Here is a 57,671-nt window from a genome sequence, read left to right as displayed (position 1 = left end):
GGCTCGAAGCCGAACCTGAGCATGTATTCACGGGCCTGTTCGATACCCAGTGCGCGCATGATGCGAATCGATACCAGGTTGCGTGATCGGTACAGGGCTTCGCGCAGGCGCATGGGGCCGTTGAACTCGCCATTGTCATTTTCAGGGCGCCAGTTGCCTTCAAGGCTTACATCGTGAAACACGATAGGGGCATCATTGATGATGGAGGCGGGTGTGAAGCCGTTCTCAAGCGCAGCGGTATATAAGAAGGGCTTGATGCTGGAGCCTGGCTGGCGGTAGGCCTGAGTCGCGCGATTGAACTTGTTGTGATAGAAGCTGAAGCCGCCAACCAGTGAGCGTATGGCGCCATCCTGAGGGTTCAGGGCGACCAGAGCGCCTTGAACCTGCGGCATTTGGGTCAGGCGCAACGTGCCGTCGGTGTCGGGCATCACGCGGATGATATCGCCTGCCGAAAGTACGTCGGTTGCCTTTTGGGGGGTCGGCCCGGTCCAGTGTACGCTGCGGAAAGGGCGTGCCCATTTGATGCCGTCCCATTTCAGTTCGGCCGGCTCGCCGCTACCCAGCAGCAGTTGAGCGGAGTTGTTCGTCACGGACTTGACCAATGCTGGCTCCAGGCCAGCAAAGGTGGGGTATTGGCGCAGCTGGTTGAGCTGGTCAGCTTCACTGCTGAGGCTGTCTAGATCCAGGCTGGCTTCAGCACCATGGTAGCCGTGACGATCGGTGTAGGCGAGGAGTCCCCGTCGCAGAGCATCAGTCGCTTCCTGTTGCTGGTGACTGTACACCGTTGTCCAGACGCGGTAGCCATCGGTATACAGTGCTTCGCCATACCGCTCAAACAGTTGCTGGCGTACCATCTCGGCAATATAGGGGGCATCAAGCTCGATATCGCTGCGGTGGTAGCGTGCATTGTCCACAAAGGCGATGGCTTCGGCGTGTCGTGTGCTGTCAATGTAGCCCAGCTCAAGCATTCGTCCCAGAATCCAGTCACGTCGGGTGGTTGCACGAGCAGAGTTGGTGATCGGGTTGAACGCGGAGGGAGCCTTGGGAAGACCGGCAATCATGGCAAGCTGAGCCAAATTGAGCTGGTCGATGCTCGATCCATAGTAGGTGTTGGCGGCTGCTTCGATGCCGTAGGCGCGGTGCCCCAGATAAATCTGGTTTACATAGAGCGCCATGATTTCCTGCTTGCTGAGCTTGGTTTCGATCTGCAGAGCCAGTAGAATCTCGATAAACTTGCGTTTGAATGTCTGTTCGCGAGTGAGGAAGAAGTTTTTCGCCACCTGCATGGTGATGGTCGAGCCGCCACTCTGGATGGCACCGGTTGAGGCTAACTGAAAGGCTGCCCGGCTCAAACCCTTGATGTCGATGCCGAAATGCTCGAAAAACCGTGCATCTTCAGCCGCCTGTAATGCGTGAACGAAGTCGGTCGGGATCTGCTCGTAGCTGACCGGTACGCGTTTTTTTTCGCCGAATTCGGCGATCAGTTTGTCGTCGACCGAGAAGATCCGTAGTGGCGTTTGAAACTTTACGTCGCGTAAAGTTTGCACATCCGGTAATTGCGGGCTGAAATAGTAATAGACTCCTGCAAGTGCGGCGGTGCCAAGAATGACGCCGATCAGCGACAAGATGAGGAACCATTTGAACAAGCGGCTTAAAATTCGCATGCTAACCTTAGAAAAATTCGGTAAAAAAATAGAGCTGGGTCATTATATAGGTGTATGCCAGCTGGTCTACAGTAAACCGACAGTTTAAATCGCGCCCGAATCAGGCTACATTGTTAGCGTTTGCGGGACTTCACCTGATTGATATAAGGAAAATGTCGTGCTCAGCTTATTCAAGCAAAAGTCTGCTGGCTGGGTGGGAGTGGATATCGGGTCCTCTTCTGTCAAGTTGGTAGCACTCACAAAACATGGACAGTCATATCAGATTGAAGGCTATGCGATAGCGCCGTTGCCACCTACGGCGGTCGTTGATGGTAATGTGGAGATCCCTTCGGCAGTATCGGATGCAATTGAGCGTGGCCTCAAGACGTGTGGCGTCAGATTGACGCACGCCGTTACTGCAGTGCCTTCCTCCGCTGTCATAACCAAGCGTCTTGAGATAAGTAATACATTTGCAGGCTTGGACCTAGAGGATCAGGTACAGGTTGAGGCAGACCAGTTCATTCCTTACCCGCTGGACGAGGTTGCGTTGGACTTTGAAGTGCTCGGTCCAGTTAACAAGGCTCCTGGGTTGAACGAAATACTACTCGTGGCCTGTCGTCGTGATGATGTGGATAGTCGTGAAGATGCCATTAACGGCTCAGGTCTGAACTGTGCAGTGGTTGATATCGACACTTATGCTATTGAACGCACGTTGCCTTTGCTTGAGTCAGAAATAGACGCGAGTGCCGTTGTTGGAGTGGTTGATATAGGCGCAGCCACTTTGACGCTCAATGTGTTTCGTGGCAATCGCATCATCTATAACCGCGAGCAGGCGTTCGGCGGTAATGATCTGACCAATATGGTCCATCAGCATAAGGGTATTGAAGTGGCTGAAGTTGAGAGGCTCCTCAGTACTGGAAAGCTCGACGCCGAAACCATGGAGATCCTGGTTTTGCCGTTCCGTCAGAGTGTGGTGCAACAGGTGTCGCGTGCGCTGCAGTTTTATTATTCCTCCGGTTCCCAGGGGCAGCTGAGTAAGCTCTACTTGGCTGGTGGCACTTCAGGTCTGAAGGGGTTGTCCGAAATGATTGAAGAAGAGATCGGTGTGACAACACGGGTTGCCAACCCTTTCGATACCATGCAGATCGGACCCAAGATCAATACGGCCCGACTGGAAAAGGATGCCCCAACTCTCTTGAAGGCGTGCGGGCTGGCTCAACGAAGCTTCGAAATTTAGGGATCACAGGGATTATGTATGGCGCGTATTAACCTAAGACCCTGGCGCGAAGAACGCAACGAAAAGCTGCAGAAGCGTTTTATCGGCAATATGGTCGGTGCGGCGCTGCTCGGTGTGGTTGTCGTGCTGGGCGTCAGTTACTACTACGACCTTCAAGCTGATCGGCAGGATGTGCGTAACAATTACCTCCGTGCCGAAGTCGTCAAGCTGGACCAGAAAATCAAGGAAATTCAAGAGCTTCGTGCCAAGCGTGAACGTCTTCTGGAGCGCCTCAATGCGATCCAGCAGTTGCAGGGCAATCGCCCGGTTATAGTGCGAAACTTCGATGAAATGGTTCGGGTGCTGCCAGACGGCATCTACTACCAGAGTCTTGTGCGCCGAGGAGAGGTTATTACTATCGATGGCCTTGCTGAAGATAACAATGACGTATCTTCCTTGATGCGACGCTTGGATGGATCAATCTGGTTCAGCGAACCTGACTTGAGCCGAGTCGACAAGTCTGAAGGCCTGAAGCGCTTCAATATGAAGGCAGGTATGACCCGCCCGAAAGCAGAGGAGGCCAACTGATGCAAATGAGCGGTCTCAAAAAAGCCTTCCAAGGCTTTGATGTCAATAATGTTGATGTCAATCAGGCGGGTAACTGGCCCGTTGGTATCAAGGCTATTGTCTACATTCTTGTATTTGCCATTATTGTGGGGGCTGGCATTTACGTACTGATCAAGGATAAGCACGTTGCCGTGGAGCGTGAAATGACCAAAGAGCAGGAGCTGAAAGAGGAATATCAGCGCAAGGCTTTTCAGGTCGCCAGCCTTGATGCTTTGCGCAAACAGATGGCGGATGTGGAGAGTCGGTTCGCCGAGCTGCTGAAGCAGCTTCCGACTGACAAAGAGGTACCCGGTCTGCTGGAAGACATTACTGAAATAGGGCGCTCAGCGGGTCTGGAGTTTGACTTGATCGCCTTGCAGCCTGAGAAGCGCGAACAGTTCTACGTCGAGTTGCCCATACGCATTCTGGTACGTGGCAACTATCACCAGATGGGTGAATTTGTCAGCGGTGTGGCGGCGATCAAACGTATTGTCACACTGCACGACTTTTCGCTCAAACCCGGCGGAGATAACGGTTTGACCATGGAAATCAGCGCGAAGACATACCGCTATGATGATACGAAATAAGGAAGGACAGGTAGTGCGTCTTGGGCTGACCCTGTTGCTGTTGTTGCCTTTGTCAGGCTGTATTTGGGTGGATGACACCGAAGACTTGGAGCGTTACACCCAGGAGCAGCGAGCGAACCCCAGTGGCAAGGTCGAACCTCTGCCAACATTCAAGCCCTATGAAAGCTTTGTGTATGAGGGGGCAAGTCTTCGGGACCCCTTCAGGCCACTGATTCGAAACGATGGCTCTGAACGAGACTTTACGGCGGAAGATAACCTTGCTCCTGATGCCGAACGGCCCAAGGAGTACCTGGAAGGCTTCTCTGTGGATAAGCTGACGATGGTAGGTACTATCACCGTTCCGAGGAGCGAAGTCTTGTGGGCATTGATCAAGGACCCTAACAATGAGGTGCATCGGGTTACAACTGGCAACTACCTAGGCAATGACTATGGTGAAATTGTCTCGGTTGGCGAGCGCAGGCTGGAACTTGTAGAAATTATCTCCAACGGACGAGGCGGTTGGATGAAACGTCCCCGTACTCTGAATATTGAAGAGCAGGATTGATAAGGATGCAGACCGTGAATACATACAGACGGACCGAAAACCACCGGATGCAGACCGGACGCCAGGCTTGTTTCTGGCTCCTGCTGAGTGTGCTGGCGCTGGCCCTCATTGGGCGTACGGCAGAGGCCCAGGATGCAGCACTGAAGAGTGCCTCCTTCGTCTCTCTGCCCGGTAAAAAGGTAGAAGTACGGCTCGATTTTGATGTTCCGCCACCGGTACCCAAGGCCTACATGATCGAGAGCCCTCCACGGCTAGTGATGGACTTCTGGGGCGCACGTAATGAAATGGCACGCAAGATGCTCTCTGTCAAATCAGGTGATGTTGACAGCCTGCACTTTGCAGAAGCCAACGGGCGCCTGCGCATCGTTACCAACCTGACGGGTTCTGCCAGCTACAAAACCTATACCGAAAACAACAGTCTGTTTATTGAACTGGGTGGTCAGAGTGCAGATATCGTACGCGGAACCAGTGCGCCAGTAATTACTGCAGCGCCAGCAGCTGTGCCGCGTGAAGGGGCCCGCATGCCGGCAGCAGCAGATGATCGCACCCGAGTCCGGGGCATCGACTTTCAGCGCATCGATGGCAATCGTGGTCGAGTGACTATTGATTTAACAGACTCTCAGTCTGGCCTTGATATCGTTGAAGAGGGTAATAATGTCGTTATAAATCTGCTGGGTGCAGGGCTGTCTGATGCACTTGAGCAGCGCCTGGATGTACAGGACTTTGCTACACCAGTGTTGTTCATCGACTCGATGGTGAAGGGCGAAAATGCCACTATCCTGATCAAGCCTTCGGCTGAGCCCTATGATTATATGGCATATCAGAGTGGTAACCAGCTGGTTGTGGATTTCAAGCCTCTTACCCGTCAGGAGCAGGATGAGCAGCGAAATTTGTTCCCCTATACCGGCGAGAAAATCGACCTGAACTTCCAAAATGTTGAAGTTCGCACGGTGCTTCAGATCATTGCCGAAGTCGCCGAGAAGAACCTGGTGGTCAGCGATAATGTTCAAGGAAGTATCACGCTGCGTTTGAAAAACGTGCCTTGGGATCAGGCGCTGGATATTGTGCTGAAAACCAAAGGTTTGGATAAGCGTGAGGCAGGTAATGTATTGCTTGTGGGTACTGCGTCTGAGATTTCTGAGCGTGAAGCGTTGGAAATGCAGAGCCAGCAGCAGGAGAAAGAACTCGCACCCTTAGTGACTGATTTTATCCAGATCGACTATCGCAAGGCCTCTGAAATTCGGGAGCGTTTAACAGAAGCGCAACTGATATCTGAAAGGGGGTTCGTTGTTGCAGATGATGAAACCAGTCTTCTGATGATCCGCGACACTGCGAAGCAGATGGAGCAAATAAGGCGTACCATTAAGCGGTTTGATGTTGAAATTGAGCAAATTATGGTACAAGCGAGGCTCGTAACAGCAGAGGTGAACAATACCAAGGAGTTGGGTATCCGGTGGGGGGCTGGTGTTGTCGGCGGCGGTGATAACCATCAGTGGAAGATAGGTGGGTCACCAAACGCACCTTCAACACCTTTTGTCGACTCGACAGATACTATTCCTGGTAATCTGATGGTAGATATGGGGGTGACACCGCAATCTTCGATAGCTATTGGGTTTATTAACAATTCATTACTGTTGTCGGCAGAGTTGTCCGCTCTTCAGACTGACAATAAGGTTGATATCCTGTCTCAGCCGAAAGTGCTGACAACGAATGGCAAAACAGCCATCATTCAGGCGGGTCAAGAGGTTCCTGTTCAGAAAACAGAGGATGGCACTGTTTCGATTGAGTACAAGGATGTTGTGCTTAAATTGGAAGTTACCCCTCAAATTATTCCTGGTGGGAAAATCTCCATGGATATTCTGATTAACAAGGACTCTTTAGGTGGCACTTTGTTTGATAACATCATCATCAACAAGCAGGAGCTGTCTACCACAGTTGTTGTTGGCGATGGCGAAACACTGGTGCTCGGAGGTATTCTTGAGACTGAATCAAGAAACAATGTTTCGAAGACCCCAGTGCTGGGTGATATTCCAGTCATTGGTAATCTATTCAAAACCCGCTCGAACAATGCTGAAAAGCGCGAACTCTTGATCTTTATTACTCCCGAGATGATCCGAGAGTCGCTCAGACGATAAGAACAGAGTTGTAAAAATTTGAACGTTTTCCTTATTGGCCCTATGGGTGCTGGCAAAAGCACCATAGGGCGTTTACTTTCTCAAGAGCTTGGGTTGGAATTTCACGATTCTGACCGTGAAATAGAGACGCGCTCCGGAACCAATATCCCGTGGATTTTCGATGTCGAAGGCGAAGAGGGCTTTCGTCAACGTGAAGAAACTGCCATTGATGAACTGACCCAGTTAGATGACATCATTCTGGCAACCGGTGGTGGTGCTGTCTTGCGTGAGGCTAACCGACGGAACCTGCAAAGCAGAGGTACAGTCGTTTACTTGCAGACATCAATTGAGCAGCAACTGGAGCGTACTGCAAAAGACCGCAATCGTCCTCTTTTGCAGACAGAAAATCCGCGAGCTGTACTGGAGCAACTGATTGAACAGCGTGACCCGCTTTACAGGGACTGCTGCGATCTATTGATTCGTACTGATCGACGTCACCCACGTGGCGTGGTAAATGATATTATTCGTTTCCTGAAGCGACAGCAGCCGCTGAAAAAAATCTGATTCACTCTGTTTCCGGAGACTGTTCTCATGCAGACATTGACGGTCGATCTTGGCGTCCGCAGTTATCCCATTTTTATCGGCCAGGGTCTGTTGCAGCAAAACCTGCTGCTACCGTATGTCAACGGCCGCCAGGTGATGGTGGTCAGCAATGAGACTGTTGCTCCGCTCTATCTTGACGCGCTGTTGCAGCAGTTTCCGGGTAAACAGGTGGATAGCGTAATTCTGCCGGATGGTGAAGCATACAAGGATCTGCAGCATGTCAATCTGATCTTTGATGCGTTGCTCGAAAAACGGCATAACCGAACAACTACGCTGGTTGCGTTGGGCGGTGGTGTTGTGGGTGATATGACCGGTTTTGCGGCGGCGAGTTACCAGCGAGGCGTGAATTTTATCCAGGTGCCTACGACATTGCTGTCGCAGGTCGACTCGTCTGTTGGTGGCAAGACAGGCGTAAATCATCCACTTGGCAAGAACATGATCGGAGCTTTTCATCAGCCTCAGGCTGTATTGGCGGCGACAGATGTACTTGGCAGTCTACCGGAGCGTGAACTGTCTGCCGGTCTGGCGGAAGTGATCAAGTACGGTTTGATTCATGATGCCAAATTTCTCGATTGGTTGGAGTCCGCCATGCCGGCGCTGCGAGCACGTGATCCTGAAGCGCTCGCGTACGCCATCTATCGCTCATGTGAAATCAAGGCTGAGATTGTAGCGCAGGATGAGCGAGAGTCAGGTATCAGGGCGCTGCTGAATCTCGGGCACACCTTCGGCCATGCCATCGAAACCGACCAAGGGTACGGTAATTGGTTACACGGTGAAGCGGTTGGGGCCGGGATGCTGATGGCCGCCAACCTTTCAGCCCGAGAGGGTTGGATAGGCGAAGCAGAGCTTGCCCGTGTCGAACGCCTTCTGATAGCGGCAGGGTTGCCTGTCGCACCACCCGAAACGATGAGCTGTGAGCGATTTATAGAGCTGATGGCGGTGGACAAAAAGGTGATTGATGGAAACTTGCGTCTTGTTCTGTTGCAGCAGCTTGGACAGGGTGTCGTAACGGCTGACTTTGCTGCGAACAAACTTGAACAAACTCTGATCTGTGGCCAGTCACTGGGGCGGATCGGATAACAGGACAGGACGTCATGAGTATCCCGACCCATTACTATGAACCGGAATCTCGCCTGCAGCAGAGGGATAAGCTGCAACACCTGGTGCGCTTCTCCGATTTTGTCATGTTGATTATTGGTGAAAACGGTGTTGGTAAATCAGCCTTGCTTGAACAGCTTGTGCCTGATGATAACAGGACTTTGGGGCGTGCCGTCAGGCTGCAGCTTGATGAAACAACTGATGTGACCAGTCTGCTGCAACAGTTGACGGGTGCTCTCGACTTTGAATCTGCAGCTGATAATCGACAGCGCCTGAAACAGATGCATGTGTTGGCGCGCCAACTGCGTGAAGATGGTTTGGCGTTGATCCTGTTGATAGATGATGCCGATTTTCTGACCAATAACGCTCTTGAGCTGCTGGTGAACTTTGCTACCTTTGAAAAAGGGGTTCCGCCGCGAGTTCTGCTGACCGGTACTACAGAGTTTGAAGAGCGTTTTCGGGGGCTCGGGTTGGCTGAACAGCTGGAAAGCCACCTGCATGTGGAAAGGCTTGAACCGTTCACCCCGGATGAGTCGGCTGATTTTGTCGAGTCCCTGTTACCTGATGACGGCACTGATCTGGGGAAGCGACAGTTTGCAGCGCTGATTGAGCGCTCGCAAGGGTACCCCGGGAGGTTGTGTGAGCAGGTAATTGAGCTGCTGCGTAGCGGCCGTTTGAAGTCTCCAGGCAGCAACAACCGGTTGCCTCTGCCGCCCAGGCATATCAGTGCGGCCATTCTGGTGCTTCTACTGGTGTTTGGTGTCGCTGTCTGGCAGTACCTTCCTGATGAGGATAGTACTCCAGTGGTGGCGGAGAGAATTACGCTTCCCCTGCCTGTAAGGCCGGAGCCTCAGCCGCGACTTGAGAATGCTCAGGAGTACCCGTCACCCGCTGCGCCAGATCGAGCATCAGAAAACACTGAATCAGTTACAGCAGTTGGCCCTGAAAGCCAAGTTGCGGCAATCGATGCAGAACAAGGTGGAACTGATGTAAGTGTTGTCTCGGATGGATCGGCTGTATCCGAGCCCCCGGCTCTGACGGAGCCCAGGCCAGAACCCAAACCGGAGCCCAAACCAGAGCCCAAACCAGAGCCAAAACCAGAGCCAAAACCAGAGCCAAAACCAGAGCCAAAACCAGAGCCAAAACCAGAGCCAAAACCCCAAGCGGTGGCCGAAACAGGTGGTGTGGCCCAGCAGTGGTTGAGAGAAGAAGAACTGCTTGGCTGGCCAGAGCAGGGCTACACCCTTCAAGTCATGGGTGCACGTGCTGAAACCAGTGTCAGAGACTTTATTCAGGCACAGGAACAGCCGCAGCGGTTCTATTATTTCCAGACGGTTTTCAAGGGTGCTCCCTGGCATGTAGTTGTATATGGTCAGTATGCTGACCGAGCGGCGGCAACCAACGCGGTGGCCAGCTTGCCGGAATCCCTGCGTAAACTCCGTCCCTGGGCGCGCTCGATTGCTGGAGTGAAAGCGGACATCCGCAAAAAATAATTCTGCAACAGGGTTGTATCCCTGCCCGGATTATGGGTGCACCAATCCGGGGCGTGTAATGCAACTATTTTTGCTGTTTTGCACCATCATGGTGCAATATTGGCAACAATTTTCTTGAGTCCGACCTCTTCCATAGGTAGAATTGCTTCCCCTTTTTGCCCACAATTTGATCAGCGGGAGAAAGGAAGTTAGATAACTTCTTGATTTAAAAGAGTTTTAGCGAGGTCGGCGTATGAATAAAGGTCTTTATCGCCACGGGGAGTTCAAGGATAACTGTGGTTTCGGCCTGATGGCCCATATGCAGGGTCAGGCCAGCCATGATCTGTTGGACAAGGCGATCCAGGCACTGGCGTGCATGACACACCGCGGAGGTATTGCTGCTGATGGCAAAACCGGCGATGGTTGTGGACTGCTGATGCAGAAACCAGATGGTTTCCTGCGAACCGTTGCTGCCGAAGAGCTGGGCGTCGAGCTGGGCGAACACTATGCAGTGGGGATGGTCTTTCTGTCTCCCGAGGCGCAGCAGGCGTCTGTAGCCCGCGAGCAACTTGGCTCAGCGCTGCAGGCCGAAGGGTTGCAAGTGTTGAGCTGGAGACAAGTCCCCACCAATGACAGCTGTCTTGGTCCTATCGCTAAAGATACCCTTCCCCAGATCGAACAAGTTTTTATTCATCCCAACGGCAAAAGCCCGCGTGAATTCGCAATCAGTCTTTTTACTGCACGTCGCAAGGCTGAAATCGCGCTTTCCGATGATCCCGATTTTTACATCTGCAGCCTGTCTGACAAGGTGCTTTCCTATAAAGGGCTGATGATGCCGGTCGACCTGCCGGTGTTCTATCAGGACTTGAACGACCCGCGCCTCGAAACGGCTATCTGTACTTACCACCAGCGTTTCTCAACCAACACCGCACCACGCTGGCCGCTGGCACAGCCGTTCCGGTTCCTGGCACACAACGGTGAAATCAATACCATTGATGGCAACCGTAACTGGGCCCGTGCGCGCCGTACCAAGTTCTCGACCGAGATGCTGCCGAACATTGAAGAGCTGCAGCCGATCGTCAATACCACAGGCTCGGACTCGTCCAGTATGGACAATATGCTGGAGTTCTTGCTGGTAGGGGGTATGGATCTGTACCGTGCCGTGCGCATGATCGTTCCGCCAGCCTGGCAGAATGTTGAAACCATGGACTCCGACCTGCGTGCCTTCTATGACTTCCACTCCATGCACATGGAGCCCTGGGACGGTCCGGCCGGTATGGTCATGACCGATGGTCGCTATGCGGTGTGCATGTTGGATCGTAACGGTCTGCGTCCGTCACGCTGGGTCATGACGCGCGATGGCTACATCTGCACGGCATCTGAAATCGGTGTGTTCGACTACAAGCCGGAAGATATTGTGGCACAGGGCCGTGTCGGGCCGGGTCAGATTCTGTCGATTGATACCCAGACCGGTGAAGTGCTGCACACCAAGGATGTGGACAACAAGCTCAAGTCTGCCCAGCCCTACAAGCAGTGGCTGAAGGACAATGCCATTCGCCTGGAACAGACCATGAGCTTCCAGGAGGAGTCGCAGTCGTTCCGCGAAATGTCGCCGGAAGAAACCAAACAGCACATGAAAATGTTCCAGGTCACCTTTGAAGAGCGTGACCAGATCCTGCGCCCACTGGGTGAAAGCGGGATGGAAGCAGTTGGCTCCATGGGCGACGACAAGCCGATGGCAGTGCTGTCCAGCCGTATTCGTTCACCCTATGACTACTTCCGTCAGCAGTTTGCTCAGGTAACCAACCCCCCGATCGACCCTCTGCGTGAAGCGATCGTGATGTCGCTGGAAACCTGTATCGGTGCCGAGCAGAACGTGTTCGAAGAAACACCTGAGCATGCGCGTCGCCTGATTTTGACGACCCCGGTGCTGTCGGCGAGCAAGTTCCAGTTCATGCGCAAATGCAAGCTGGATGGCTTCGACTCGTTTGACCTGGATCTGCAGTATGACCCTGAGATCGGGCTGGAACAGGCGCTGCGTGACCTGTGTGCCAAGGCCGAAGATGCTGCTCGCAACGGTGTGACACTGCTGGTGCTGACCGATGCCTATCTGCAGCGCGGCAAACTGCCGATCCATGCCGCCATGGCAACCGGTGCAGTGCATCACCATCTGGTCGAAAAAGGTCTGCGTTGCGAAACCAACCTGATTGTTGAGACCGGTACCGCACGCGACCCGCATCACTTTGCCGTGCTGTTCGGCTTCGGTGCAACGGCGGTATATCCGTACCTGGCCTACCGCGTGCTGAACGATCTCTGCCGCACCGGTGAGCTGCCGCTGGAGCCACTGCAGGCGCACGAGAACTACCGCAAGGGCATTAACAAGGGCCTGTTGAAGATCCTGTCCAAGATGGGTATCTCCACCATTGCTTCCTACCGTGGCGCTCAGCTGTTTGAAGCCGTTGGCTTGTCCAGTGAAGTGGTCGATCTCTGCTTCCGTGGTGTGTGCAGCCGTATCGAAGGCGCCCGCTTCACGCACTTCCAGCAGGAGCAGGCGCTGTTGGCGCAGGAGGCCTGGAGTGCACGCAAGCCGATTCAGCAGGGTGGTCTGCTCAAGTATGTGCATGGCGCTGAGTACCATGCCTACAACCCGGATGTGGTCAAAACCATTCATGAAGCGGTTACCACCGGTGACAAACATGCTTATGCGCGTTACGCCGAGCTGGTGAATCAGCGTGGTGTTGCGACCCTGCGTGACCTGTTGGGCCTGAAGAAAGGCCTGAAACCCATCCCGCTGGATCAGGTCGAGCCGATCGAAAACATTTTCCCGCGCTTTGACAGTGCAGCCATGTCTCTGGGCGCGCTGTCGCCGGAAGCGCATGAAGCGCTGGCGGTGGCAATGAACGAGCTGGGCGGTCGTTCCAACTCCGGTGAAGGTGGTGAAGACCCGGCCCGCCATGGCACCAACAAGCGCTCCAAGATCAAGCAGGTTGCATCCGGTCGTTTCGGTGTTACACCGGAATATCTGATGAGCGCTGATGTCATGCAGATCAAGGTGGCCCAGGGTGCCAAACCGGGTGAAGGTGGCCAGCTGCCGGGCGGCAAGGTGAATGCCTTGATCGCGCGCCTGCGCTACTCCGTGCCGGGCGTGACACTGATTTCACCGCCTCCGCACCATGATATCTACTCGATCGAGGACCTGGCACAACTGATCTTCGACCTGAAGCAGATCAACCCGGAAGGGCTGGTTTCCGTCAAGCTGGTCTCCCGTCCGGGTGTTGGCACCATCGCCTGCGGTGTGGCCAAGGCCTATGCGGATCTGATCACCATCTCCGGTTATGACGGCGGTACGGCGGCGTCTCCGCTGACCTCCATCCACTATGCGGGCTCCCCCTGGGAGCTGGGTCTGGCCGATGCGCATCAGGCGCTGCGTGCCAACCACCTGCGTGGCAAGATTCGCCTGCAGACAGATGGTGGCCTCAAAACCGGTCTGGATGTGATCAAGGCCGCGATTCTGGGTGCCGAAAGTTTCGGCTTCGGCACCATGCCGATGGTTGCACTGGGCTGTAAATATCTGCGTATCTGCCACCTGAACAACTGTGCCACCGGTGTTGCCACTCAGCGCAAGGATCTGCGTGATGAGCATTTCCGCGGCACCGTTGAAATGGTGAAAAACTTCTTCCGCTTTGTGGCGGAAGAGACCCGTCAGCTGATGGCTCAGATTGGCGTACGCAGCTTTGACGAACTGATCGGCCGTGTTGACCTGCTGGAAATTCTGCCGGGTGTAACCGACAAGCAGAATCATCTGGATCTGGAACCTATCATCGGCACGGCCGGTGTACCGGCAGAGTATCCGCATACCTGCCAGCAGGCGCGTAACGAGCCTTACGATCCGGGTAGCCTGAATACCCGCATGCTGGAGCTTGCGCAGGCCGCGATCGAGAGCAAGTCCGGTGGCGAATGGGAGCTTGAAATTACCAACTGTGATCGCTCCGTTGGTGCGCGCACATCTGGTTTGATTGCGCGTCATCACAGCAATCTGGGTATGGAAGACAAGCCGGTTGTATTCCGCTTCAAGGGGCACGCAGGTCAGTCCTTTGGTGTCTGGAATGCCGGTGGTCAGCATCTGCTGCTGGAAGGCGATGCCAACGACTATGTCGGCAAGGGTATGGCCGGTGGCAAGGTGGTGGTACGTCCGTTTGCTGAAGCAACGTTCAAGTCGCAGGATACCGCCATCCTCGGCAACACCTGTCTCTATGGTGCAACGGGCGGCAAGCTGTTCGCGGCGGGCCGTGCCGGTGAGCGCTTCGGGGTACGTAACTCCGGTTGCCATGCCGTCATTGAAGGTGCCGGTGATCACTGCTGTGAGTACATGACCGGGGGAATGGTGACAGTACTGGGCGAGACCGGTTACAACTTCGGTGCCGGTATGACCGGTGGCTTCGCGTATGTACTGGACCGCGATAACACCTTTGTCGACAAGTACAACCATGAACTGGTGGATATCCACCGCATTGCGACCGAGCAGATGGAGTCCTACAAGAACCACCTGCGCTCGGTGATTGAGGAGTTCACGGCCGAAACCGGCAGTGCCTGGGGTCAGGAGATTCTGGATAACTTCTATGACTATTGCGGCAAGTTCTGGCTGATCAAGCCCAAGGCTGCAAGTCTGAATGATCTCCTGAACACAGTGCGTGTGCGTCCCGAGTAAGCACAGAGAAAGACTAACTGCGGTACCTGCCCCTGCGGCGGGTATCGGACGAGGTGGTAAAATGACTGACCGTCTGAAGAACGATTTTCAGTTTATTGACGTTGGCCGTCAGGGGCCGGAAAAAGTGCCGGCCAATATTCGCAAACAGCAGTTTGCAGAAATTTATGAACCGTTCCAGCCCAAGGATGCATCCTCCCAGGCACACCGCTGCCTGGAATGTGGCAACCCCTACTGTGAATGGAAGTGCCCGGTGCACAACTTTATCCCCAACTGGCTCAAGCTGGTGACCGAGGGGAATATCATGGAAGCGGTGGAGCTGAGTCATCAGACCAACTCGCTGCCAGAAGTCTGTGGCCGTGTATGTCCGCAGGACCGCCTGTGTGAAGGAGCCTGTACGCTGAATGACGGCTTTGGCGCCGTCACCATCGGCTCGGTTGAGAAATACATCACCGATACCGCGTTCGCCATGGGCTGGAAGCCTGATATGTCCAATGTCGAATGGACCGACAAGAAGGTGGCCGTGATCGGTGCCGGTCCTGCCGGTATCGGCTGTGCCGACGTTCTGGTGCGTAACGGCGTCAAGCCCGTGGTGTTCGATCGCTACCCTGAGATCGGCGGCCTGTTGACCTTCGGCATCCCGGAGTTCAAGCTGGAAAAAAGTGTCATGAGCCGTCGCCGCCAGATCTTTGAAGAGATGGGAGTTGAGTTCCGTCTCAACACCGAGGTCGGCACTGACGTGACCATGCAGCAGCTGCTGGATGAATATGATGCCGTGTTCATGGGTATGGGTACCTACACCTACATGAAAGGCGGTTTCCCCGGTGAAGATCTGGACGGTGTGCATGACGCACTGCCGTTCCTGATCTCCAATGTGAATCATTGCCTGGGATTCGAGAAGGATCCGTCCGAATACATCAGTGTCAAAGGCCAGAAAGTGGTCGTTCTGGGCGGTGGTGACACCGCGATGGACTGCAACCGTACCTCGATCCGTCAGGGTGCCGAGTCGGTTGTCTGTGCCTATCGTCGTGATGAAGAAAACATGCCCGGCTCCAAGCGTGAAGTCGAGAATGCGCGTGAAGAGGGCGTTCAATTCATGTTCAACCGTCAGCCGGTTGAAGTGGTTGGTGAAAACGGCAAGGTAACCGGCGTGAAGCTGGTGACCACTCGCATGGGTGAGCCGGATGAAAACGGCCGTCGTCGTGCGGAGGTGGTGCCGGGTTCTGAAGAGGTTCTGCCGGCTGATACCGTGCTGGTTGCTTTCGGTTTCCGCCCAAGCCCGGCGCCCTGGTTTGCCGATTTCGGTATCGAGCTGCACGAGGATGGTCGTATCAAGACCCAGGCCCAGCCGAACGCTGCAGGGCAGTTCGCATTCCAGACCAGTAATGCCAAGGTCTTTGCCGGTGGCGATATGGTCCGTGGCTCTGATCTGGTCGTCACAGCAATTGATGAAGGCCGCAAGGCCGCTGAGGGCATCCTGGACTTCCTCGAAGTCTGATTGCCTGGCTTGCCACTCGTTGTCGGGTGGTTAGTGTATAAAAAACCGGGTGCTGTGATGGCATCCGGTTTTTTGCTAACTGAATAAGCTGTGAGTCATGGCAGCAGCTTGGGGTTTTTATGTACGCTGGACTCACTTAATGGCTATCTGTAAACTTGACAAGTTGAACAGTGTAGTCATTGAAGCAGAGAGAGCAGACATTGAATACGCCAAAAGCAATCCAGCGCAACGCTGCACGGGCGGAAGTCCTGTCGCTGGAGCGACACAAACATCTGAAGTTCCTGCCGACCCAAAACTATAGCTTTGCGGCTGGTTTGTTGTATCTGCCAATACATGCTGACGAGGCTTCTCAAGTCGCACAAGACTACCCCATACTGTTTTCGTGTTCAGATGACGGCATTCCCTCTCTGTGTATGTTGATGAGAAGCCATCAGAAAAGCGCTTTGGACACATCAGGTCGATGGCAGGGAGTGTTGCCTGATGTGATACGACTTTACCCGTTTGGCTGGACGAACGACGGCAAAAACAATCGTTTGACACTATACCCTGATGCACCTCATTTTGCGGCTGACGGTGAAAAGCTGATCACCTCACGGGGTAAGCCGACACAAAGGCTGAATCAAATAATACAGGCAATAAAGCCTGTTCAGAATTCTTTTGCCGCAACGGCAAAACTGATGCAAGAGCTTAAAGAGCTTGAGGTTATCAAACCGCTTAAACTCAACTTTGCCGGAGGTGGGCAGACGCGGAGTGTCACTTTGTGGACGGCTGCTCATGCACCGAACAGCAGCAAGACAATATCCGCTGACTTGAAAGCCTTGCTTGAGATACACAAGCGCTCAGTTATTAAGCATCTCCAGCCGGCCCAAACAAAAGTTGAGCCAAAAGCGCAGCCTCAGGTACAACCCGATTCGGCAGTTGTCGAAACGGTGAAACCCTCAACGGTAACGGTCGATGACCTGATCAGCCGAGTGTGTGACCAGTATGACATCAGCGAAGATGATCTGCGCAGTCGCAAAAGAAGTGAACCCATTCGGCAAGCAAGAGCTACACTTTCGCAGCAGGCTGAAAAACATGATTGCCTTGAGCCGCTTGCTGACAGCTTAAACCGCACTGTCGCCACGATAAAAAAGTGGTGCTGACTTAACAAACATTGAAGTTCATATCACTACGCTTACAGTAGCAGGCTTCAGGTGCAACGGATTTGCCATGTTTGCGGGCATTAACCTCTTGCAGTGAATTCATCAATTTCAGGACTTAACATGTTCACACCGGTTATCATGGCAGGCGGCAGCGGAAGCCGGCTCTGGCCCCTGTCACGTCAGAATACGCCAAAACAGTTTCTGGATTTGGATGGCAGTGGTCATACACTTCTGCAAAAAACACTCTTACGGTTAGGGCCGGTACAACATGACACGCCCTTGATCGTCAGTAACGAGTCGCATCGTTTTCAGGTGGCCGAACAGCTTCGCCACGAAAGCCTCTTTAGCCGAATTATTCTTGAACCTGCATCGCGCAATACAGCCCCGGCTGTAGCACTGGCCGCGTTATCGTTGGTCGAGCAGGGTGACCCTGTGTTGTTGGTTCTGTCGGCTGACCACCATTTCGAACGCCCCGAAGAGCTACTTGCTGCGCTGGAAACCGGCTGTGTACTGGCGGCTGAAGGTCACCTGGTTACCTTTGGTATCTCACCTCAAAGTCCCGAAACAGGGTACGGCTACATATGCAAAGGCGAATCTTTGTGTGATGCTGTGTGGCATATTTCCAGCTTTGCAGAAAAACCGGATTTGGTTACCGCAACACACTACCTGAGCAGCGGTAAACATTTATGGAACAGCGGAATGTTCATGTTCAAGGCCTCAGTGTATCTGGACGAGCTTCAGAAATATGAGCCTGAAATGCTTGATCAGTGCCGAAAATCAATGGCAAAAGCCCAGGTTGATCCAGATTTTATTCGCCCCAATGCTGAGCATTTTATTGCCTGCCCCGAAAACTCCATTGACTATGCCGTTATGGAACGAACAGACAATGCATATGTAGTGGAGTTGGATGCAGGCTGGAATGATATCGGCAGTTGGAGCGCCCTGAGTGATATCAGCCCAAAAGATGACCATGGGAATAGCGCGGTAGGTGACGTGTGCCTGCTGGATACTGAGGATAGTCTGGTACATGCACACCACCGGTACGTGGCAGCACTGGGTTTGAAAGACTGCATCGTGGTTGAAACAAAAGATGCAGTACTCGTAGCGGCCAAAACCCACACCCAGCAGGTGAAAGACGTCGTTTTACGGCTTAAAAACGAAAATCGGCGTGAATATTCAGACCATACTCATATTCTGCGCCCCTGGGGAGAGTTCGACACCATCGATACCGGCCATCGGTATCAGGTAAAAAGGATAACAGTACAGCCTGGCGAGCAGTTGTCATTACAAATGCACTACCATCGAGCTGAACACTGGATCGTTGTGTCGGGAACGGCTCACGTCGTGTGTGGTGATAAAGAGCAGATACTGACTGAAAATCAATCTACCTATATTCCTGTAGGAGTAAAGCACCGGCTTGAAAACCCCGGGAAAATTCCCCTTGAAGTGATTGAAGTGCAGTCTGGCCATTATCTTGGTGAAGATGATATCGTAAGATTTACGGATATTTATGGGCGCTGTACTCCTGCCAGAGGGGCAGAATGAAAATTCTGGTTAATCTCAGCGTTCTTGCGCATGATATGAGTGGAATCGGGCGGTTTACTATGGGGCTTTTACGTGAGCTCATAGTAATGCCGGATGTGGAAGAATTATATGGTTTTTATTCAGGTAAGCTGCTGACAACCGATGAGGTTAAAACCTTTCTTGACTCTTTTCATGATGAATCGAGAAAAATGGCCTCTGCTGCGCCCTGGATTAAAAAAGTCGCTTCCGAAGTGCCTGGTAGTCGTAAGTTATTATACTTATACAGATCACTCCGAGCGCAGTCGATCGGAAAAAAATTAGAGGGGTTTATTTATTGGGAGCCAGGTTTTATTGCTCACCCCCTTAATATGCCAACCTATATCACTGTCCATGACCTTTCGCATATAGACTACCCTGAGTTTCACCCTGAGGGTCGAGTGAAAAACCTGAGTGCGCTATTGCCTAAAAGTATACAGTCATGTTCAGGAGTCATCACAGTATCGGATTTTTCCCGAAACAGAATAATCAAAGAATTTGGTGAGAATAAGCCCATTAGTGTGGTGTACCCTGGGGTTGATAACTCTTTTTTTGATATCACCGGTGGGCAAATGCTCACAGTTAGGGCCGCCTTGAAACTGCCAAGACGTTATATTTTAGCGGTTTCAACCTTTGAGCCCAGGAAAAACCTGGCTAAGCTACTCGATGCGTTTTTCAAGCTTCCGCCTTATTTAAGAGAACAATACCCGTTGGTGCTTGCTGGCTGTAACGGCTGGAAAACAGGGCCTCTTGAAGATCGAATTAGTGAACTGGAAAAAACAGGGCATGTCATCAGGCTGGGTTTTGTTCCACAGTCATATCTACCTGCATTATATGCTGCTGCAACAATCAACCTGTATGTATCTTTATATGAAGGCTTTGGTATGCCAATTGCTGAGGCAATGGCAGCCGGGACACCAGTCATTACGTCCAATAGAACATCCATGCCTGAAGTGGCTGGAAATGCGGCTATGCTTGTTGAGCCTGACTCGGCGAATGATATTGCGCGTGCAATCGAATCGCTTCTTGCAGACAAAGTACTTTATCAAAAGCTTGGTGAACGTGGGCGTGAGCGCTCCAGAAAGTATTCCTGGCAGGCCAGTGCGGCGGCGCTTGTTGAGTCCTTTCGGAAATAAAAATGCAACATTCAAATGGATTGGGTGTCATTCAAGTGCCTTATTTTATTAAACAAATATGGAGCCACCGGGGCTTTATTTTTGGCAGTGTGAAAAGAGAATTCCAGACCAAGTATCTGAATTCACTTTTGGGTGTGCTGTGGTCGATTCTTCAGCCATTAGCCATGATTTTGGTGTATACCCTTATTTTTTCACGCATAATGCAGGCAAAACTGCCTGGAGCGGATGAGGTTTTTGGTTATAGCATTTATTTGTGTGCAGGCATACTGACTTGGGGGCTGTTTACTGAAATAGTCAGTCGCTGTCAGAATACGTTTATTGAAAATGCAAGCTTGATAAAAAAACTGAATTTTCCCAGGATATGTCTTCCTGTCATTGTCTTGCTAAGCGCGTGTTTAAATTTCTTTATTATATTTTCTCTTTTTTCGCTGTTTCTGATCGTGAGTGGGAATTTTCCTGGGTGGTCGTATGTCTTGTTTTTCCCCGTTTTGGCCATCCTGACTGGCTTTGCAGTTGGTTTGGGTATCACGCTAGGTGTTCTGAATGTATTTTTTCGAGATGTGGGGCAGCTGTTTAATATAGTGCTGCAGTTTTGGTTTTGGCTAACTCCTATTGTGTATCCGGTGTCTATTCTCCCTGAGTCCCTTAGGCCGTATTTGTACCTGAATCCGCTGGCGGGGCTTATGGATGCCTTCCAGACTATTCTGGTGAATGGAGAGGTTCCCTCTCTTTATGGGTTGATATTACCTGCAGTAATGGCATTGCTGCTGTGTGTAGTCGGGTTGTCACTCTATAAAAAACATAGTGGTGATATGGTGGACGAACTCTAATGGGAAGAATTCGTGTTATAGGGCTTGGTAAAGCCTATAAAAAATATGCTGGTCGCTGGTCTCGGCTTGCAGAGTGGGTCGTACCGGGCTCTGGCCCAAGGCATGAACTGCTGTGGGTTCTACGCAATATCGAGTTTGAAGTGCAGCCCGGTGAAGCGGTAGGGATTATCGGCATTAATGGTGCCGGCAAGAGCACCCTGCTCAAATTGATCACGGGCACGTCACGTCCAACAGAAGGCAGCGTTGAACTGTCGGGTCATGTTGCGGCGCTGTTGGAGTTGGGTATGGGGTTTCACCCTGACTTTACGGGGCGTCAGAATGTGTTCATGGCTGGCCAGTTGCTCGGTTTCTCTCACAACGAGATCAGCCAAATGATGCCTGAAGTCGAGCAGTTTGCCGAAATTGGCCATTACATTGATCAACCTGTGCGCGTGTACTCCAGCGGCATGCAGATGCGCCTTGCCTTCAGCATCGCAACCGCAAAACGTCCTGATATTCTGATTGTTGATGAGGCTTTGTCCGTTGGCGATGCTTATTTTCAGCACAAAAGTTTTGACAGAATCAAGGCATTTCGGCGTGAGGGCACGACACTCTTGATCGTATCCCACGATAAGCAAGCCATTCAAAGCATCTGTGACCGTGCAATCATGCTTAACGGTGGCAGGCTTGAATATCAGGGCGCGCCCGAGGCTGTAATGGACTACTACAACGCCATGTTGGCAGAAAAAGCCAACAGCAAGGTCGAACAGATACAAATGGATGATGGCAGTACCCAGACTACTTCGGGTACTGGCGAAGCGAAAGTAGTTGAAATTACGCTGCTTAACCAACAGGGTGAAGCCGTAGAGGCTATTAACGTGGGCGAAACTGTCACATTGAAGGTAGTTGCCCATATTTACAAAGACATACCGCGCCTGGTGCTGGGGTATGGTATCAAAGACCGTTTGGGGCAGGTGATGTATGGCACCAATACGCAGCTGACTGATCAAGTTCAGTACGATCTTGTGGCAGGCCAGCAAGTGCAGTTTGAATGCTGCTTTCAAGCCAATCTTGGCCCCGGCAGTTATTCAGTGCAAACAGCTCTTGTCAGCACCGATACACATCTGGTTGATAACTATGAATGGCGAGATCTCGCCCTCGTATTCAACATAATCAACATCAACAAGCACCATTTTGCCGGATGTAACTGGATGCAGCCTCAAATAGGGATCACAACACGATGAGTATTGTCTCTTACGCACAAAACTTTGAAGATGTCATGCTCTGGCGTGCCCTTTCCGCTGTTGAACATGGGTTTTATATCGATATCGGTGCACAAGACCCTGAAATTGACTCGGTAAGTCTGGCTTTTTATGACAAAGGCTGGCGTGGACTGCACATAGAACCTTCTGCACGTTACTCCAATGTACTCAAACAGGCGCGCCCTGATGAGACGGTGTTGCAGGTTGCCGTTGCGGCAGAAGCAGGCGAGCTGGCGTTTTATGAGTTTCAAAATACCGGTCTTTCAACAGGCCGGGCGCTTATTGCCGATTCCCACGTTGACCATGGGCATGACTGTATCCAGACCGTAGTTGAAACGATAACGCTGGATGGCGTATTCGATACGGTAGGGTCACGTGAAGTGCATTGGCTCAAGATCGATGTAGAAGGGATGGAAGGAGAGGTGCTGTCAGGCTGGCGTGACTCAAGCCTGCGTCCATGGATTATTGTAATCGAAAGCACCTTGCCAGGGTCGCAAGAGGACACCTACCGGGTTTGGGAGCCTGTTTTAATCTCAAAAGGATACGTTCACGTTTACAGTGACGGCATTAACCGCTTTTATGTTTCAAGCGAGCACCCTGAATTGTGTGACGCGTTTAAGTACCCGCCGAATGTATTTGATGAATTTGCCTTGAGTGGTAAGGCCTCTCATTCATTTTGTCGTATTCCGAACCATCAAACCTATCTTGCCAATGTAAAGGCGGCTAAATCGGCTGAAGACGCATACCTCTCCAATGCTGAACGCCATCGTTTGTGGGATGAAAAAGAGCGTGTACAAGCTCAGTTGAAGCTGCGCGAAGCCCGGCTGTCGGATATGCAGGACGAGCATGAAGCGTTGACTGCAGCGTTGCATGCATCCAGAGCAAACGAAGCCGAGCTCCACAGCCAGCTTGCTCAATTGCTCGCCAGCCGGTCGTGGCGTATTACCGCACCGTTTCGCAAGCTGACTGATGTTGTAAAGCATGCCCGCTCAAAGGCCACTGGGTCAAAGCAATCTTGGGTCAGGCTGACTCTGCGCAGGTTGGACCTGCTGTTGCCTAGACTGGCGCGCTTCCTGTCACGGTATCCGAAGCTGCGCAGGGGGGTTCTCCGTATCCTTGGAAAAATGCCATGGCTGCATGAAAGGCTTGCTAACCGATTAGGGCGTTACGTGCATAAACAACCAAAATTCCAATCGTCTCTTTCGGCGGCTGAAAGCGCATTAACGCCACGGGCCCGCATGATCAACCGGCGGTTGTCCTGCGGATACACGGGGGCAGCTGAATGAGAATTGTCATAGACCTGCAGGGTGCTCAGGGGCAGAGCCGAAACAGGGGGATCGGTCGCTATACGCTGTCGCTGGTCCGGGGATTAATACGTGCGAACAAGCAGCATCAGTTGCTCTTGGCAATTAATGGTGCATTCCCCGATAGTGCGCAGGAACTGCGACAAGAGTTCTCCCGTTATTTACCAACTAACGATATCCACACCTGGTTTGCCCCTGGGCCTGTGAGCTTCATCAACCAACAACATGATGCCTGCCGAGAGGTATCCACCCATCTATATGAAGCGTTTATCAGCAGCTTAAAACCCGACTGTCTGCTTGTAACCAGCTTGTTTGAAGGTTTGGGAGATGATGCGCTCACCAGTATCTCAAGCCGTGATAAGCCATATTCCGTTGCGGTTGTTCTGTATGACCTGATACCGATGTTGCATCGCTCCCCCTATCTGGATAACCCAGTGCATGCACGCTGGTATGACGAAAAAACAGTCCAGCTGCGCCGTGCAGATCGGCTGCTGGCCATCTCTGAATCATCACGTCAGGAGGCGATTGAACACCTGGCGTTCACTGATGATAAAGTCATCAACATATCTTCGGCGATTGATGATTTTTTTAAACCGGTAAGCGTTGCACAAGAGCGAGAGAGCCGCTTGCGTGCGCATTATAATTTGAATAGGCCCTTTATCCTCTATACAGGAGGAATTGATCACCGCAAGAACATTGAAGGGCTGATCAAGGCGTTTTCGTTGTTACCGGTCGCTTTGCGTGACCGCTATCAGTTGGCTGTTGTGTGCTCGGTAACAGAGCAGGATCGGAACCGGCTGTTACATGAAGCAGAGCGTGCAGGCTTGCCCGAGCAGGCTTTTGTCATGACAGGGTACGTGCCTGAACAAGATCTGCTTGAATTATACAACCTGTGTGAGCTGTTTGTGTTTCCTTCTCTGCACGAAGGTTTTGGCCTGCCTTGCCTTGAAGCCATGGCATGTGGTGCGGCAGTCATTGCTTCAGACAGAACCAGCCTTCCAGAAGTGGTTGGGAATCACAATGCCTTGTTCGACCCGACCAATCCACGTGAAATCAGCCGCGCAATTGAACGCTACCTGACCGATGATGGCCGGCTTGATGGGCTGAAAAAGTACGGCTTACAGCAGGCGCGCAAGTTTTCATGGGCGATAACCGCCCAGCGGGCATTGTCAGCACTGGAGCAAATGGAACCACCAAAGCGTATCAAGCGGTCTGACAAGCCAAGGTTGGCATTTGTATCACCCCTGCCGCCTCAGCGCAGTGGTATCAGTGACTATTCAGCCATGTTACTGCCCGAGCTGGCGCAATACTACACGATTGACCTTATTAACGACGAGCCTGAACAGACCGTCACGTTTGCAGGCAACGATTTTACAATGCGTCCGGTGGAATGGTTGATTCAGCATGCACATGAATATGACCGTGTTCTGTATCAGTTTGGAAACTCAGCATTTCATAGTCATATGTTTGAGTTGCTGGATACAGTGCCGGGTGTTGTTGTGTTACATGACTTTTACCTCTCGGGGGTCATCGCCCATCGCGAGTATGCCGAACAGCTCAATCACTCATGGGCAACAGCCCTCCACCTCAGTCATGGTTATGAGGCGTTGGCCGAGCGCGTTCATGCGAAAAATCCGGCAGATGTTATCTGGAAATACCCCTGCAACCTTACAGTTTTACAGCAGGCATTAAATGTCATCGTACATGCCCCGTGTTCAATCAGAATGGCACAGCAGTGGTACGGCCATGCCGCAGCGTACCCGTGGCGAACAATACCACTGGTACGAATACCGGCCGAAACAGGCCCTGAAGCCAAACGCAAAGCCCGCGAGGCGCTGGGTATTCCGCCAGATGCGTTCGTGATATGCAGCTTTGGCTTTATAGGGCGCAGCAAACTCAATCACCGGCTGCTTGATGCCTGGCTGAACAGCGTTCTTGCCAGCCGTGCAAATGCCTATCTTGTTTTTGTCGGGGAAAACGAGCCAGGCGAGTATGGCGCAACCTTGGCGAAAAAAATTGACGGCAGCTCAGCCTGCGGTCGTATCAACATCACCGGCTGGACCGACGCCGATGACTATCGGCGTTATCTGGATGCAGCCGATGTAGGTGTGCAGCTGAGAACGCTGTCCAGAGGCGAAACCTCAGCAGCGGTACTGGACTGTATGAACCATGGCCTGGCAACCATAGTCAATGCCAACGGCAGTATGGCTGATTTGGATGCCAATGCTGTTGTCATGTTGCCAGACGTGTTTGAAAATGAGCAGCTCACGCACGCGCTTGAGCGCCTGGCCGATGATGAGCAATACAGGCATCACATGGGCAAAACCGCATCAGCGCAGATACACAGCAGGCACGCACCACAACAGTGCGCCGATCTCTACCGTGAAGCGATTGAAGACGCCTACGCCAGCGCCCACGGTAACGTGGGGTACCTGGCCGATGTGCTTGCGGGTACTGAGCATGTGATACATGCCAGTGAAGATGAGCGCTGTACCATAGCGGCCTGTATCGATGCCTCGATAAAAGAGCCTATACGGCCACCGGCATTGCTCCTGGACATTACTGCACTGGTTCAGAAATCAGACACTTCGCAAACGAACTTGACGGCACACCTGGCTGAGCGCTGGCTGCATAACCCGCCCGGACCTTACCGTTTTGAGCCGGTATACATGACGGAGTCGGGCGAAATTAAATATGCGGCAGCCTTTGCGCTGCGTCTATTGAGTTGCCCTGACGACATACTCCGTGACGAGCCTGTAAGCCTGCGCAGTGGCGATATTTGGTTGGGGCTTGAGTTGCCGGATGCACACCATGAGCGCATGGCACCGCACTACCAGTCATGTTCAGCAATGGGGGTGCATGTTGCGACCGCATCGACGGCTGAACTGCCCGATGATGCAACCACAAAGGTAGAAGCGCTTGAACAGCTACTGCGTAGTGATACATCGGATGCGCTTCAAATATTGGTTGATGTATCAGAGCTTGCGCTCAGAGATGCTGGCACCGGCATACAGCGAGTGGTGCGCAATATTCTGCAACAATGGGAACAGTCGCCGCCCTCTGGTTGGTGTGTCCGATCCGTAGTGGCAGACACCGCAATAGAAGGCTACAAACGATTTGATACCGGAATGCAGCTGCGTCAGTTGGGGTTTCCAACCGGCCTGTTGCCTGAAAAGCCTCTCGTGACACGTCCCGGGGATATTTTTCTGGGCCTCGACCTGCAGCCCGCTGTTGTTGAGCGGCAGCAGTCAGTCTATCGCCACTGGCGTGAACAGGGTGTCTGGACGGCATTTGTAGTCTACGACCTGCTGTGCCTGAATTATCCACAGTACTTTTTGCCGGGGGCGGAAGAGAGCTTCACCGCCTGGCTGGATGTGGTGGCTGAAGCCGATCAACTGATCGCTATTTCCCGCACGGTCGCCAGCCAGCTCGAAAGCCGCCTCGCACGCCAGTCACATTGCCCGGTCATCAGTTGGTTCCACCTGGGCGCAGACCTTGACCCCGATACAAAGCGGTCCGCAGCACCTGCCACCCACACCCAGCCCGCTGCCGCCCTGGAATTTTTAATGGTTGGCACACTTGAGCCCCGCAAGGGGCACGACCAGGTACTGGCTGCGTTTGAGCGGCTCTGGCAGAATGGCGCCGACGTAAGCCTGGTCCTGGCGGGTAAACAAGGCTGGATGGTGGACGAGCTGGCACAGCGCATAACCGACCACCCCGAGTTGGGTCGCAGGCTTTTTTGGCATCAATCGCCAAGCGACATGCAACTGCGTCGGCTGTACCAGAATGCGCACTGTTTGATCGCCGCGTCTTTTGATGAAGGCTTCGGCTTGCCCCTTATTGAGGCATCACGTGAAGGGTTGCACGTTATGGCGCGCAATATCCCTGTATTCAAGGAAGTCGCCGCCGAAAACGCCACCTTGTTTGATGCCAACAGCCCGGCTGAACTGGCCTCTGCCATCGAACACTGGCTGACAGCATATAATCAGGGCAGCTTGCCCCCGCCGGGTGAAATACCGTGGCAAACCTGGGAACAAAGTGCGCGTCAGCTTATGGACCGCTTGCGTTTGAATGGCATGGTTGCCTCAAAAAACCGTCAATTGCATTAACTTCAGGATTACAGCATGAAAGCGATTATTACCGGCATCACTGGACAAGACGGGGCCTATCTGGCCCAGTTACTGCTTGAAAAGGGATACACGGTGTATGGCACATACCGCCGGACCAGCTCAGTCAACTTCTGGCGTATACAGGAACTTGGAATAGCCGAACATCCTGAATTGCACCTGGTCGAATACGACCTGACCGATCTGTCATCCAGCATCCGTCTACTGCAAACGACAGAAGCTCGCGAAGTGTACAATCTGGCTGCGCAGAGTTTTGTCGGCGTATCCTTTGACCAGCCGCTGACAACAGCCGAAATTACCGGGCTTGGGCCTGTTAATCTGCTTGAAGCCATCAGGATCGTTGACCCAACCATCCGTTTTTATCAGGCTTCAACATCAGAAATGTTCGGTAAGGTGCAAACCATTCCTCAAACGGAAGCAACCCCCTTTTACCCCCGTAGCCCCTATGGTGCTGCAAAACTGTACGCGCACTGGATGTCAATCAACTACCGTGAATCCTACGACATCTTTGCAACCAGTGGCATTTTGTTTAACCACGAATCCCCCTTGCGCGGGCGCGAGTTTGTAACCCGTAAAATTACCGACAGCCTGGCCAAAATCCATCTGGGCCAGCTGGACCGGCTTGAGCTGGGTAATCTGGACGCCAAGCGCGACTGGGGATATGCCCGCGATTATGTCGACGGTATGTGGCGCATGCTTCAGGCTGAAACGCCCGATACCTTCGTGCTGGCCACCAATCGCACAGAAACGGTGCGTGACTTCGTATCGCTGGCAGCAAGTGCCCTGAATATTGACCTGGAATGGACCGGCACAGGCATTGATGAAAAGGGTATAGACAAAAACAGCGGCAAAACACTGGTCAGCATCAATGAGCGCTTTTACCGGCCAGCCGAAGTCGATCTGTTGATAGGTGATCCAGCCAAAGCAAAAGAGGTGTTGGGTTGGGAACCATCGACTACACTTGAAACACTGTGTCGAATGATGGTTGAGGCCGACCTGCGCCGCAACCAGCACAACGCATCATTCTAGAGGTTCACATGCGTGTACTTGTAACCGGTAGCCAAGGATTCACCGGGCATTACGTGACCCGCCAACTGCTGCAGGCAGGTCACGATGTGGTCGGTACAGCCACCCACCTGAATGACACTCGCACAGTTGACCTGTTTGAAACCAAAGCCATGGACCTGACCAACCCCGATCAGGTCAAACGAGTCGTTGAAAGCGTCAGGCCAGACGCGGTTATACACCTGGCCGCCGTATCATACGTCGGCCATGGCGCCCCGGCAGAGTTCTATACGACTAATGTACTAGGCACGCGTAATCTGCTGGAATCTTTGGCGGGTGCAGACCTTCCACTGCAAAATGTCATCCTGGCCAGCAGTGCCAATGTGTATGGCAACAGCCGTCAGGGCGTGTTGACAGAAGACACGCCACCGGCCCCGGCCAATGACTACGCCGTCAGCAAACTGGCGATGGAATACATGGCCTTGCTGTGGGCAGACCGTTTGCCACTGATCATCACCCGGCCCTTCAACTATACCGGCGTGGGCCAGAGCACACGCTTTCTTATTGCCAAAATCGTCGATCACTTTTGCCGCCGCGAGGTCAGTATCAAATTGGGTAACCTGGATATATCCCGGGATTTCAGTGACGTACGGGATGTGGCCTGCATGTATGAAGCCCTGTTAACGGCCGGTGTCGATATGCAGGGGTGCGTTGTAAACCTGTGCAGCGGTATCAGCTGGAGTATGCAAGACATCTTATCTGCCTGTTCAGACATAACCGGCCATACACTCAGCGTCGAGACCGACCCGTCACTGGTACGACAAAATGAAGTTAAAAACCTGCAAGGCAGTAACGAGGCAATCATGCGCGTGCTGGACAAACCGATGACACCGTTTAATGAAACACTCAACTGGATGCTACAAAAACAATGATGGGGGAGTTGAATGAAATAAAAGTTTCGTAGCCTTAAACCCCGGCCAAGGTCAAGAAAAAAAACCTTGCGCACCCTTGCTGCTGTGCTAAATTCCCGTGGTATGGCATTCTAGGCTGGCGAAACTACAAATTGAAACACTTAACGTGGTAGAGTATTTAGGCCAATGCGGTAGGTTGTGGAAGGACCACCTTCGCTGTCTGCTGCTGATGTCCATGTTGTTTTGACGTGTGAACACAATGAGGAAAGAAGAATGGAATTGACAGCAAATCAAAAGCTGGTACATCAGATGTACATAGCTTACTACCAGAGACCTGCAGACCCAGAAGGTCTGAAGTACTGGGTAGATCAGCTGGAGACATATCAGGATTGGACCGTCATCTCTGCCGCCTTCGGAGCCCCGGAGAACGCAGAGAACCAGGCGCTCTACGGTTCCAAATCACGCGAAGAAGTAATTGCTGAGATCTACCAGTCAGCTTTTGACCGTGCTGCAGTTGCCGAAGAGATCAGCTTTTGGGCCAATAGCGAATTCAGCCTGACCAACCTGGCATTTGCGATCATCAACGGTGCGCAGAATGACGACTTGGCAACCGTGAATGCCAAGGTGGCCTTCTCTCATGAGCTGGTTGCACAGGTTGACCCCGTTGGCAATGGTGACCCGGCTGACTACGAAGTGCCTTTCACAGCACTGGACGGCATTGACCTGCTGAAAGATGTCAACAAAGACACCGACGTTACGCCTGAGTATGTCGAGCAAGCTGTTGCCAGCCAGATCAACCCGAACAGCGTATTCACGCTGACTGAAATTCGCACGATTGAAGTGCTGGATGACACCATCCCGACGCAGACGCTGACCTACTGGGGCAACCCGGAAACAGGTGAAGGCGTACCGGCCGGTCAGGTGTGGGACACAGTCAATGCCTACCTGTTCACAGCCGCCGATATGGCCGATGACGTATTCGGCGTTATCAACGACAGCCTGGGCCAGATTGCTGAGATTACGATCGAAGGAGCCGCGGACTCACTCCAGGGCGGCCAGGGCGATCAGTTCAACAATACCGGCGACGGCTCTGTAACGGTTGGCGATAATGACGCTGACACGGGCTTCGACACCGGCAAGGATGGCGACTACACCGGTAACTACCAGATCCGCGTTACACTGCTGGACGGTACGGTTGCAGAAACAGTTGTCTCCCTGACTCAGGAACAGTTCGAGTACCTGAACGGTCTGCTGTTTGATGCCGATGGCAACTCTCGCCTGTTCGAAAAAGAAGTCGCTTATCAGGTTCAGGCAAGAGATGCCGATGGCAACCTGATGGATGACGCCGATGGTAACCCGATTCTGATCGATGCCGTTGTTGAAGGCGATACCATCGTTACCAACCACCCGATCATCCTGACCCCGACTCAGAACAACGGCGGTACCGAAGAGATCGGTAAAACCTCTGCTGCGGATGACTTCATCGTTGCAGGCCGTCTGGACCTGCTGCACGGTGCCTACATCGACGGTGGCGAAGGCAACAACACTCTGGAAATCGACGCCAAAGGCTACTACGCTCAGCCGAAAGAGCTGTTGAACATCCAGACGATCAACATCGAAAACCTGCCAAACGTCTACACCAATGACAGCGGCGACAGCACTTACCCGGATCTGTCCGGTGACGGCTCCAACGACTCTACCATCGACCTGTCCCGTGCCGTTGACCTCGAAAAGCTGACCATCACCGAATCCGATTTTGACGGTGTTGATGAAGCGACTCTGGGTACGCTAACAATTGCCGGTGTACGCAACGGCGCGCTGACCCGCTTCGAAGGCGAGTTCAGCCAGGACGTGACCGTTCACTACGGCGAAGGCTTGACCGGTGAGCTGAACATCGAGCTGGCAATCGGTGATGTTAATGCCGATATCAACCTGCTGCACAACGCCTCGACCCTGAATATCGATTCTCAGGGTACCGAGAACCACATGCATCAGTTCTTCGCAGGCGGCACCCTGAGCCACCTGAACATCAGCGGCGAAGCGATCTTCTCTGTTGAAGAGAACATGGCAGCTGGTTTCAATGACGATCGTCCGGCTGTGATCGATGCCTCTGCCAACACCGGCGGTGTGGATCTGACCATTGATGGCCACGATGATGAAGTGATCTTCACCGGTACCGCTGAAGCGGATGACCAGTTCCAGGCCAACAACAACGGCAAGGCTGTCACCATCAACGGCGGCAATGGCGACAACGAACTCACCGCCGAAAACGGTGAAGTTGTTACCATCACTGCGGGCGACGGTGCCAACACCATCCGTGTTGATGGCAGCGACACTGTCTCTGTGACAGCGGGTAATGGCGGCAATACGGTTAGCGCTGCAAACGTTGATGATGTGACCATCACAACCGGTGAAGGCGCTGATGTTATTACGGCCAGCGCTGGTGAAATCACCATCAACTCTCAGGGTGGTGATGATGTTGTTACGGTTGCGGGTCGTGAAGGTAGTGAAGCATCAGGGGTAACGGCTTCTCCGAACCTGGTGTTGGTGTTGGACGATTCAGGCTCAATGAGCAATGGTCAGACGCCCGCACCTATCGACGCACAGGCTGCGGCTGTTGCGGAGCTGTTTGATCAGTTGCCTGACGATACTGCTGTGTATCTGGTTGCGGATTTGGGCTCAGGCACACAGCCGGCCGATGCTTGGGTCACTAAGGCACAGGCACTCGCAGTCGTTAATACAATGCAGGCCCAGGGTTACTGGAATACAGCTGGTTTTATTACTGAAGTACAGGCTGCGTTTGGTGATCAGACGGGTACGTACAATGTAGGTGGCGCCAATGAAGTGGTATTCATCACGGATGGCGGCAACAGTGTTCCAGATGAGCAGGCGTGGATCGACTTCCTCGTAGCCAATGATGTGCGCGCAAATGTCTTGGGCATTGGTGCAAATGATCAGAGTGATATTGATGTTATCAATAGCATGGCTTACGACGGTCGCGCTAACGCCGACCTGGATGGCATTGTTGCACCGACCACTGCCGAGCTGAGCGGTCTGCTCGAAGACTTGGGGCGTGATATTGCTGTATTGAACGGCAATGGTGCCAAAGTCAATATTGACCTGGGCGAAGGCAATAACGTTCTTGTGTTGGGTAACGCAGATGGTCTGGCACAAGGCCTTGTTGCCTACGAAGGCTCCAGCATTACAGGTGAAAACATCACCATGGTGGTCAATGCTGACAGTGATCTGCGTGCAGCAACACTGAATGGCATCACCAGCGTTGTACTGGATAATGGCGATGTGGGCAGTGCTGATCGCACTGTAGATAACGCCAAGCTGACCCTCACCTCAGAGCAGTTCCTGGCCATCGGTGCCGAGAACTTCAGTGTTGAAGGTTCTATCTTCCACACCTACGCGCAAGTTGAAATCATCGTCACCGATGACATCTCCCTGACTGACCTGGGCGTTGACAACCTGTCGCGTAATATTGACCTGATCCTGGAAGTACAGGATGGCGTCACCCTGGAAATGACAGCTGAACAGCTGCACACCCGCGTGGCTCCGCAGGGCATCACGCTGGCTGACGACGGCAACACCGACCTGGCTGCTGGTAATGTTGTGATTACCGGTGCTGCAGGCGTGTTTGACCCGTTCAACACCAGCGACACGATCAAAACCAACATCGACGGTAACGTCTACTACGGTGGTTCACTGTCTGACGACTTCATGGTCGATGGCCAGTGGTACAACGTAAGCTTCTCTGGCGAAACCGGCTACGATGAAGACGGTAACGAAATCGTGGGTTACGACCGCCCGGCTGACGTACCGGCCGAAGTCGTGTACAAGATCAACACCGGTACTGGCAGCAACAGTGTAACCGATGATGGTCTGACAACCTGGCACACCAACCTGGAAATCACCGGTGCACGTGATATCACCTTCACAGGCCCGATCCAGCTGGGCGAAGTGCAGGGTGACTCAGAAAACACCTTCACCATCGACTTCTCTGAACTCGAAGGCGTTGTCAGCGGCATGACCATTGACCACTTCGAACAGTTGGCTCAGGGTGGTGCGATCTACGGTAACGGCAACAACGGTTATGCAACCGAAGTGCTGGTACACTTGGCCGATGATGACTCAACTGACGGTGTAGGCTTCGACGAAACCGACGCTAACAGCCTGATCTCCAAAGGCGTTGCGCGCTACGTTGTCACCCAGATCGATGGCCCGACGGCTGAAGGCAGCACTGGCAACACCGCGACCATCAAGCTGTGCGACACGACCGAAGATCTGGAAGTGATGGCACTGCGTGGCAACTACAACGATACCCTGGTAATTCAAGATGCAGCCTGGGGTCTTGTGTTTGAACTGCAGGGCGGTACGACTGCGAAAGCGGATGGCCCGACCGGCACCGCCAACGTCGGTAAGCTGGATGCAGACTTTGAGTGGGGAGGCGCTGCGGCCGTTGTGAACCTGGTTCACTCCGTTGCCGGTGATGACCGTCCGCTGAAAGCCTACGGCATCGATATCGACAATGCCGACACCCTGACCATCACCGCTGAAGGTCCGGCTGCTGAGATCGCCTCCGTTGTGGGTGCTGATCTGGTAAGCCTGACACTGGCTGCTGAAGGTGATCTGACGATCGATACAGCCTTGGCTGATGGTATCAACACCATCGACGCCTCTGCGGTTGCAGGTGATCTGACGGTAGCAACAGCCGTGACTTCGACAGCAGCTGAAGACTTCAGCTTCACCGGTTCTGAAGGTGTCACTGAGCTGACCATGACCGCTGCATTTGTAGCGTCTGAAGACAGCGTCCTGACCTCAGCGGGTGAACTGAACCTGGTTGTGGATAACGGCACAGATGAAGCAACCGCAGGCACAGGCATCACCGTTGACCTGACCCGTGCGGATGTGACAGACGTCGACACTGTCGTGGTAGGCGCTGGCGATACTCTGAACCTGACCGTTGCACAGGCATACGAAATCGGACCGGAGAACATCACCGGTGCTGACGCTACTGCCCGTCTGCAGCTGTCCGATCTGGGTGAAGAGCCGTTCAATCTGAACGATTTTGGTATCGACAACATTGTTGTTGACACCATCGCCATCATTGATCAGCCGGTTGTAACCCTGCACCCGGATACTGATCTGACCGGCGTGACCACACTGCTGGTCAACGAAGGCACCACCCTGAACCTGACCGCAGCCCAGTTCCAGCAGCTGACCAACAATGGTGTGATCAGCGGAGTGGGTAGCACAACCGACTTCACCGTCAACATCACGGACCTGGCACAGGCTGATGTGGCTGAAAATGCCCTGGTTCTGACCGGCATCGCGGCTGACAACGTCTCCCTGACGCTGGCAGAATCCGTCGTACTGCCGACTGGCTCCAACCTGAACGTCAACGATGACGGTGAAGCTGGCAACAGCAACCTGACCATCAACATCGGTGACAACCTGTCGCTGAGCGTACTGACGCTGAGCGAAATGGATGGCGTAACCGTTGTTGGCGGAACAGAGTCTACCCTGGAGTTCCTGGCAACCACGGGCGGTGATTACCCGACCAACATCGATGCATCCGGTTTTGATGTAGATTACCTGCGTCTGACCGACCTGCTGGTATCGGGCAACAACGTTGACTACATGTTCGAGAACCTGCTCGAGCGCGTCACCAAAGTCATCTACAACGGTGTGGGTGATGTGGCGGGCCGTCTGCAGAACGTCGTGGTTGAAGAAGGCACCACCATTTTCGGTGACATCTCCTTCAACGAATACCAGCTGGATTCAGAGATCACTCACCTGACCCTGAACCTGGAAGGTGGCACACGCATCCATGATGGCGACCTGGTACTGTCCACCGTTGAAGTCGATGTAGACGAAGACGGCCTGGTACCGCATTACCTGCAGTCGCTGGTGATCAACTCCACCGGTACCGGTGCGAATGAGATCAACGGCCAGACCGCCAACGTGATCAATGGTGATATCACACCCGCCGCGTATGGCCCTGCCATTATTGTGGGCAGCCGTGATAACAACCTGAAATCCGTCACCATCAATGCTGATCAGGCGTTTGAACTGACAGGCGAAATCCTGTTCAGCTCACACGGTGAAGATGACAGTGGCAGCCTGGATAACACCCCGGCTGACGGCGTTACCGCGAATGACGACAGTGCAGCGATCGCCACACTGACCGTGACCGGCAGTGCAGATGTCGCCATCGGTGCGGTCAATACCACGGATGACGATATCGACGGCCTGACTGTTGCAAACAACGGCACCGGCACCCTGAGCCTGACCATCGATGCTGCGAAGATCGACCAGGCAGCAGGTAACACCGATGCCCTGAGCTTCACCGGCAGCAACATTGAGCTGACCATTGCGGGTAACGTGGACCTCTCTGACGATGATCTGTCCGGCGTAAGCCAGATCACCATCGGTGAAGAGGCGACACTGACCCTGTCTCAGGCACAGCTGGATGTACTGGGTACCGCGAACCTGCTGAACGGCACGACCGATTCCATTGAAGATGAAGTCCTGCACATCGTTGAGCTGGGCAGCGATCCGTTCGATGCACAAGCCATTGCTGAAGGCATCACGGTTGCGTCCGTCACAATCGCAGAAGGCACCATCACCCTGGATCCGACCACTGATCTGACAGGCGTTGGCGAAATCCGCGTTCTGGAAGGCAGCACGCTGAACCTGACGGCAGCGCAGTATCAGCAGCTGGCTGCAGCGGGCACCATCGTAGGTGTGGATACCGACGGCGATAACAGCGACGGTAACGCCTTCACAGTGAATATCACCGACCTGACGCAGGCGGATATTGACTATGATGAAGACGGCAACGACGTAGCTGATGGCCTCAACCTGTCCGGTATCGCGGATGCAGCCACCGTGACCCTGTCACTGGCTGAAGATGTGAATCTGAACGCCGTTACCAACCTGGATGACCTGGCTCGCCTGGAAGTCCTGCTGGCAGACGGTCAGACCCTGGGCTTGGCCAGTGCGCTGCAGGCCAGCGGCTTGAACGTGACCGGTGGTGCCAACAGCACGCTGGTATTCCAGTTCACACCGCACACTACTTACCCGGGTCAGATTGATGCCTCCGGCTATGATGTCACCATCCTGAAAGCGCTGGCGAACGGCTTCACCATTGGTGGTAACTCTAATGTTGAGTACTCCATTGATGACCTGGCCAGCACAGTTGAGCTGCGTCTGTATGAAGACCCGGCTGACCTTGGCTTCCTGGATGCGACATACCGTGTTGTATCGATCGAAGAAGGCATCACGACTCCGACCGGCCTGATCTTCAATGATTGGGATAATACCGACGAAGTCCGTACGCTGGTTCTGAACCTGGAAGGTGATGTTACGCTGAACGGCGATCTCAGCATCCCGACGCGTACCGATAAGGATACTGCTAACTACAATATCCGTTACTTCGATCAGCTGACTATCAACTCCGTTGGTGATGAGCTGAACACCATTCTGGGTGATATCGGTACCGCGACTGTCCTGGGTGCCCCGAATACCAGTGATAACAACCTGCTCAACGTTGCGATCAACGCCGAACAGGATCTGGTCATCGGTGACGGCGCAGGCCAGGGTGTGATCACGTTCAACTCCATTGATGTCCCGGCTGACGACGCTGTCGCCAACCTGACCATCACCGGAGCGGGCGATGTCACTATCAAGGCGCTGGATACCAGCGACACCGATATCGCAACCCTGAATATCGACCATCAGGGCAGCGGTCTGCTGACCGTGACTGGCGGTTCAGATGCACTTGAACTGACGGATACCGAGAACCTGGTGTTCACCGGCAGCGGCGACATCGTGCTGGACACTCACACAGGTGCTGGCAACAACGGTATCGACGGTGCTGACCTGTCCACAATTGATGCATCCGGTCACAGCGGTAGCCTGACACTGGGCGTAATCGAAGCCTTGGATTCAACCAACTTCGACTTCACCTCCGGTACTGGCACCACCACGCTGACACTGGGTGGCACCACATTGAACGTCACAGACGCCGATGGCGCTGATGATGTGCTGGGTACTGATGACGACCAGACTGGCTGGAGCTTCGACTTCACCAACGCGGCTGTTGACTCAGAGATCCATATCGGTGCGGGTAATACCTGGACAGCCGGTGACTTGAACATCAACCTGGGTGCCAACACCACCCTGTACATCGATGCCAACACTGACTGGAGCGCCCTGAACCTCGAGATCACTCAGGTGCAGGATATCGTACTGGCCGATGGCGTTAAGCTGACCCTGACCGCTGAGCAGGCGTCTGGCCTGAACATCGTGGCCGGGCCGGACACCGGCGCGACTGGCTTCACAGGCGAAGTTGAAATTATCGATCTGGGTGCGTACACCAACCTGAACGATAACGACAACAACCCGGCGAACGACGCTGCACGTGATAACGACGATGCCAACGAACTGTTCGATTACGACTTCAGCGGCCTTCAGGTACCGGCCTCGGCCACCCTGGCGGACGATGATGTCACCCTGTCGACAGGTACAGACCTGGGCAATGTGACCATCAAGCTGAAAGTGGTAGACAATGCTGATGACGCACTGGGTGGTCAGACCATTCGCTTCGCCACTCAGGAACAGGCCGATGGCCGTGATATCGACGTGATCGATGGTGGTACAGGGTACGTTGATCCTAATGCCGATGATTTGGCACAGCCACCAGAAGAAGCGCTGATCAACACCACCAACGTGGTGTGGCTGTTTGACAGCGTGACCGGCACACTCGACACCAGCAACTACGACGAAGAGATCGGACGTCTGTGGTTCACCGAAGCGCTGGCGAATGGTGCCAATCTGGAAGAGCTGTTCAGCAGCCTGCCGGATAGCATCATCCGTATCGACTTCGCTGATCCGGGCAACCTGACGCTGACCTACCCGTCTGAAGGCGTTGATCGCGTGGTTGAGCTGGCATCGTTCACGAACCTGCCGAACGGCTTGATCTTCGCCGATGAAGACAAGTTCGAGCACATCCAGTCGCTGACCATCCAGATGGGTGGTGAAGTTACGCTGGGTAGCATCGAGCTGGATAACCTGATCATCGATAACACTGATGCTCAGCCGGGTGATCTTGATCCGACCACAGTTGTGTTCAACACACTGACCATCGACTCTGTTCTGGCAGACGATACCGGTGACCTGTTGGCGGCTGATGGATATGACGATCAGGTCAACAACGCACCGACTGCACCGAACATCATCGGTGATATCACAATCGGTGCGGCTGAAGGGCTTGAGCTGATAAACGTGATCCTGAATACAGGTGATGCGCTCTCCACTAACGGTGGTCCTGGTCAGGATATCTCGACTGGTAACGATCTTGAAATCGGTACGATCTATTTCGCCGCCAATGCCACTGCCAACGCAACGCTGACTGTAACCGGCGACAACGATGTCACCATCAAGTCACTGGATACCAGCGATCCTGAAGTGGACAACACGGTAACCGTGGATGCTGCTGGCCATACTGGCAACCTGGTCGTAACCGGCGGTAGCCCGGCTGCAGCAGTAGCTGATATCGAAACACTGGGTATCGAAACAGGTGTGGCAGTCGGTTCCATCTACTTCGGCCACGTCTATGACGAAACTGAAGGCGAGTACGTCCTCAACCTGGATGGCAACGGTGTACCGTACGCCGGTGTGGCCGGCGCTGACCTGAGTGTCATCAGCGTTCTCGGTGATGGTGCTAAGGAAGTCAACCTGGGTGTGCTGGCGCTGATCGACGGTACCGATGACGATGCCACTGCTGCCTTCACGCTGAATGGCGGAACAGGTACAGTCACCGCAATTCTGGGCGAAGGTAATGTCGACGGCGTTGTGACCTCTCCGCTGCTGGAAGCTGGCAGCACTTGGGTGTTCAACAATGTTGACCTGACCATTCAGGAAACCACCAACCCGATGTTCGAAGCGGGCGCGATCCTGGAAGTGAATAGCGGCAGCCTGACCATCGACGGTGAAGTGGACCTGACCGAGGTAACGCTGGATCTGAACGGCGCCTTCATCTTCGTACCTGCGGATCAGACCCTGATCCTGACCGTTGCACAGGTTGCTCAACTTGAGGCTGCCGGTAGTATAGTCGCTGGCTCAGGTACCGTTGAGGTTATCGGTAACGGCGATGACGCTACTGCTAGCATCTTCAATTCGCTGCGTACCGCTAACGTCGACCTGTCGGCAGTGGTTCTGACGGAAGATGATGCGGATGATGAGTTCGCGGCTTCGTTCTCTTACGGTATTGATGACGACAACAGCCAGATCGGCCAGACCATCACCGGTTCTGCCTTCGATGATTACATCATTGCAGGTGAAGAGACCGACGATACGCTGATCGGTGGTGCCGGTAACGACACACTTGTGGGTCGTGGCGGCAGCGACACCTACATGATCGATGAAGGTGACGACATTGTTGAAGGCCTGTTCGCAGATACTGAAGCGGAAGACGACAAGGATGTTCTGATTGTCTCTGCTGATGCGTCTGTAACTGCAGACGTCATCGATACATTCGTCGCTACGGCTGAGACCATCAACAACGGCACAGCCACTCTGACAGCTGCATCCGGTGGTGCAACCATCGACGTATCACTTGCCGGTGGAAGCAATGGCTTCACACTGAATGGTGGTGCAACTGGCGGTACGTTCCTGACCGGTAGTGACAACGCAGATACTCTGAGCGGTGGCACTACAGCGCAGGCAAACGGATCGGTTGATGTGCTGGCAGGCGGTGCAGGTGCAGATCGCTTTGAGTTCACGACTATCACGTCTGAACCAGCCGAGCTGTCAACTGAAACCCTGACTGAGGCGTACGATGAAGCGTGGGTAACGGTAACAGCAGCCGATGGTAATGAAGCAGAAACTATCGAGACGCTGACCATCACCTATCAGGTGAACAATATCGTGAATGCGGTTGTTGTTTCACTGGCTGGTGTAGACTTGACCAACGCTGCAGATGTGGCTACTGAGATCCGTAACACGCTGGATGCCATTGCAGGTGTTGATGCGGCTATCAGTGACTCTGACCCGGCAGTCGTTGAAGCCTGGGGCCTTACCGGTAACCGCTTCGACATTGACTCAGTGACTTATGGTGATACCACTGGTGGCACCTTCGGAGTTGTTGAGGACAATACGCCGGGAACTGACGATGCTCAGGTTGAGTTGGTAACCATCACCGATGACACCCCGATTGTTGAGGGCGAGATCTACACCCTGCTGGTCAAAGGCAAGGATGGTATCGAGATCGGCGAAGAGGGCGTGGGTGTAACCTACGAAGCTCAGGCCGGTGATACGGTTGAAGAAATCGCAGCGGGCCTCGCTACTGCGCTGGATGCCGCGGATACACTGAACCGCTATATCGTCACAGCAAACGACATCGGGAATGGTGCTGGCACCATCGAGATCGAAGCGGCTGATGCTGATATTGGTGGCTTCACTGTGACCTGGCCGGTTGCACCTGTGGGCTCGTTCGAGGGCAGCAGTGCTTCCGGCACCGGTCTTGACCTGATGGATGGCAATATCGATATCATCACGGACTTTATGTCCGGTACTGATGAGCTGTCACTCGGTCTGGCTGCAGGTACCGCTGTCAACTTTGCCACCGGCGCTGAAGTGGCCTGGAGTACTGAGATCGACAATACGTTTGCGGCTGCGTTGAGCGATGCAAACGACGCCTTCGTAGCAAGTGCGGGTGACCTGCAGTACTACCTGACCAGCCTGGCTGACGACGGTGTTGAAAATGAGTACGAAGGAACAGGCGTACTGTTCTTCGATGCAAATCAGGATGGTGAGGCCGATGGCGCCATCTACCTGGTGGGCATCGACGAAAACAACTTCGTCTTTGGCGACATCGTAGCCTGAAGCTAATCGCTTCATTCACTGACCCGCCCTACAGTGCGGGCCAGTGATGGCTGATAAAACCCCCGCTTCTCACAAGGAGGCGGGGGTTTTTGTTTATGGAAGGAATACCATGCAAGCCTTTATTGTGACGAAAACCTTTATCGGCAAACTGGGTGACTCGCCCTATCCGTTTGTGGCCCCGGGTGACCTCGCGCGGGTCACCCCCTACGAGATCTATCTTGATACCCGTCAGGGCCAAAAACGCATCGCCGCCAGTGCCGAAAAAACCGGGGTCGAGTGCCGTGTGCTGGACCCCGCCCAAAACCCGTCCTTTACACTGCCCATCACACTCAACGGGCACGAGGGCAGGCCCACACTGTTGCCGCTGGATCCACAGATTGCCGCCCAACTGCGTGCGCGCATCCGCCCCGGTCAACCCTTGCGCCTGGCGCTGTTCAATGCCCTGGGTACAGGGCTGGGGGATAACCTGGTCGGCGCACAGGCGTTTCGCTTGGTGTTGCCGCTGCTGAAAGCGATCCACCCCCTGATTGAGGTGGACGTGATCCGCTCATGGACCGCCACCAAACCGGACTATGTGCTCAAGCACGAGCCCTGGGTGACGCGCATCCGCACCACCCCCATCCGCCTGGACGAATGGCGAGAGTATGATGCCTGTTTTGATTTTTCCGGCTGTGTGTCGTTGCCGGGATTCAGGGGCGTGCCCTGGCCGGATTTTCATCTGATCAATTTGGGTGTCGCACCGGAAAAGATCGCCCCTGAGCTAAAGCAGGCATCCTGCGGTAACATCAATGCGGATGATTTCGCACGCGGGGTCGCTGCCGTAATAGCGTCCAAACCACAGGCGAGTGTGCAGGATATCTTTGTGCATGCGACGGCTTCGACACCCTTGCGCTCAATTCCCGCTGTGGCTTTGTTGCGACTGTGTACGGCACTTAAACAGCAGAGCCTGCGCGTTGTGACCGATGATAATGCCGTTGTTGCGGCGGCCCAGTCGGTAAACTGTCCCTGCTTAATGATCCGAGATCGCAGTTTGAGTGAGCTGTATGGTGCCGTGTCCGCCGTGGATAGCGTAGTCAGTTGTAACTCGTTTCTGCTGCATGTTGCCAATGCGGTTGGCAAACCGACGGTAGACCTGCTGATGGGCCAGGGTGGGTATCAACACGGCATGTTACCCTATCAGCCGTTGCTCACCTCAATCCAGGTGGATCGAGACCATCGCTACTGGGACCAGTACAAACTATCCGCCGATGTGCTCAACACCCCGGCACACAAGGCCTACTTTGAAAGTTGCTGGCTGGCGGCGATCGAGCAGGTCATACACAAGGTTATTAAACCCACCGACACGGAGGTCCCCCATCATGCATAAACCCGCTTGGCCCGCCCGGCCCCTGATTCCCGTGGCCTGGGGCGAAGTGTTCGACAAGCTGTCGATCCTGGCGATTAAACGCGAACGCATTGATGACCCCACCAAACAACGCAACATTGCCCGTGAACAGGCGGCACTCGAAGCTGTCGTGGGCGACACGGCCCGATACCCCGCCGAACTGAATGACCTCAGACAGGCCCTTAAGACCGTCAATGACCAGCTATGGGACATCGAAAACGGCAAACGGGCACATGAAGCCCGACAGTGCTTTGACGATGCCTTCATCCAGCTGTCACGCAGCGTATACCGCCTGAACGACCAGCGGGCACAGCTCAAACGCCAGATCGACACCCTGCTGGGCAGTGAGCTGACAGAAGAGAAAAGTCACCCGGCATACGCCTCTGTTGATGAATAATGAGAGGGTGGTCTCATATAGAGAGTATGGACGTGCGGTTGAGTGACTTTGACCTTATGATGTACCTCAAGTCGATTTAATTAAGTGTTTAATACACTGGAAACTACCGTATCTTTGGCGATAATAAAATTCCGAATCGATATACACGAAGTCAACACCTGCATGGTTACCCCCGGCCATGGTCATTAACAAGGAGTTACACGGATGGCGATTTATACCTCTAGCCGCATCTACTCATACCTGCGCGGCAGTAATGATGACGACTACCTCTACGGATACGGTGTGTACCTGATTGATGGGCATATCATTGAGGACGAATCCCTGGTCGCGAGCCGCTCGGCAGACCGCCTGTATGGCGGCGCTGGCAACGACTGGCTCTATGGCGGCGGCGGTAACGATTACCTGTTCGGCGGTTTGGGCGATGATCACCTCTTTGGTGGTACCGGCAACGATATGCTGTATGGCGAAGCCGGTAATGACACGCTCGATGGCGGTGACGGCAACGATGTCTTGCAGGGTGGGGCGGGTGATGATCGTCTGATCGGCGGTGCAGGCTTTGATCGGCTCTACGGTGGCAGTGGTATTGACACCGCTGTGTATTCAGGCCCAGTCAGCGACTACAGTTTCGGCTGGTACGGCAGTGCGCTGAAAATATCCACAACCGGTAGCCAGGACACGCTATATCAGATTGAGCGGTTGGAAATCGACGGCGAAACCTACACAGTCGGTGGTGTCATTGCAGAGGATGACACCGCTGAAGGTGAGGAAAACAACCTGGCCATCGCCGTGGCGGACCTGCTGGCCAACGACGTAAACCTCAAATACAACACACAACTGTCGATCGTAACTGACGAAAACGGTTTGGTCGGCACCACCACCGAAGGGGTCAATGTTTACCTGAGCAACGGTGTGATCCGGTTTGCGGATGGCGAAACCGGCTACGACTATCTGGGTGAAGGCGACACACTGGTTACTCAATTCGAGTACACGCTGGACAACGGCAGTGGCATCACCGACACGGCCAGTGTTGAATTGACCCTGATGGGCCGTAATGATGCGCCGGTGGCGGGTAATGTCAGTTTTGTCGCCAATCTGCTGGTGAACGGTGAGTTTGACGAACAGCCGGATTTCAACGGCTGGGCCGTCAGCACGGTAACAACTGATTTGCCAGATACTTGGTCCAGCACGGCTGTAATTGACCGCAGTGGTACCTGGAATAGTGACTCAGGTGTCGCTGTGTTGAGTTTTGATGGTTATCTGGCTTACAACAATTATGGTGGCAATGCGTACGGGCCTTCCATCGTCAGTAACGCATTCAGTGCGTCGGCGGGCGATACGCTCAGTTTTACGTACGAGTTAAGCTCTGGTGGTGATTACGCGCTCGGCTTTGGTTACATTCGTGACGCAGACACACTTGAAATTGTAGAAACTGTGTTTGACTATAATGCGGGTTTCTCTGGCAGTACCGGTATTCAGGAATATGAGGTTGACCTTGCGGTGTCAGGTAACTTCGTTCTTGATTTTCGTGTGGGCTCCTACGATGCCACGCAAGGTGGTTATGTGGGTGCCACGATGAAGATAGGTGAAGCCACGATTGCCAAAGAGAGTATTGATCAGCAAACCGAAGATGTCGTCACGACGTTTGATGCCTCTGCCATCATGGCCAACTCAACGGATGTCGATGCCGACGATACGCTGTCATTGTTTTCAGTTGGGGCTACATCTGAACAGGGTGCATCGGTTTCAATCGGTGAAAACGGCGTCGACTATGACCCGACCTCGGCCATGAATATTCAGTCGTTGGCAGCGGGGGAATCAATAGTCGATCGTTTTCTGTTCACAGTCACTGACTCACAGGGGGCAACCTCATCAGCGATCGCACATGTTGAAGTCTATGGGCTCAATGATGCCGCCGAGTTTTCAGGCGATCTCAGTGGTGAATTGATAATAGGTGGGTTTATTGAATCCCCTGAGCCTGTCGAACCAAACTGGAGTGTAACGGGTGATGCAGACAATACGGATATCGATAACGGTACCCCGCAGGACACGTTCCAGGTCGTAACCAACGGTACTACAGCCTACGGCTCTTATACTGTCACTGAAAATGGTGTATGGGAGTATATCTTTAACCCTGAAAGTGAAGCGCCCCCACGCCCTGAAGGCCCCTTCAATCCTGAAGATCCGGAAGGGCCCCCGTTACTGTCATGGTTTGACTCGTTTGATCTGGTCTCGTTTGACGGAACAGTACAGGAAGTTCAGATACAGATTATGCCGGATATGTGGCTGGTGTAATGCAGGTGATCTGCTAATGACAAAAGGGCGCAGTTGCGCCCTTTTGTTGTCTTTCAGCTATTTTTGTTTATAAGTGCTCGACCTCAAACAAAACCGGTATCGTCACAGGATGAGGTGCCGTAAGAGCCAACGTCCGCTTTGCGCTGAGGGATGTATTCTTACCAGTATCGCCTGCGCGACCGCTCTGGGGTAAAAGTGCTGCCTGACTGGTCGGTGAACTGGCGTGCGAGAAGCGGCACCCAGGTCGCTTTTGCTGATGAACAACGAAAGGATGTCAATCCAGATGCAGCTGAGCTGGCAACACGAGTTTCATGGCCCCAACCCGTTCACGACGGAGCCGGTCGTTGTGGCCGTACTGGATCTTGAGTCCGCACGCACGCCTTTAACATGGGCTGCGGCGGCCGAGTTCACCCGCCGGTTTACGGCATGGGTTGACGGAACAACATCTGAGTCTAACGGTCAGGCTGACGCCTGTGATTCAGTTGCGATATTGCAGGCGGTGATTCAGTGGTCGCTTGGTGTACTGAACGATGTGCGCGGTGACCTGCAGGCCGGTGGTGTCCGGCGGGATCTGTCGGGCCGTCTGTGCTGCTGGCTTGGCTTTCATGAGCCTCAGCTGTCCCGTGCGGTGTTTGAACGGGGCCTTCGCACCTTAACTGCGGTTCAGAACGGTTCTCTGGATATGCAGGCATTGAATGCTCGATTGGCCGACCTGGAGCAGGCATGTCGCCGGCATCACCCCGACTATCAGGCCCGTATACTCCGGGTGGCGGCACGGGCACATAATATCCCCGTGTTGCCTTTTGTGCCTGGTAGCCGGTTTTGGCAGTTCGGCTGGGGTAAACACAGCCGGGTGTTTTTCGAGTCTTTCTCGAATGATGATGCGGCACTGGGTAGCCGTTGGCAGAGCGATAAACCACTATCCAAACAGATATTTCAGTCACTGGGCTTACCCACGCCACGTTTCGAAAGAGTGAATGACACCGCCCAGTTACATGAAGCGGCGCAGCGGATCGGATACCCCTGTGTGGTTAAACCGGTTTCGTGTGGGGGTGGCAAGGGGGTTACGGCTGCCATTACCGATCAGGCGGGTCTGGAGGCTGCTTACAGCCACGCCCGGCGCTTCGCCCCCACCGGGCCTTTGATGATCGAGTCGCATCAACCCGGCGATGATTACCGCTTGGTTTTGGTGTCGGGCCAGCTGGTTGCCGCGATCCGGCGCCGTCCTGCCTGCGTGACAGGGGATGGTCACTCAACGGTAACCGAGTTGGTGGATGAACTGAACCGGACCCGATCCGCCAACCTGGTTAAAAGCCGTTACCTGCGTCCCATTATGAAGGATCACTATTTGGTGGCGCATCTGGCTGCGCAGGGTATGACACTGGATACGTGCCTGCCAGCGGGCCAACGGCTGTCTCTGCGCAGCAATGCCAACCTGTCGACTGGCGGCAGTTGCGATGACTATACCGATCAGGTCCACCCCCAGCTCAAAGCGATGGCGGAACAGGTTGCCCAAACATTCGGCATTGCAACCGCCGGGCTGGACTACATCACGACGGATATCAGTGCGCCACCCGCCATGGGTGTCGGTGCCTTTATCGAAATCAACACAACGCCGGGACTGGATGCTTGTGTCGCGGCGGGCTGGAGTGAAAGCCGTATCGGTCACATGGTGTTGGGCGATATACCGCAGCGTATAGCGTTGACGCTTCACGTCGTGACGGAAGACCGTCTGGGAGCTGAACGGGAACAGCTGAAACATACGCCGCTTCCTGCCGGTGAGGCCCTGGCCTGTGGCGACCTGCTGCGTGTCGGTGAAGCGCTGTTCGCGTGTGAACCTGCAGAGCCCTGGCCGGCCGTCAGGGCGGCGCTGCGCAACAAAAGCGTTACGTCGCTTGTGGTGATGTGTACAGCAAGAGAGATTATGCAGCAGGGTCTGCCTGTGGATAAAGTGGACAGGGTTGAATACCTGGGAGTCACACTGACGCCCGAATGGATGCAGGTGCTGTCGGCGGCCACCCCTACGGCTTAAGGCAGGCCATCCACCTCAAAGGGCCTGAGCGTCAACTTCCCGTTGCGAAGGCCAAGCTGCTATCCTGTGCTCAGCAAACAGGAGGCCCCATGACCGACACCGATACGGATCGCACCACCGATCACGACAGCCCTTGAAAAATCGCCCTGGATGGCTATTTCAAGGAGTTTCTGGAACTGCTGTTCCCGCATATCCCGGCAGAGATCGACTGGCGCCAGGGTTATACCTCGCTCGACAAAGAGCTGCAGCAGGTGACGCCTGACGCCAACTCTGGCAGGCGTTACGCCGATAAACTGGTCAAGGTACACACGCTGGAAGGCCATGAAACCTGGGTGCTGATTCATGTTGAGGTGCAGGGCGAGCCAGAGGACGCTTTTGCACAACGGATGTATACTTACCAGTATCGCCTGCGTGACCGCTACGGGGTGGATGTGGTGAGTCTTGCGGTGCTGGCCGATACCAGCCCCGGCTTCAGGCCAGCGGCATTCAATTATGATCGCTGGGGATGTGCACTGCAGTACCGTTTTCCCATGAGTAAATTGATCGATTTTGAGTCTAACTGGGAAGCGCTGGAACAGAGCGCCAATGTGTTCGCCCTGGTGGTGATGGCACAGCTGAAGGCCAAGCGAGTGAAAGACGGCGTGGCGCGTAAAGATGCCAAAGTCGCCATTATCCGCCTGATGTACGAACGCGGCTACAGCAAGCAGCAGATCCTGGAGCTGTTCAACGTGATTGATTGGATGATCCAGCTCCCCAGCAGTCTGAATGAAGCATTTTTGAACACGATCTATGCGATCGAGGAGGACAAGAACATGCCGTATATCAATACCGCTGAACGGGTGGGGTTGGAGAAGGGTGAGCTGATCGGTATCCAGAAAGGCCGGGTGGAGGGCCGCATGGAAGGTCGCATGGAGGGCCGGTTAGAAACAATGCGTGAAACGGCCCTGGGCTTGCTGGAGTTGAAATTTGGTGAACTGCCGGATTGGGCAACCGAGATGATCAGCCAAGCCGATACGACCAAGCTCGATGCCTGGACGAGGGGTGTTCTGACGGCTGAGAGCCTGGAAGCCCTGCTGGGCAATCACTGAGCCATGGCAGCAAATGAACCGGACACCCTGACCACAAAGTGACACCGGCACTGCGTGGTACAGTGCCGGTATAAAGATGGCCGGGTTGGGTTAAATGTTGTCGCTGGGCCTCGTCTTTTGTTGATACGTGCCAGGTATCATCCAGATTCCATCCTGTACGATTAGGCTCGCCTGAGATTCCAACAGGAGATCGGCCAATAGAGCGGCTGATCGTCCTCTTGGCTGTTGATCGAACCAGTCCATGCTTCTGCGTAAGGCGTGCGCATCAACTACGCACAACGCATGCAGCGTCCCTCTATAGTGCAACTGGATGGGTTTTAGCACCTCAGCTTCATGCAGTAGGGCGACCAAAGCCTGTGTGCGTTTAATCTGTAGCTGAGCACTCTGAGATTGCGTGATAGTTGGAGGCGGTCGGCCATTCATCCAGCACAAAGCATCTGTACCGTACCATGGCGGTTTTGGGACGGGATCGTTCAGTTTTAAGGGGAAATATCTCCAGCATTGTGGTAATTGAGGTATTACGATGTTTGCCAGTGGTGCGACAGGCAGAGCCTGTGGTGAAGGCTGAAGCAGCACAGGAGTGCTCTTGCTAAGGTGAGTTATATCGGCCAGCGTCAAGGCGACAAACGCTTGACCAAATCGTGCCAATACTCTTCTGTCCGTTTCAATAGGAGGCGACAGATAACCGATGTGCTTTGAGTTCAAAAACATACTATTTCTCCAGGGCCGGTCAGACCGGCGCCACTCAGAGAACTGATGCGCACATCAACGCGTGATGCAAACGTTTATCGCATCAGCTCAGATTCGTTAGCTGCCACTCTCTAGAGTGAACAGCTGGATTTGAGTGGGCTTCCTTCAGCCCCGGGGATTTGGTTCTAGTTACGGACGAAATTGATGCTGCGCGTTGGTTGAAGGTTGATTGAGATAGCAGCCGTAACGACCATTTATTAACACATATAAACTTCTAGACTTCAACGTAGACAATGCCCCTCCGAGTTGTCAAGCCTCGTGGTATTTACGCTTCGTTTTTCAATTGCAATGTATCAGCATGAAGCCGAGTGATGTGTGATCTCAGACTTGACAAACGTTCAAAATACGCTTTATTTGTTCCATAGATTCATTTATAGAACTAATAGGAGCGTTTGTGATGTCAGAAAAAACCAATATATATCGGGGTCGGATTGTTGGCTCGGGGGGTTCCTTCACTTGTATTCATAAACTCCAACCCCAACCCCAACCCCAACCCCAACCCCAACCCCAACCCCAACCCCAACCCCAACCCCAACCCCAACCCCAACCCCAACCCCAACCCCAACCCCAACCCCAATCTGCTGCTGATCCCGTATCAGAAACACCATCGAGTACTGAAGAGTCTGAAATCCCGATCTACAGGCCGCCCAGTCAACACTCCGTACCCAATGCCCCATTAGCACAACCAGCAATCACAGGAGAATACATGCAAAGGGGAGGCTATCCTGCACAGTCTCAACCCCAGCAGGTACGGGCTACAAGAGGTCTGACACGGACTCAGCTAATTCAGGACATGGTGAACTACCTATCGCAATATTACTTTTTGATTCGAGACAACAGTGACGCATGTTTCTTACAAGGCCGATACGACTACACGCTGCACCCCATAAGCTCTGATGCGTTCTATGCGCCATTGAAAGCCTATGCAATGAACACACATGGGAGGGAACTGACGGACGGCATGATCAAAAGTGCACTGGATCTTTTTTGTGGCAACCAAACTCAAACATCCTTTCGAATTCACAATGTTCATTGTGGCCGCTCGCTGACATTTACAGGTAACGCCCTGTATTACTACCAGCGAAGCGGTTTACATATTGCTCCGTCGTATACCCCAGAAGCGGGGGCATTCAGTCGCGATATGCAGCCAATAGGGTTAGTACTCAATCGATCTGCACAACCAAGCCCGCACTATATTGGCAACATACATCCTTCCACACTGGAAAACCTGTTCCGTGGCTATTCCGTACCCGAGGGTGAGTACCTGGTCCTGATCACTTGGATGGTCAGCACGCTGATTGCTTCCAGCGGCGGATATATGTTGGAGTTGATCGATAACGATGATGAGCGTGTGCAAAAGCTCCAGCGGGATCTGAAACGGCTGATCGACCCCTGTACTCAGGACTTCATTCCTGAGGTGCCAGCCCAACGGAAACAGTTTGACTCGCTGGCATTGGACCACTTCCTGCTGAACTTCAGTCCGGTGGATGAACTCACTGTACCTGCACAGAAGAACCTGCTGGACCTGCTCAACGGTTATGCCGTTGATATGAGCCTGAAACCCAAACGCCACAGTTACTCGGTATTCGTTCAACGCCCCGTCCTACTGTCGGCAGATGAAAGCGTGATAACCCATGAGCCGCTACTGAACCGCGCCATCACACTGCATCTGTCCAGAGAAGATATCACAGCAAACGTGGATATGAGCATTGAGTTTGACGCCTATTTCAGCGCATGGATCAACTTGGTAGCCTTCGTCAACTATCATCTCCAACCAATCTTGCTGCAGCATGGAGCGGCAAGCAATCACACACCTGCAGATGTCTTCCGCCAGATCGGCATTTTGGTGTGCCGGGCATTAGTCAAGGATGAGAAACTGTTTATTCAGGAAATGGACCATCAGGCGAGCATCAGACAGGGACTGTCGCTCTCGGAGAATGCCGTTGCCCAGGCACTGATCGCTTACTTGAATCAGAACAGGCTCAACGAGCAGTCAAAGTCTGCAAGTGATTGGCTTGATGCGTTGGAGTCCTTCCGGCCCAAGCGCGCTCGTTCAACCGACTGGCCAGTTACACCCAGGGCGTTGGGTGCAGCATTGAAGCAGGCCAAACCGGTTCTGGCTGCATCCGATATCGAGTGCCTCGGTGAGAAGCGGGGCTCGTATCGGGTCTGGACCATCCGTCGAAACACCCCGCTGGAACCTTCTACCACGGATCAATCTCAAGCACCTAGCCTGGACGCTTGAGTGTTTTTTGATCGTATTCAAAGGGGCGCGTTTTAAGCCCCTTCTCCGCTCGATGCCCTGATGAACCTGCACCCTCGCACACGCTTTCATCCCTGCTTCAACCGGTACCACAAAGGCCTCTCGAACGCCTCAATGCGGCTGCTTTGATTCACCGGCCAGCACGACATTGAAGACGTTTTATTTTTTTAAACCACAAAAACCTGCTTCTAAAGGGCGATTTTGAGCCGATTATTTTAAATTTTATTTTAATAATGTCTAATGTCGTGCTGCAGGGCCGTTTATTTCCAGCACTTCCCTGACCCGTTCCAGCAACGCTTTCCCCGGCCCTTGCGGTTGTCTCCGTCCCCGTTCCCAGTCCTGTAACGTGCGCTGACTGATGCCCAATGCACTGGCCATTTCCACCTGGGTCATCTCCCGTTCGTGGCGCAGTCGAAGGATTGCCTCAACGCTCGGGTGGAGTCCTTTCGGCGGATCACTCTGAGGACGCTTGGCTCGATTCGGTGGCTGAGGAGGATCAGATTGATCGGCTGTCCTGTACGGCACCGCATCGTCATGATCGGGGTGGGCGGGTTCTGTCGGGTGTGTCGGTTCTGCAGTCACGGCAGTCGGGTGTGACAGCGGCTGACTGTGTTCGGGTAATCCATTCGGTATCGGGGCCTGCCACTGGGGCACGCCCTCCGCGTCCAGTGGGCGTTTATCTTCGGTGCTGCTCATGGGCTCCAGCCTGGACCTTATCCGGTTGGTCTGCATCGCTCGATTCTCCTCTGTCGCTGCGTGCTGCATAGGATAGGGGAATATTATTTTTTATTTTTCACACTCGATGCACGTCCGTGTGCCGGGATCGATTCCGATTCAACTGATTCGCCTGTAGCCGCTAACGACGACGCCTGCGGCTGCTGCCAAAGCAATGCACGCCTTCACCCAAGCGTTTGCTGTAGGTCTTGCACAGGTAACTGGCCCGGTAATACAACCTAGCTAACTCGTAATCCCGCTGGCCTTGACGAATCTGAAACTGCCCTGCACTGTGATCCACACTCTCGCTGGGATATGGATCGTCACAGCCGTAGGGACGCTCCGTGTCGTACTGTCCCCCCACCGCGTAGTGAACCAGCCCTTCGACTCCATGATCATTCGCTAGCCTCAGTGCGTAGGCCCAGGCCCGCGCAATCCGATGAAACAGGTTCTGACGGTGATACCCGCCCTGGTTGCAGGGTGTATAGGTCCCGATCTGATGAACGGCATCCTGATTGAACATCAGCACCAGGTGGTAGTGAGGATTGGGACTGCGGTCCTGCTCCCGTGCCCAAACGTAATGTACACGGGTCGGGTATTTCAAACCCGCCCTGTCCAGCTCCCGTTGCAGGTATTCAAAGAAACGCTTCATGCATTGATTGTCACGACTCAGCTCTGCCGGATAGCCCTGTGGGTAACGCAGATCCACTCGGACGGCATAGACCCTCGGGTATTCCGACAGGGCGCTATCAATCACACCCCAGGTACGGTCCAGGTAATCTTCGATCAGTCCGCCGTAATGCGGCTGCTGTGAGACGCTCCACCCCAAGTAGTGACTCCCGTAATACAGCCGTAGCTGAGGACTGCCGGGTACCCGCTTGGGGCGGTCGGTTGTGTTGTGCGGGTTTTCTGCCCAAGGATCAGTGTGGTCAGCAAAGTGATGCGGGTAGTGATCGGTTGAGTATGGATCAGGGTTGTAAGGATTCATGAGTGTGCTCCAGTACCGGTTAAAGGGACTGAGCGTGGAGATCACTCGGGTGGATACTCTCAGGGGGTGGAAGTAGAGGCTTGTGTATCATGGACGTATGCCTGATCTCTCTTTGGGAAGAGATCAGGCTATGACCTGTATGACGATGGGGGAGTGGTAGAGAGATGAGTTCCAGAGCGTAGGCTCTGATTGGTTAACCTGTTGGTTATATAGCTTGATTGGTTACGTTAGGTATGCTGGTTGGGTATATAGGTTGATTGGTTAACCTGTTGGTTATATATACTACTGTAACCGTAAACACCGCCCAGCCAAAAAACCCCGCTCCATCGAGTTTTGCCTACAGACACGCCCCCGGAAACCTTGACCACCTTGCTCAGAAAAAAAATCATTCCGACTCGGGTGGATAATTCAGTGTTTGATCACCACGCTCACAGCATTACCCGGCAGCGTAAAAATTAACACGCACGGCGTATTCTATTCAGCGAAATTTCACACCTATATCACCTCCGTGGATGGACACCTGATGTGCCCATTTTTCAGCATCCAAGGAGGTTTATCATGACGTTACGTTGTCCCCGCTGCCAGTCATGGCAGCTGATTCCACGCACCCAGGGCCGCACGGTGGGCACCGTGATCGGCGTCACCGCTGGCTCAGCCAGTGGTATTGCCGGTGCTCTCAGTGGTGCCCGTACCGGTGCCCAGGTTGGTCTGATAGCGGGGCCTCCCGGTGTCGCACTGGGGACGCTGGCCGGTGCCGTACTCGGAGGCCTGCTCGGTGGGGCGGCCGGTGGCGTCACCGGTGGCCGCATCGGTGATCACCTGGACCGAGAAGTACTGGCTAACATCGAGTGCCTGGACTGCGGGCACGCCTTTCGGGCGACGGATCAGGTGTAGCCAGGATTTAGCCCTGCGCATCAACTGGACGCCTGTCTCAACGACAGCCTTCACGCATAAATCCCTTACGCATATATCCCCTGAAGGCACCCGGCCGGGCGCCGGGGCGTTATGCCATCACGGGGAACAGGAGAATGATCATGAATACACACCACACCGCGATTCAGCCTACCGCTCTGGCGCTGCCTGCGCCTCATGCTGCTCTGACAGAGCAAACCCTCCATAACGCCCAGACTCAGGCCCTGCAGGGGCTGGCCTCCAGCAAACGCCGCCATGCTCAGGCTCACCGTCTGGTGGACACCCGTCAGCTGGATCGGGACAGCTGGCTGGCCGTGCGGCAGACCGGCATTGGCAGTTCGGATGCCGCCGCCGCTGTTGGGCTGAACCCCTACAAGTCCCAGCTGGAGCTGTGGATGGAGAAAACCGGTCGGCTGATCCATGCCGCTCAGTCGGATGGACACACCTCTGGGGACACCGGTGAGTCATCGGCTGTGTCCGACGACGATAACAGCCCTCTGTTCTGGGGTACGGTACTGGAGCCCATCGTAGCTGAGCACTATGCCAAACGCACCGGCTTCAAGGTGCGGCGGGTAAACGCCGTTCTTCAGCACCCGGAGCATGCCTGGATGCTGGCCAACCTGGACCGTGAGGTGGTCGGTTGCGATGAAGTGCAGGTACTGGAGTGCAAGACCGCTGGCATTAACGGGGCCAGGCTGTGGAAAAACGGCGTGCCGGAGTATGTACAGCTGCAGGTGATGCACCAGTTGGCGGTCACCGGGCAGCAGGCGGCGGATGTGGCGGTACTGGTCGGGGGGCATGAGCTGAGGATCTTCCGTCTGGAACGGGATGAGGCGTTGATTGACCGGTTGATCCAGCTGGAAGCCGCGTTCTGGCGTCACGTCACGGAGGATACCCCACCCCCGGCGGATGCCAGTGACTCAGCCGATCGTGCTCTGCGGGCACTGTTCCCGGAGGATGACCATGAGGTGATGGACTTCACTGAGCAACCGGAGCTGTCCGAGGTGTTTGAGCAGCTGCTGGTGGTGCGCTCGGTACTGGATGATGCCAAACGCGATGAGGCCCAGTTGAAGCATCAGTTGCAGCAGGCGATGGGCACGGCCAGTGAGGCTCAGTTCTCACAGGGCCGCATTACCTGGAAGAAGAGCAGTGACAGCCGGGTGGTGGATCTGGCACGGCTGAAGAAAGATGAGCCGGAACTGGTGCAGCAGTACCTGACGGTAAAGCCCGGCAGTCGCCGCTTTGTGGTGCATGGAAGCTGAACGTTGCAACCACTGATACTGCCGGTTATCCACAGTACTACTCAGATCCATTCGTATCATTTCAACACAACAGCCCCAGCCCTGTGCCCTCTGCGGAGGCACGGGGCTTTTTATTGTCTTCAATTCAGGCTCTGACTGCAGAGCAGGAGGTACCCCATGTTAAAAGGACTCGCCATTACCCCGCCCATTCTGGGGCGGATCGCCATCGGTAAGGTGGTGGAGAAGGACGGCAAACGCCTGCCACAGAAGGATGATCAGTTTACCCTGACCTCCCAGATCCAGACCCGTGAAGGCTGGTTGCCACACCCGCTGGATGAACAGCTGCGCGAAGGGCAGGGCGGTAAGCTGCGCCGCATCCCGATCCGGTTGCTGTTCAATGACCCGGATCTCAACCTGAGGGCGGAGTATTCGTTGTTTGATCGCAATACCGCAAGGCCTTTGTGCGTGGGGGATGGAGAACAGTGCCGCCGTCGGACCCGTGAAGGGATGCAGACGCTGCCGTGCCCTGGCCCCGATAGCTGTGAGCTGGCTCAGGGCGGACGCTGCAAGCCCTATGCCCGACTCAACGTCGTGGTCGGGGAGGACGATCCGCTGGGGACGTTCATCTTCCGTACCACGGGGTTCAACTCGATTCGGACACTGGCCGCACGGCTGCAGTACTTCAAGGCGGTCTCCGGTAACCGGCTGGCCTGTATGCCCCTGGAGTTAAGGCTGCGGGGCAAGTCCACTCGCCAGAGCCATGGCACGCCGATCTACTACGTGGATATCACCCTGCGCGAAGGCATGGACCTGGAGGAGGCCCTGGCCAGTGCGCACGATATGGCCCTGGACCGGAATGAAGTGGGGTTTGATCAGAAGGCATTGGATCGGGTGGCCAAGCAGGGCTTTGCCAACGGGCTGTTTGAAGAGCAGGAGGAAGATGTGGCAGCCGTGGTGGATGAGTTTTATCCACAGCAGGAGGCTCAGACAGGTCAGGGGCATCACCTGAACCCATCCGCCACTGGCCAACTCAGTGCGACCGGTACGCTGAATGACAAGCTGGCTCAACGCTCCCATCGGCTGACCCGGAAGCCTGCGCCCTTTGAGGATGGAGATGTGGGTACGGGTCAGCCTGTAACGGCTGACGCTGAGGCTCAGGCCGAAGCAACGGTAGTAACAGACACTCAGCAGAACCAGAACACTGCAGCCAATACCGAAACTAATGTGGATGCCTCTGCCATCGAAGCCTCACTGCAGGCCGATATCGCTCAGGCCTCCCGCCTGGCCAAACGTGCCCGTCAGTCGGGCGTGAGCAAAGCCCGTCCGACCACCCATTAATCAAACCACTATCTCTTTCCGTGCTGAACGCTTGGGTACCACAACGCCATAACGGCGCTTCCACTCATCTTTCGCTGTTCACAACCACTCTCAATCACTCTGCCGGTATCGCTGCCCTGCGGGGTGGCGGTGCCTGCAGGTCTGGAGGTTTACCATGATGACCCATTCCCATGCGGGCACTTTGTCCCGTGATCAACTCTACCGTCAGGCACCGGCCATCTTCGCCCAAGCGCCTAATGATGCTGTCTCTGACCGCTACGGCTTTGTCCCCACCATTGAGGTAGTGGACGCCCTGCAGGCCGAAGGCTGGTACCCCGTCCGGGCGCAACAGACCCGTGTGCGTGATCCCGAGCGCCGGGATACCACCCGCCATCTGGTGCGGTTCCGTCAGGACCCGCAACGCCAGATCACGGTGGGCGACAGTATTGCGGAACTGGTACTGACCAACAGCCATGACCGTTCGTCTGCCTACCAACTGGATCTGGGACTGTTCCGGCTGATCTGCAGTAACGGCATGGTGACCCCGGTGGGCGATATGGGCGGTATCCGCGTACGCCACGGCAAACAGGTGGTTGATCAGATCCTGGAGGGCTCCCTGGCTCTGGTGGATGAAGTGCCCAACCTGGCCGGTACCGTCGAACGCTTCCAGTCGATGCGGTTAAGCCCGGAGGAGTCCCGCCTGTTTGCCCAATCCGCCCTGACCCTGCGCTACGGGGAGGACTGGCGTCAGGTCAGCCCCATTCAACCGGATCGCCTGCTGGATGCCCGTCGCTCGGAAGACCGGGATCAGAATCTCTGGCGGGTGTTTAATCGCACGCAGGAGAACCTGCTCAAGGGCGGTATCCCAGGGCGTTCGGCATCCGGTCGTCATACCCGCACCCGTGCCATCCAGTCTGTCAGTGAAGATGTGCGCCTCAACCGCGCACTCTGGCAGCTGACCGAGCACTTCGCCGCACTCAAAGGACAGGCGCGTGTCGCCTGAAGAAAGGAGAATACACAGATGACACCCCAACTGATCGCCGGGGAACGCCCCGG

General features: G+C 54.2%; 34 protein-coding genes and 1 pseudogene (2 of these 35 cut by a window edge). 32 read left to right on the top strand and 3 right to left on the bottom strand.

Annotated features, from left to right (window positions below):
• Positions 1-1,664 carry the 5' portion of a penicillin-binding protein 1A gene (locus CFI10_RS17285; protein WP_206836946.1) on the bottom strand. Its footprint begins 787 nt before the window's first position, so 1,664 of the gene's 2,451 nt are visible here — the first part of the coding sequence; it begins with the start codon at positions 1,662-1,664; the stop codon falls past the left edge of the window.
• A 157-nt stretch (positions 1,665-1,821) separates the two neighbouring features.
• Between CFI10_RS17285 and pilM the strand changes: the two genes are divergently transcribed.
• The 27 genes from pilM (at position 1,822) to CFI10_RS17150 (ending at position 51,425) form a co-directional block, all read left to right on the top strand.
• Complete coding sequence (gene pilM, locus CFI10_RS17280) at positions 1,822-2,880, top strand: type IV pilus assembly protein PilM (RefSeq protein ID WP_206836943.1); 1,059 nt, start codon at positions 1,822-1,824, stop codon at positions 2,878-2,880.
• Positions 2,881-2,898: 18 nt separating this feature from the next.
• Positions 2,899-3,447, top strand: a complete 549-nt coding sequence (locus CFI10_RS17275; protein WP_206836940.1) for a PilN domain-containing protein — start codon at positions 2,899-2,901, stop codon at positions 3,445-3,447.
• A complete protein-coding gene (locus CFI10_RS17270; protein ID WP_206836937.1) occupies positions 3,447-4,052 on the top strand; it encodes a type IV pilus inner membrane component PilO in 606 nt (201 codons plus the stop codon). The genes CFI10_RS17275 and CFI10_RS17270 overlap by 1 nt, the downstream gene beginning before the upstream one ends.
• Positions 4,036-4,596, top strand: coding sequence for a pilus assembly protein PilP (locus tag CFI10_RS17265; RefSeq protein ID WP_206836934.1), 561 nt, complete (start codon positions 4,036-4,038; stop codon positions 4,594-4,596). Before CFI10_RS17270 ends, CFI10_RS17265 begins: the two co-directional genes overlap by 17 nt.
• 5 nt (positions 4,597-4,601) lie before the next feature.
• Entirely contained in the window at positions 4,602-6,731 is a 2,130-nt protein-coding gene (locus tag CFI10_RS17260; RefSeq protein ID WP_206836930.1) for a type IV pilus secretin PilQ, read from the top strand.
• An 18-nt stretch (positions 6,732-6,749) separates the two neighbouring features.
• Positions 6,750-7,274 carry a shikimate kinase AroK gene (aroK, locus tag CFI10_RS17255; RefSeq protein ID WP_277987731.1) on the top strand — a complete coding sequence of 175 codons (525 nt, stop codon included), beginning with the start codon at positions 6,750-6,752 and terminating at the stop codon, positions 7,272-7,274.
• Between the two features lie 27 nt (positions 7,275-7,301).
• A complete protein-coding gene (gene aroB / locus CFI10_RS17250) occupies positions 7,302-8,393 on the top strand; it encodes a 3-dehydroquinate synthase (protein ID WP_206836928.1) in 1,092 nt (363 codons plus the stop codon).
• A gap of 14 nt (positions 8,394-8,407) precedes the next feature.
• Positions 8,408-9,904, top strand: a complete 1,497-nt coding sequence (locus CFI10_RS17245; protein WP_206836925.1) for an SPOR domain-containing protein — start codon at positions 8,408-8,410, stop codon at positions 9,902-9,904.
• A 232-nt stretch (positions 9,905-10,136) separates the two neighbouring features.
• Positions 10,137-14,591, top strand: coding sequence for a glutamate synthase large subunit (gene gltB, locus CFI10_RS17240; RefSeq protein WP_206836922.1), 4,455 nt, complete (start codon positions 10,137-10,139; stop codon positions 14,589-14,591).
• 61 nt (positions 14,592-14,652) lie between these two features.
• Entirely contained in the window at positions 14,653-16,086 is a 1,434-nt protein-coding gene (locus tag CFI10_RS17235) for an FAD-dependent oxidoreductase (protein ID WP_206836918.1), read from the top strand.
• Between the two features lie 200 nt (positions 16,087-16,286).
• Positions 16,287-17,228 carry a SapC family protein gene (locus CFI10_RS17230; protein WP_206836916.1) on the top strand — a complete coding sequence of 314 codons (942 nt, stop codon included), beginning with the start codon at positions 16,287-16,289 and terminating at the stop codon, positions 17,226-17,228.
• A 120-nt stretch (positions 17,229-17,348) separates the two neighbouring features.
• Positions 17,349-18,773: a mannose-1-phosphate guanylyltransferase/mannose-6-phosphate isomerase gene (locus CFI10_RS17225; protein WP_206836913.1), complete on the top strand. Its 1,425-nt coding sequence runs from the start codon at positions 17,349-17,351 to the stop codon at positions 18,771-18,773.
• The gene (locus CFI10_RS17220) at positions 18,770-19,924 is read left to right on the top strand and encodes a glycosyltransferase family 4 protein (RefSeq protein ID WP_206836910.1); all 1,155 of its coding nucleotides are present in this window, start codon (positions 18,770-18,772) and stop codon (positions 19,922-19,924) included. Before CFI10_RS17225 ends, CFI10_RS17220 begins: the two co-directional genes overlap by 4 nt.
• A gap of 2 nt (positions 19,925-19,926) precedes the next feature.
• Positions 19,927-20,754: an ABC transporter permease gene (locus CFI10_RS17215; RefSeq protein WP_206836906.1), complete on the top strand. Its 828-nt coding sequence runs from the start codon at positions 19,927-19,929 to the stop codon at positions 20,752-20,754.
• A complete protein-coding gene (locus CFI10_RS17210; protein ID WP_206836902.1) occupies positions 20,754-21,977 on the top strand; it encodes an ABC transporter ATP-binding protein in 1,224 nt (407 codons plus the stop codon). The genes CFI10_RS17215 and CFI10_RS17210 overlap by 1 nt, the downstream gene beginning before the upstream one ends.
• A complete protein-coding gene (locus CFI10_RS17205) occupies positions 21,974-23,281 on the top strand; it encodes an FkbM family methyltransferase (RefSeq protein WP_206836900.1) in 1,308 nt (435 codons plus the stop codon). The genes CFI10_RS17210 and CFI10_RS17205 overlap by 4 nt, the downstream gene beginning before the upstream one ends.
• A complete protein-coding gene (locus CFI10_RS17200) occupies positions 23,278-27,408 on the top strand; it encodes a glycosyltransferase (protein WP_206836897.1) in 4,131 nt (1,376 codons plus the stop codon). The genes CFI10_RS17205 and CFI10_RS17200 overlap by 4 nt, the downstream gene beginning before the upstream one ends.
• Before the next feature lie 15 nt (positions 27,409-27,423).
• Positions 27,424-28,455 (top strand): GDP-mannose 4,6-dehydratase, encoded by a 1,032-nt coding sequence (gene gmd, locus CFI10_RS17195; RefSeq protein ID WP_206836894.1) that lies wholly within the window; start codon positions 27,424-27,426, stop codon positions 28,453-28,455.
• Between the two features lie 8 nt (positions 28,456-28,463).
• Entirely contained in the window at positions 28,464-29,363 is a 900-nt protein-coding gene (locus CFI10_RS17190; RefSeq protein ID WP_206836891.1) for a GDP-mannose 4,6-dehydratase, read from the top strand.
• 252 nt (positions 29,364-29,615) lie between these two features.
• Entirely contained in the window at positions 29,616-41,237 is an 11,622-nt protein-coding gene (locus CFI10_RS17185; protein WP_206836888.1) for a vWA domain-containing protein, read from the top strand.
• A gap of 109 nt (positions 41,238-41,346) precedes the next feature.
• Entirely contained in the window at positions 41,347-42,603 is a 1,257-nt protein-coding gene (locus CFI10_RS17180; RefSeq protein ID WP_206836885.1) for a glycosyltransferase family 9 protein, read from the top strand.
• Positions 42,596-43,018, top strand: coding sequence for a hypothetical protein (locus CFI10_RS17175; RefSeq protein ID WP_206836882.1), 423 nt, complete (start codon positions 42,596-42,598; stop codon positions 43,016-43,018). Before CFI10_RS17180 ends, CFI10_RS17175 begins: the two co-directional genes overlap by 8 nt.
• Before the next feature lie 204 nt (positions 43,019-43,222).
• Complete coding sequence (locus tag CFI10_RS19385; RefSeq protein ID WP_206836878.1) at positions 43,223-45,310, top strand: VCBS domain-containing protein; 2,088 nt, start codon at positions 43,223-43,225, stop codon at positions 45,308-45,310.
• A gap of 271 nt (positions 45,311-45,581) precedes the next feature.
• Positions 45,582-47,342 carry an ATP-grasp domain-containing protein gene (locus CFI10_RS17165; RefSeq protein WP_206836875.1) on the top strand — a complete coding sequence of 587 codons (1,761 nt, stop codon included), beginning with the start codon at positions 45,582-45,584 and terminating at the stop codon, positions 47,340-47,342.
• A gap of 251 nt (positions 47,343-47,593) precedes the next feature.
• Complete coding sequence (locus CFI10_RS17160; protein WP_242530037.1) at positions 47,594-48,430, top strand: RpnC/YadD family protein; 837 nt, start codon at positions 47,594-47,596, stop codon at positions 48,428-48,430.
• A 1,184-nt stretch (positions 48,431-49,614) separates the two neighbouring features.
• Complete coding sequence (locus CFI10_RS17155) at positions 49,615-49,860, top strand: hypothetical protein (protein ID WP_206836873.1); 246 nt, start codon at positions 49,615-49,617, stop codon at positions 49,858-49,860.
• 281 nt (positions 49,861-50,141) lie between these two features.
• Positions 50,142-51,425 carry a hypothetical protein gene (locus CFI10_RS17150; protein ID WP_206836870.1) on the top strand — a complete coding sequence of 428 codons (1,284 nt, stop codon included), beginning with the start codon at positions 50,142-50,144 and terminating at the stop codon, positions 51,423-51,425.
• Positions 51,426-51,680: 255 nt separating this feature from the next.
• On the opposite strand, the gene CFI10_RS17145 is transcribed toward CFI10_RS17150, so the two are convergent.
• Both CFI10_RS17145 and CFI10_RS17140 read right to left on the bottom strand, forming a co-directional pair.
• Entirely contained in the window at positions 51,681-52,139 is a 459-nt protein-coding gene (locus tag CFI10_RS17145; protein ID WP_206836868.1) for a helix-turn-helix domain-containing protein, read from the bottom strand.
• Between the two features lie 160 nt (positions 52,140-52,299).
• On the bottom strand, positions 52,300-53,145 hold the full coding sequence (locus CFI10_RS17140; RefSeq protein ID WP_206836865.1) for an inovirus Gp2 family protein: 846 nt from the start codon (positions 53,143-53,145) through the stop codon (positions 52,300-52,302).
• Positions 53,146-53,703: 558 nt separating this feature from the next.
• Here CFI10_RS17140 and CFI10_RS17135 point away from each other — a divergent pair.
• The 5 genes and pseudogenes from CFI10_RS17135 to radC form a co-directional block, all read left to right on the top strand.
• A complete protein-coding gene (locus tag CFI10_RS17135; RefSeq protein WP_206836862.1) occupies positions 53,704-54,039 on the top strand; it encodes a hypothetical protein in 336 nt (111 codons plus the stop codon).
• A gap of 140 nt (positions 54,040-54,179) precedes the next feature.
• Positions 54,180-55,319 carry a YqaJ viral recombinase family nuclease gene (locus CFI10_RS17130; protein WP_206836859.1) on the top strand — a complete coding sequence of 380 codons (1,140 nt, stop codon included), beginning with the start codon at positions 54,180-54,182 and terminating at the stop codon, positions 55,317-55,319.
• A 156-nt stretch (positions 55,320-55,475) separates the two neighbouring features.
• Positions 55,476-56,363, top strand: a pseudogene (locus CFI10_RS17125) (recombination directionality factor); the annotation flags it as partial.
• Between the two features lie 427 nt (positions 56,364-56,790).
• Entirely contained in the window at positions 56,791-57,618 is an 828-nt protein-coding gene (locus tag CFI10_RS17120; protein WP_206836851.1) for a DUF932 domain-containing protein, read from the top strand.
• An 18-nt stretch (positions 57,619-57,636) separates the two neighbouring features.
• Positions 57,637-57,671 carry the beginning of a RadC family protein gene (radC, locus tag CFI10_RS17115; protein WP_206836845.1) on the top strand. 460 nt of this gene lie beyond the right edge of the window, so 35 of the gene's 495 nt are visible here — the first part of the coding sequence; it begins with the start codon at positions 57,637-57,639; its stop codon lies beyond the right edge, outside the window.

It is taken from the genome of Marinobacterium iners (assembly GCF_017310015.1).
In the GTDB taxonomy this organism is placed as follows: domain Bacteria; phylum Pseudomonadota; class Gammaproteobacteria; order Pseudomonadales; family Balneatricaceae; genus Marinobacterium; species Marinobacterium iners.
This window is presented reverse-complemented; position numbering and strand designations above follow the sequence as displayed.

Bases quoted from the DNA above. Each gene is read 5' to 3' on its own strand.
- CFI10_RS17275 (WP_206836940.1), top strand. From the start codon at position 2,899: ATGGCGCGTATTAACCTAAGACCCTGGCGCGAAGAACGCAACGAAAAG.
- CFI10_RS17270 (WP_206836937.1), top strand. From the start codon at position 3,447: ATGCAAATGAGCGGTCTCAAAAAAGCCTTCCAAGGCTTTGATGTCAAT.
- CFI10_RS17265 (WP_206836934.1), top strand. From the start codon at position 4,036: ATGATGATACGAAATAAGGAAGGACAGGTAGTGCGTCTTGGGCTGACC.
- CFI10_RS17260 (WP_206836930.1), top strand. From the start codon at position 4,602: ATGCAGACCGTGAATACATACAGACGGACCGAAAACCACCGGATGCAG.
- aroB (WP_206836928.1), top strand. From the start codon at position 7,302: ATGCAGACATTGACGGTCGATCTTGGCGTCCGCAGTTATCCCATTTTT.
- CFI10_RS17245 (WP_206836925.1), top strand. From the start codon at position 8,408: ATGAGTATCCCGACCCATTACTATGAACCGGAATCTCGCCTGCAGCAG.
- gltB (WP_206836922.1), top strand. From the start codon at position 10,137: ATGAATAAAGGTCTTTATCGCCACGGGGAGTTCAAGGATAACTGTGGT.
- CFI10_RS17235 (WP_206836918.1), top strand. From the start codon at position 14,653: ATGACTGACCGTCTGAAGAACGATTTTCAGTTTATTGACGTTGGCCGT.
- CFI10_RS17225 (WP_206836913.1), top strand. From the start codon at position 17,349: ATGTTCACACCGGTTATCATGGCAGGCGGCAGCGGAAGCCGGCTCTGG.
- CFI10_RS17220 (WP_206836910.1), top strand. From the start codon at position 18,770: ATGAAAATTCTGGTTAATCTCAGCGTTCTTGCGCATGATATGAGTGGA.
- CFI10_RS17215 (WP_206836906.1), top strand. From the start codon at position 19,927: ATGCAACATTCAAATGGATTGGGTGTCATTCAAGTGCCTTATTTTATT.
- CFI10_RS17210 (WP_206836902.1), top strand. From the start codon at position 20,754: ATGGGAAGAATTCGTGTTATAGGGCTTGGTAAAGCCTATAAAAAATAT.
- CFI10_RS17205 (WP_206836900.1), top strand. From the start codon at position 21,974: ATGAGTATTGTCTCTTACGCACAAAACTTTGAAGATGTCATGCTCTGG.
- CFI10_RS17200 (WP_206836897.1), top strand. From the start codon at position 23,278: ATGAGAATTGTCATAGACCTGCAGGGTGCTCAGGGGCAGAGCCGAAAC.
- gmd (WP_206836894.1), top strand. From the start codon at position 27,424: ATGAAAGCGATTATTACCGGCATCACTGGACAAGACGGGGCCTATCTG.
- CFI10_RS17190 (WP_206836891.1), top strand. From the start codon at position 28,464: ATGCGTGTACTTGTAACCGGTAGCCAAGGATTCACCGGGCATTACGTG.
- CFI10_RS17185 (WP_206836888.1), top strand. From the start codon at position 29,616: ATGGAATTGACAGCAAATCAAAAGCTGGTACATCAGATGTACATAGCT.
- CFI10_RS17180 (WP_206836885.1), top strand. From the start codon at position 41,347: ATGCAAGCCTTTATTGTGACGAAAACCTTTATCGGCAAACTGGGTGAC.
- CFI10_RS17175 (WP_206836882.1), top strand. From the start codon at position 42,596: ATGCATAAACCCGCTTGGCCCGCCCGGCCCCTGATTCCCGTGGCCTGG.
- CFI10_RS19385 (WP_206836878.1), top strand. From the start codon at position 43,223: ATGGCGATTTATACCTCTAGCCGCATCTACTCATACCTGCGCGGCAGT.
- CFI10_RS17165 (WP_206836875.1), top strand. From the start codon at position 45,582: ATGTCAATCCAGATGCAGCTGAGCTGGCAACACGAGTTTCATGGCCCC.
- CFI10_RS17150 (WP_206836870.1), top strand. From the start codon at position 50,142: ATGATCAAAAGTGCACTGGATCTTTTTTGTGGCAACCAAACTCAAACA.
- CFI10_RS17145 (WP_206836868.1), bottom strand. From the start codon at position 52,139: ATGAGCAGCACCGAAGATAAACGCCCACTGGACGCGGAGGGCGTGCCC.
- CFI10_RS17140 (WP_206836865.1), bottom strand. From the start codon at position 53,145: ATGAATCCTTACAACCCTGATCCATACTCAACCGATCACTACCCGCAT.
- CFI10_RS17135 (WP_206836862.1), top strand. From the start codon at position 53,704: ATGACGTTACGTTGTCCCCGCTGCCAGTCATGGCAGCTGATTCCACGC.
- CFI10_RS17130 (WP_206836859.1), top strand. From the start codon at position 54,180: ATGAATACACACCACACCGCGATTCAGCCTACCGCTCTGGCGCTGCCT.
- CFI10_RS17120 (WP_206836851.1), top strand. From the start codon at position 56,791: ATGATGACCCATTCCCATGCGGGCACTTTGTCCCGTGATCAACTCTAC.